Genomic DNA, 57,671 nt, shown 5'->3' on the forward strand with positions numbered 1-57,671 from the left:
CTCATCATAGCCAACTATCTCACTTTCATCATAATTTATTGTGATAGTTATTTCTTTTAATGGTTGGAGATTCTTGTCATTTAAGATATCTACTCCATAGCCTACTACTTTTGTTGATGTTATATCACTTATCGGCGCATTTATCGCTGTTAGTGTTAAATTCACTGTCGTAGAAAATGCTTCTTTGGGTACAAGAACACTTATCTCACTATCCACACTGCTATTCTCACTTATTGGTGTTACTGCCATTCCACTGCTTATCTGTATCTGCGGACTAACTATTCTTGTCACACTTAACGGTTTGCCAATAAAATTTTGTTCTTCCTTGTCACTGTGCAAACCTATATATTCCATCTTATTCGGCCAGAACCGCCAATTGCTATTTACAGGTTCTACACTGTAATTACCAATTCCTAAATCTGCAAACTCATAATAGCCATCTTCTCCAGTGGTATAACTACCATTTATATTATCTGCCATCGGTTCAATGGCGGACACTCTATTTAACTTCATTGCCACTTCGCTTATCCCACTTTTGCTCTTGTATACTTGCAGATTACCTTTAATACTATATAATGTCGCAGCTGGTACATATGTTATTGTTATTGTCGTCACCATTATATTATCTGATGTGTCCGTCACTCTCGCATATACTATGTTTAACCCACTCGTCAATATTATACTTTTACTCCATGGAGATAATGTTCCGGCTACCGCTTCGTACTTTATTTCTCCCGTTCCTACTTCTAAATTTTTCAATCCTACGTTGTCGAATGCTGTACCACTTACAGTTAATAATGATGTCGTTACTGTTGAGTTATCTTCAGGTGAAGTGATCTTTATTACTGGTAATATATTATCAGGTTCGGCTATCGTAAAAATACTATCAGATATATCTGTAGGGTTACCGTCAATTTCCTGAACTCTTATTCGACAGGTTGTGCTTGGAGTGTTTGGAATAGTTACAAGCTGACTGCCATCATTAGCAGTATTAAGGACTAATGATGTCCATGTAGTCCCGCTATTTGTTGATATATCTATATTAATATTTCCTACTGTTCCTGCATTTGTCCATTTTACTGTCTGGTTGCTATTTGTCGGCCATGTTTCATTACCATTTGGTGATGTTACGGTTATACCCGGTGTTTCTGAACCTCCACTGCAAAATAGTGCGCTAGACGGAATATCCTGCCACGACAGACCGGGTCCTTCCCACCTGACATTGAGTCCGTCAGGTCCGGAACGTTCTGTTAAAATTACTCTAATAAAATGTTTACCAGCTTTGAGACCCACATTGCCAGATGCTTCTAAAAAGACGTTATAGTTGCCGCCACATACCGCAGGTATCTTAGTAGTTCGTGAAACAACTAACGTAGAGCCGATGTAGAGCTGACTCGCCTCTTTCGAGACTATAGAAAATGAGTATCCGCCATCAACCGGAATATCGATATAACCGGTGAAAACCAAGCCATAATTGTCAGCCCTTCTGTTCGGAATAGAAACTGTAAATTGGGAAATTATTCCGGTTCGAACAGACGTCATTGCATCAAAATTAGGTATATTATCCCATATTCCTTCATAATATTTATAGTCCAGACCCTGAGTTAATCCAGTAGGATTTTCAGGATTTCTAAAAGAATTTACAACCATGACAGTCCTGGATGTCCAGACGATTTTTCCGCTATTATCGGTAACCTTCAACAACACCCGGTATTTTCCCGTATTGTCCCAGAGCGTTCCTGTTGTATCGGAATAGGAATGAGTCACGACTTTTCCGCTTCCGCTTGTCCCATCTCCGAAAAACCATTCATAAGAAGAAATGGTTCCATCGGGATCATGAGAACCGGATGCATCAAACGTTACCTGCTGAAGAGGAACGATTGCGGAAGGCGAAAAAGTAAATGAGGCACGCGGTATACTATCACTTACCACAAACTGGATATTATTCACCGTGCCTTGCGTCGTGAGTGGGATATCCTGATTAGATGCAGCGATTTTATTGGCAATCTCGACATTCTCAAAAACAAGTGTATCGATAGATGCGGCTCTTACTGTAGATGGTACCATTGTCATTTTTTCAATTGCCCAGATGTTCTTATAACGGATATTGCTCCAATTCGTATACGGACTGTCAATTATCAGCAAATTATACCAGCTCTCGAGCCGGATATTCTCAAAAAGATATCCCGTATTGGTCCCGCTTCCGCCGGACTGCCAGTTACAGAGAAGTGAAAAAGGTACAGTGCATGAACCTAATCCCATGTGAATAACATCGCAGTTTCTCATGACAAAGTTACTGGAATTGGTGACTTCAGTACTCCAGCCGACCCTGACTATATTAGAAATACTTGTTGACAGGACACAATTTGTGATAGTGACATCTTTAATACTATTAGAAATAGCGCCAGGAGAACCTACTATATCGTTTTGTTCTATCGCGATGATATCGTCTGCGGCTCTGATAAAACAGTCATTGATAACGATATTGTTTGCATTCCTCTTGATATGTATCCCGTCTACGTTGGCGTTAACTTGGCATGCCCCGACTTCTGTGACATTGTCAAATGTAATGTTACTTGAATTATCCCCTATTATTACATGATATGTCCTGCTTTGGGTGACTATATGAATACCTTCAACGGTAACAGACTGAGCGTTGTACATGGTAATAGCCCGAACGTTGGGTTGCGGTGCGTCGATACCTTCGGTATTCACGTCATTATGAATAATTGTTCCTCGCCCAAGGATTTTCACATTCTGTGCATTAAAAATATTTATACTTCCTTTGACCACAGCTCCTCCATGAAGATACAAGGTCGTTCCGCTTGTCAAATCAATATTCTCCTCATAGTATCCGGGACCGTAATAACGCACCCCGGAATCGCCCTGCTTGGGCTGATTTACTTCGGGCTTACTTGCAAAGACAAAAAGCATATCGTCGGAAACAACACCGCCTGAAGAAGGATTAGAATATTTTCCCGGTTTAACTATTGCAAGCTTGGCGGGGTTTGACAAGGAAAATGTTATTGTATTTCCGCTGACAGTTGGCCTGATACATTGTATCCATGGCTGCACTTCAACTCCCTGCGACCAGTAATCAGGTGTAGAAGCGGTGATCTTGATTTCAACGGTTCCTTCAAAGTCAAAAGACAAAGAGTAGTATTTATCCCAAGCCTTGAATATTTGTGCCGGCTGTCCATTAATAGTTGCAGTAAAATAAGTGGTTTGCACCTGGGAAGGAAGCGGATAAATAGTCACCGTTGAAAAGACGTTTGAGATAAGCATCAATACAAGCAGAGAAGTACAACAAAGTCCTAACAATAATCCATTTTTTGAATGAAGTTTTGTAGCCACAACATAATATATGGTGACTATGACGACTAATAAAAACCACTTGCTGGTTTTATTCATAATATTATTTATTTATTTATACCTGTCTATGGTAAGCAACTACAAAACTGGATTTTTGACCAAGGACTACGGACTTCGGACGCTTTTATTTTACTTCTCAAACTTAATATTAGTCTCAATATTTTTCCCAATTAGCTAATTCTCTAATCAACTAATTAACTGGCACCATAAGATAGTGCGCTACTTTTCCACACCAATCTTTATTTTCTTTGTTTCGCCTGTACCTTTTATATATAATACATATACACCACTCGCCACTGTCTTACCACCTTCATTCTTACCATCCCATACTATACTGCCTCTTTCTCCGGTTTCTACCAACTCCCTTGCTAATTCTCCAACTAATGTGTATATTTTTACCACTGCTCCGGCTGTTAAATTATCTATAGTCATTCCTTGAGCGTGCTTCATCGGATTAAATGGACTTGGATACACTTTTACATTACTTAAATCAGTTACCGGAACTAATTCCAGTAACGCAAATTTGCTTAAATGATTACTTTTGGCTATTACCTTATTATAACTTGAATATACTGTTGATTGTAACGCTTCCCACCTCTTGTTATTTTCATCATACCAGCCTACTACTAACTTACTCTCGTCATAACCAGCTATTGAAATGTCGTCATAACTTATCGTTATAAGCATTTCCTTTGGCTGCAGGTTCTTGTCATTTACTATTTCTATTCCATAGCCTAATACCTTTATTGCCCGCCTGTCACTTACAGGCACATCTATTGCTTTTAACGTTAAATTCGCTGTAGTAGAAAACGCACCTATTGGCACCAAAACACTTATCTCACTATCCACACTGCTATTCTCACTTATTGGTGTTACCGCCATCCCGCTTGATATCTGTATCTGCGGACTCACTATCCTTGTTACACTTAACGGCTTGCATATATAATTCTGTCCTTCCATATCAATACTTAAACTTGTGTATTCCATCTTCTTAGGCCAGAACCGCCAATCTTCTTTTTTAGGCTCTACACTGTAATCGCCGATTCCTAAATCCATAAACTCGTAATATCCATCTTCTCCAGTAATATAACTGTTAATAATGCCACCACTTAAATTCATTGTTATCCCGCTTATACTGCTGCTGCTCTTGTATACTTGCACATTGCCAATGATATTGGATACTGTGGTAGTAGGAGCATATGTTACTGTTATTGTTGTTTCTTTCTGATTACTATGTGTAGATATATCAGTCGCTCTGACATATACCGTATTGGGACCTTTCTTCAATCGCACGGTTCCGCTCCATGTTTCTAATCCATTAACTGCTGAATATGTCCCGCTTTCACCTACCTTTATTTCTACTTTGCTTAATCCTAAATTATCTGATGCTGTTCCTCTTAAAGATAATAATGAGTTCGTTACTGTTGTGTTGTTTCCTGGTGTTGTAATTATTATTATTGGAGGAGTGGTCTCGGATAGTGCCGGGATACCATATACTTCAAATTCATATAATGAATATCCATAAGGTCCTCTCGCAAGCCCGTTCATACGGACATATCTGCCACTACCATTTAACGCTATATCGTCTGTTCCGCCTGTTCCGCCTATCTTTGTGGCTACTGTTGTCCAGTCCATACGATTGTCTGATACTTGTATCTGGTAATCTTTTCCATATGCTGCTTCCCATCTTAATATTACTTCTGTTATGGTACACGTTATACCTAAATCTACATATATCCATTCCGAGTCACGGTACGGCGATTGTGATGCCCATCGGGTCCCAAGTTTCCCGTCTATTACATAATTAGGATTATCATTGCCATTTCCTGCTTCTACTGAAGATGCATAAGCAGTCGTACCTATTGCAAGATTTGCCGTCCCTTCTGTAGTTTTCCCACTTGCACAGTTGGATATTCCTGTCCAATTCGTAGCTACTTCATCTACTACCTTCATTGCAAAATAATAAACAGTATCTGCATTTAAGCCGTTTACCGTATAACTCTGGTTACTACCGGCTATTAATGGCGTCGGTTCACCACTACACTGTGCTACACTTACCCAATCCCAGTTGATACTTGTTATACTATATGTCGCATAACGGATATCATAATCACTCGCCGTACCTGTGCCCCCATCATCGCCTACTGTTGACCAATTTAATACTATTGTTCTTCCTCCGGGATTACTGGTAGTTAAATCGTTTACTGTTGAAGGCGGTATCGTATCTGTCGGATCTGTTTCTTTGTTTACTATATTAGATATCCCTGACCAGTTATTTACATCGTCACCCGCCTTAATCGCAAAGTAATATATTGTACTTGAATTTAACCCTTTCACTGTGTAGGTTTGATTTGTCCCTACTGCTTGAGGAATTGGTTCATTACTGCATTGTGTAGCTGTAGCCCAATTACTGTTTGTTATAGGTGTCAATGCGTAGCGAATATCATAATTACTCGCTGTACCTATGTTACCATCGTCGCCTACTGCTGTCCAACTTAATTGGAGACTATTGCTGGTTGCAGTTGCACTCGCTAATGTGTTTATATCTGTTGGCGGGGTTGTGTCATTAAATGTTACGGTTACCTGGCTTGCTCCGGCAAGGTAATCATCCGATACGGCATGAACTGTTATTATATGATTACCTTGTGTATAGCCGGCTGTATTCCATGTGTATGTCGGACTTGCAGATATCTTAACTAGTTTGTTATCTATAAAATAACGATATGAGACAACTGGATTGGTTGTCTCAGAATTAGGTGTAGCTGTTACTGATATATTTACGCTAGCACTTACTACAGCACCATTTACAGGAGAATTTATAGAAACGGACGGTGATAGCTTAAAAAAGTCGTCATCCATAACTTTATCATACACTGCTCTTTCTTCAGTGGTTAAATTATAAAGTTTAAATATTCCTATTCCAAGACCGGCAATCTGAGGTGAGTCTGCTCTCAAGTATTTTATCCACAAGTCATCATCCGGTGCATATCCGTCATAGATGTTTCCGCCACCAAGGATAGGAAATGTTTTTCCATCAAGCCTACGGTATTTTGCCCAGTTAGTATTCCTCTTAGTAAATGTTCTATAATCTTTGATTCCATGGTAGAAATATAACTCAGGTACATAAAAATCTATTACATCGGCTCCATTCGTCATCATTTCATCAAAACCATCTCCAAAATAAGCAGCAGTCACAAAAAAATTGGGATATTGTTGTTTCACCCGCCTAAGTGCATTTATGGATTTTTGGACTCGAGTATCCGAATCATTAGAAGCCCATTCGTCAATGGATAACCCGTAATATCCTTCTTGAGCAGCCTCTAAGTAATTGTTATACATTTTTTCTTCAGTGTCAAGATACCATTCGTTAGTAATTGTATATGTCGGCACCCTGCAAGCATAACTATATGGTATCGGAAGTTTCCCTTTTGCTATCATCCCATCGTGCCATGACTTGGTAGCCCACATTAAACCGGAAAAATTCATAGTTTCGTGAGGTTGCTCGCCAGGACCGGCACACCAGTAAATAATATATGGTATTTTTATAGGTGCGAGAGTAGGATTTGGATATATAGCACCTTCATGAAAAAGAAAATTGTTGTTCGGCAAAGTAACAAGCGGAGAAGTTGTTCCACCTGGTGAATTTGATATTGGTGACCAATTCGGCACTTCATCCGCAGCCTTTATTGCAAAGTAATATTGGGTGTTTGGAGAAAGTCCAAGTGCCATAATTGACTGGTTTGTACCAGCCCATTCTATCGGTAGCCAGTAAATGTCAATCGGTGTAGCTAAGTTCCAATCTGTTTCTGTTAATATAGGAAAAGTATAATATCTTATATCATACTTTGAAACTCTGTAGTCATTACCATCATCGCCGGGAGCAGTCCATGTAAGCGTAACTGAAGTAGGTGTGGGATTGATTGCAGCTAAATTATTTATTTGGGCCGGTGGTGTGGAGTCTGTAAGAGCTGATGTTGTCGCGCTCGGTGAATTTGATGAAGATGACCAATTGGGCACATCATCTGCTGTTTTTATTGCAAAGTAATATTTAGTTGAAGGTGAAAGTCCGGCAATAGTGAATGTTTCTGTCCTGGACATTTCTTGCGGTGTTGGTGTAACTGCGACTTTAGTCGCAGAATCCCAGTTTGCATCTGTTATCGGTGAAAGTGAATATCTAATATCATATGAGATATATCTTGATGCGACTATCCTTGAACTGTTGTTATCACCGGGTGCGGTCCATGTAAGTGTAACTGATTTTGCTGTTGTTCCGCTTACTATCAAATTATTTATTTTATCAGGTGGTATAGTATCTGTGAGAGCAAGAGTTGTTGCACTCGGTGATTTAGATATTGGTGACCAGTTAGACAATTTATCGCTTGCTTTGATTGCAAAATAATATTGTGTTGAAGGTGAAAGTCCAAAGACAATAAACGATTCAGCACAACCTGCAGGCTTTGGATTCGACTCACCTGTAACCTGAGTTGCAGAATCCCAGTTAGCATCCGATATTGGTGAAAGAGAGTACCTGATATCATATGTTATCGCTGTTCCTGTGTTGCCGTTATCGCCGACAGACCTCCATACAAGTGTTATTGTCTTGGATGTCGGGTATGCCGTCAGAAAATATGTTATCTTACCGGGCACACCGGATAATACACTTGTTGTAAACATACATGCTACAAAAATGCATATTATAAACATACAATATTTTTTTACCAATTTCTGTCTGAACATACTAATTATCTCCTGTAAATCAATTAAAAGATTTGAGAAACATTAAAAAATTGGAAAGATTAGAAAAATTAAAATCTTTAAATCTTTTAATATTTAATCTTTTAATTGTCTCTATTAGAATTTCACATTCAATGCTACTCTATGTGTATCGCCTAAATCGCCAAACGGAACAAATGCATAATCTAACCCATATCCCTTATAATCTAAACCAGCTCCTACACTTATCCCTTTTAATCCACTTATGTCTTTTGTTTTGGTGTTGTATCCTGCCCTGCCTATTAGTGTCGTTCCTTCACCCGCGTCATACTTATACTCAGTCCCTGCTCCTATTCCTATCCCACTGTCATTTACTGCTGTTATATCTAACCCGACTAACCATTCCGGTTGAATATTATATCCTCCACCTACACGTATTGTCATAGGTAAATTATCACTCTCTTCTACATACTTCATCTTACTGCCTACATTCTGAACTGCTAACCCTATACTCATTCCGCTATCTATTGGCTTATATAACATTCCTACATCACCGGCTATCGCTGTCGCACTCTCCTTTATCTTGCTGCTTATATACTTTACTCCTACTCCTAATGACACATCGTCACTTACTATATTCCCATAACTTAACGTAACAGACATATCTGTTGGACTATAATTACCACCTAATATTCCATTTATATCGCTTTCTTTTATATTACCATAATTTATATATTGCACACCTAACCCTATTACTCCTACACCTGCTATCGGCTGTCCATAACCTACCCAACTATAACCTATATCTTCAAACCAGACCGCATGCATTACACTTATTGATGTTTTTTCTATTCCAGCTAATCCTGCTGTATTCCAATATATACTACTTGCTCCTTCACATACTCCTACTCCGATATCGCCCATCCCACTACTACGGGCGCCGGCTCCTATTTTTAAAAACTGGACTGCACTTGTCCCTGTATCATCTTTGCTAAAGGCAGCGTATGTGCTGCTTGAAACAAGAAGCAAGAAGCAAGAGGCAAGAAGCAAGAAACAAGATAACATCTGATTTCTGACTTCTGGTTTCTGACTTCTAATTTCTGACATTGGACATTGTCCGCCACTAAACATTGGTGAAGCAGGGACTTTTGACTGTCTCTTTAAATTTTTCATAAATACCTCTAATTTTATACTTTAAAGTGTAACATATAATTGATAATTTCTCGGCTGCGTTCGGGATTGTTTTATTGGTCTCCAGTAGGGGACTCAATAAAACAAAAAAGAAGTATATTAGAAAATCAATCAATTAGTTAATTAAGTTTTTAACCTAATTCGCTAATTCACTAATTTACTAATCCACTTCTTTTGTTTTCGGTAACCTTGCTGGCTTAATAGCCACAAGCGGTTTATCACAAAGCGGTTTACACGCTTGTGATTTACTTGCTTGTGGTTTGTCGTTTATCGGCAACCTGTTGGCGTTATCTATCTTAGCCCTTGGTTTTGCGAACTCATCCCGCTTTCACGGGAGTAGCCTTTTCGGAGTCTTACTTTCTTATACCTTTACCCCCTTTTGATTACTTATCTTATTTGCTATTTCTTAAGGTCTTTAGTATCTAAACATTACTTTTTGATTTGTATCTTCAAACAGTAGTATAACGCATAGTTACATAAATGTCAATATCTATAATTGCCGTTATCTTATCTATAATTGCTAAAGAATGCTAATTAGTTATAATTACATTTTATGAGTAAAACTAAATCTTATTTAAAAACCCTCTGATAGTTAATGCTCATATCTTGCTAATACATAATAACTTCTTGTGCTTTACTATATATATAACACACTATTGATTTTCTGTCAAGGTCTTTTTTTTACTTAATATTGTCATATATAACATAATCATTTTTTGCATTACTATTATATTTACCGTCTTATTACAAAAATATTATTACCGGTGACTTCTATTCTTTTATCCGTTATTGTATATCACCTGTATTCTACTTTGTTGCAAAAATAATGTATTATCGGAAATTTAAAAGCGATATACAGATTATATACAATTATTGTGTAATATCAAGAATTGACAATTTTATAATTCTTTGTATAATAATCCTGCTATTATCAATTAAAATTATTATATTTCTCTCCAAATTATGAAAATAGAACGCTATCAGAAAGAAAAAAAAGATATTAAATTAATTGAAGTAACATATCTTAACCCAGATCCTAACTGGAAAATCAGAAAACACTATCATACTTTTCACGAACTTGTAATTGTTACGAAAGGTTTGATGCATGTTGAAATATTAGGAAAAAACATTCATGCAAATGCCGGAGATATACTTTTTTATCAGGCAGGAATAGCTCACAAAGAACAATCCGATCATAAAAAACCGGTTGAAACTGTCGGTTTCACTTGGAAAGAGAAAAGAAAAGTTAATTTTCCTGTTTTAACTCATGATATAAACGGCAAAATATGTGTTTTATCTAAATGGGCGTGCGAACAAGGACAAATAAGTTATCCTTACAAACGTTTACAACAAGAGAATATTTTTGAAGTTATAAGAATTGAATTAATAAAAATCATCGAATCTGAAGTAGAAAATCAACTTGTAAGTAAAGTAAAAAGTTTTATGCTGGGGAACTTAAATTTAGACAAATCCATGACTCTTGATAATCTTGCGAATTATGTTCATATGAGTAAATATCATTTTATAAAAAAATATAGAGTAATTACCGGAAGGACACCAATGGAAGATTTAAGAAATATTCGCCTTGAAGTTGCCAAAGACTTGTTTTTGACCACATGTATGCCTATAAAAGCTGTTGCAACTAAAGTGGGGTTCAGCAATGTGTTCATCTTCTCAAGACTGTTTCAGAAATATTTTAACTTACCACCGGGACACTACCGAAACAACACAGACTTTAATAAAAATACTATTTATTTATAAATATTAGGATTTATTTGGCGTGATATATTATAATAAGAAATAATATATTTAATATGACATCTAACATCAGACATTGGACTTCGGACTAAAGGTCACTATTTCCGCATGAATTCTTTATACATTTGAGTATAAACACCGGATTGCTTAAGCAAACTATGATGAGTCCCTCTCTCCACAATCATACCGTCTTTTACAACTAATACCTGACTGGCTTTTCGGACAGTAGAAAGTCTCTGTGCTATAACAAATGATGTTCTATCTGCTAATAATTTCTGAAGAGCGTTCTGAAGAATATGTTCGGTATGCGCATCAACAGAGCTTGTTGCTTCATCTAAAATAAGTATGTTTGGATTTGATATCAATGCCCTTGTAAAACATATTAACTGTCGCTCCCCAAGACTTAATCCAATTCCACGTTCTTTAACTTCAGTGTTATACCCATCCGGATTTTTTATAATAAATTTATCTGCACCTATGAATTTTGAGGCATTTATAACTTCTTCATCAGTAGCTTCCGGTCTGGCGTATTTTATGTTAGACATTATTGTGCCGGAAAACAAAAAATTTTCTTGTAAAACAATAGCCATATGACTATGCAGATATTTTAGGGATATTTTTGACATATCAATGCCGTCAAGAAGTATCTTACCTTTTTGAGGTTCGTATAATCTTGCTATAAGACTTACTATTGAGGTTTTTCCTGCACCAGTCTGTCCGACTAACGCAATAGTTTCACCTGGTTTAGCAGTAAAATTAATATCTTTTAATATCCAATGGCTATCTTTTGAATCTTTATATTTTAAAAATACATTTTGAAAAACGACTTCGCCTTTAATATTAGGTAAGACTATCGGTTGCGGTACATCTTTAATTTCAGGCTTGGTATCTAACAAATTAAATATTTTTTCTGCAGCTGCAGAAGTAGAAAGTAATGAATTATAAAGTTCACTCATCATATATATAGGTCCAAAAAACATACCGATATATAATATATAAGCACTTAGTTCTCCTATCTTTAATTCATTGTTTATTACAAGTTTATAACCGGACAGAAAAGTTATGGCAACACCTATGCCTGCCATAAGACCTAAAAAAGGAAAGTAAGTAGACCACACTTTTGCTGCTCCTACTGTATTAGATACGTGAGATAAATTAATTTGTTCATATTCCGTTAGATTTTCTTCTTCCCGTGCAAAAGACTGAATAATCCTTATTCCTGATACTGTTTCTGCAAAATTAGCTATTAAACGGGAGGCACTTTCCTGAACTCTTCTATAATTTTGCATACCTTTAATCCGAAAAATATTTGTTGCAATTATTATTGGCGGTAATATTATCCCTACTATAACACACAATCTCCAATCATATTTACTCATAAAATAAATGGCACCGAATAACGTTAAAACACTATTAATTAATACTCCGATACCCCAGGTTAAACACCATTCCATTGTAGTAATATCATTGTCCAACCTGGCAATTATTCTACCTTGTTTTGTCCTGTCAAAAAACGCCATTGATAAAATTTGAACATGTTTAAACAATTCCATCCTTATATCATTTATAACATATTGTCCGAGATTTATGGTGGTCCTTGTTTGATAAACAGAAAAAATCCAGTTTAAAAGCGTAACACCAAGAAAAAGTAAACTCATATACATAACGCCGGATACATCGCTATTGGAAATATATTTATCAATACATATTTTAATTATATGCGGTCCCATTACAGCAGTAATCGTTGTTAAAATATTAAAAATTATATTTTTAGTAACAAGGGTTTTGTACGGATAAATATAACATAGCAGTCTTTTTAACAATTTAGGTGTAATTTGTTTTTGTTCAAGATGTTCTAAATCATCATATTTCATAATTTATAGGTTTCCACTTAAACTATCGTAGGATAGTTGTCATTGCGAGCCCAAAAGGGCGTGGCAATCTTGCCTTTTTAATATAAAAATTCAGATTCCCATGGTCACTCTTTTCACTCGTTCCCTCGGAATGACAGTAAAACATACTATGTGTTTACCAATTAGTTTTCCTCACCGGACTCTATATCGTACATCTTTTTGTAAACCTCACACCGTCTTAGCAAGTCATCATGCGAACCTTTATCTACAATTATTCCACTATCCATTACAAAAATCTGTGGGAAATTAGTTATTAAGCTTAATTTATGAGTTATAACAATAGAGGTAATATTCTTAAATACTTCTTTTTCAAGAGCGGCAAAAATATGACGTTCAGTTTCGGAATCAACACTGGCTGTAGCATTATCAAGAATTAATATTGCCGGTTTCATGATAATTGCACGGGCCAACGCTATTCTCTGTCTCTGACCACCGCTTAAAGTAACACCACGTTCACCAATTATAGTATCGTATCCATCTTCAAACATTGTAATAAATTCGTGTGCTTGTGCTATCTGTGCATAAAATTCAATATCTTTCTGATTTGTATTTTTAACACCAAAAGAAATATTTTCCGATACAGTATCGGAAAAAAGGAAACTCTCCTGGAATACTATGCTTACAGATTTTCTTAAAGAATTTAGTTCTATATCATCAACATTTATCCCGTTAATGGTAATCTGACCAGAGTTTACATTGTAAAATTTTGGTATGAGATTTACTAATGTTGTTTTTCCCGCTGATGTTGGTCCTACAATTGCTATAGGAATACCGGGTTCTATTGCTAAAGAAATATTATTTAAGACGGATTTTTTACTTGTATAAAAAAAATTAACTTCATTAAAGTTTATTTGCACTTTTCCGCTAGGAAATTTAACAGCATTCTTTTTACTTGTTATTATTGGTTTTTTATCCAATATTTCTAATATTTTTTCACCGCTTGAAACAGCATTATTTGTGATGTTAATAATCCTACCCAACCTTCCGATTCTCATACCTACACCGGTAAGATAAAGAACGAATTTTGTTATATCTCCTATATTAAGCTGTTTGTGAATAATTAAAAATCCGCCATACCCAAGGGCAATTGGAACACTTAGTCCGAACACAAATTCTGTCAGTGGAATTTTTGCTGACCAGTAATCTATAACTTTAATAACATGCTTAACAAAACTATTTGATTTTTCATTAAATTTAGTGATTTCTGTTTCTTCTTTCCCGAAAACTTTTACTATACGTATACCAGCAATGTTTTCCTGAATAACTGTAGATAATTCGCTATATTTATCACGAACACTTCTCCAGAGTAAACGCATTTTTCCTGAAGATTTTAATAATATTAAAACGGTAGGCACAGCAGGCAAGAGTGCAAAAAGCGTTAGTTTGTAATTTATTGTGAGCATTATAATAATAGAACCAATAACATAAAAAACCATTTCCATCACAAAGACTAATGCAGTACCATACAACTCTCCCACCATTCCGATATCACGAGTTACCCTTGATATGAGTTCTCCAGAACTACGATTATCATGAAAAGTGAAAGACAGTCTCTGGACAGCGTTATACAAAGCATATCTAATATCCATTAATGCACTTTGTATCATTTTAGTATGTAAAATTCCTCTACAAACACGCAATGCGGTATGTAAAATTGTAAGTACAAGATAAAGCATAATTAATTTCATTAATACGGAAGGATTGCTATTGTGAAATTTCACCATGTCACTTATTACATTAATAGCGTTACCTGAAATTTGAGGCAAAAGTACTTCTATCGTAAGAAACATGATAAGCAGTAATATTGTGAAAAACAAATATAAAGGATATGCCAATAGATAACTTAGAAGCCGTTTTAAGATATGTAAGGTAGTAGTTTGCTTGCCGTCTTTTTCCATATAAGAATTATTTACATTTTTCCTGTTTGAGAGGAGAGAAACAACGTCACATCGTTTGGGTTATTTTATTTAGTCCACGAGGTTTGTCCGGATTAAAACCTTTTTTTAGACAAAGATAGTATGCAAAAAGTTGTCCTGAAATAATATATGTTATTGGTGTTAATATTGTATTCATTTTTGGCATAGTTATTGGCAAAGTTGCAAGCTTTAATATTTTTTCCTCGGAAGACATAATAATTCTCTCAGCTTGTTTCTGTTTAAGTTTTTCGGTTATTTCAAGCATGCTTTGAAATGTGGCATCAGGTGGAGCAATCATTATTACCGGAAAACTTCTATCAATAATAGCAATTGGACCATGCAGGAAATCTGCACCTGATAAAGCTTCTGATTCTAGATAACTGGTTTCTTTTATTTTCAAAGCAGTTTCTAAAGCTGTAGCATAATTTAGTCCCCTTCCCAATACAATACATTTATTCATATATTTATATTGTTCAACTTTTTCTTTTATATATGTTTTTTGGGAAATAACTTCCATCATTTGGTAAGATATTTTATTTAACTCTTTCAATTCTTTTTTTCTTCCGGCAAGATGGAGTGACAGAAGATATAACAAAGCTAACTCTCCTGTGTATGTTTTAGTAGCAGGAACACTTTTTTCTTTACCGGCATGGCAATATAGACTTATATTGGCATTTCTTGTAATTTCTGAGTTTTTCTGGTTGGTTATAGCTACACAATAAGTACCCTGTTTTTTTGCCTGTCTCAAAACTTCAACAACATCAGGAGATTCGCCTGATTGTGATATCCCTATTACAAGTGCGTTTTTTAAGTTAAAATTCTTTTTGTATAAAGTAAAAAGTGATGATGCAGCAAGACCTACAACGATTCCATTTATGTAACCAAATAAATACTTTCCAAAAACAGCTGCATTATCAGATGTACCACGGGCAGCAAAAAGAATAAAATGAATATCCCGTTTAATTATCTCCCTACAAATTGCTTCAACATCAGCCTCATTTTCTTGAAGTATGTTACTAATTACTTCTGGCTGTTGTTCAATCTCACCAAGCATGTAAGACATATTGTTTTGTTCCTTTTCTTCATATCTGTATGCAAAAGTATTATAATATTCCCCTCACCTTTCGTCCTCTCCCCTCAGGGGAGAGGAAAGAGGTGAGGGGTGGACATCTATGTACTTTTTTACAGATACTGTTTTGCAGTTTCGGCTGTTGTTGAAAAAGTTGGTGTATTAACCAGTTTTTTCGCCAAAGATTCAAGTTCTTTATATCCTTGACTCAGCGGAAGTTTTATCTGGCCGCCTTCTATTACCGAGCGGCAAACTCCCATCATAATTTCGAATCCTTTATATGCACTTTCACCGTTGCAAGGATGAACTTTGTTTTCATTATCAAGCCACTCGGCAATATCTTGTATATACGGCGGCATATCAAGGTCATAGTTCATGCATCCGGGTCCCGAAATTACACCTTTTGAATTTTTTGTAATAGCACGCCATCCACCGCCGGTTAAAACTTCTGCAAAACCTTCGGTACCTTGAGCCCCGATACGACACTTCCTCCACCAATAATCAACCTCTGGAACATCCGGTGCACCGGCACCACATTCAATAATTCCGCGAACTCCATTAGTAAAATGGATAATTCCGGCAATATAATCCGGGGAAACATGTATATCCTTGAACTTAGTTGTTCCACTAGCCTGACCCATAACCCATTCTGCTCCTGCATTATCATTAAACCAACGACAATAATCTATAAGATGGGTCATCATATGCATCATCCACCCGGTTGCTGTTCCATAAACAGTGTGAACCCTGCCTATAGCACCACTTCTTATTATTTCGTTTACTTTACGATAATGCTCGCCATATCTGTGTTGATGACTTACAACACTTTTAACTTTGGCATTTCTTAGCAAGTTCATTATCTCAAGTGCTTCATTTGTAGATAGAGCAATTGGTTTCTCGTATGCAATCAATTTGACCCCTGCTTCTACCCCAATTTTTATCATATCTAACCGGATATTAGGTAAAGTACAAAAACAAAATATATCAGGTTTAATTTTATTTAAAAGTTTTTTTGCATCTGTGTCACTGTTTTGCACATTAAATTCTTTTTTAACAGAATCCACACGGGCAGAATCAATATCACAAATACCTAATACTTCAAACCTTGGATTCCTGGAAAATGCAGATATATGGTGTTTTCCCCGTTTTCCTAATCCGACAACAGCAACAGTATATTTTTTCAAACTCATTATTTCCTCCAACGTTTTATGGCCTCTATGGTATAAGAAACTTCATCATCAGTAAGTTCCGGGAACATTGGTAAGGAAAGCAACCTGTTTGCTGATCTTTCGGTAAGAGGTAACGATATGTTCATATCTGCGTGTTTACCCCATGGATACCCTTCTTGCTTATGAATCGGAATCGGGTAATGTGTAAGTGCAGTAATTCCTTCGTTTTCTAAATATTTTTGCAAGTCATCGCGTTTGTCAGTATGAATTACATAAAGGTGATATACATGACTATATCCCGGTTTGCAGAAAGGCAGCTCTAAACCTGTATTTTTTAATTCAGAATCATATCGTTTAGCAATCTCTCTCCTTTTCTGGCTCCACTTATCCAATTGTTTCAGTTTAACACTAAGAACCGCGGCATGTATATCATCCAAACGGCTATTGTATCCCATACTATGAACAGAACGTTTTAACGAACCATGATTGCGTAAAGCTTTTATACGTTCAGTGATTTGAGGATTATTTGTAGCTACTGCACCGCCATCTCCGAAAGTACCAAGATTTTTCTGGATGATAAAACTTGTACACATAGCATCACTTAATTCTCCGATTCTGAAAGTATCACCTTTGGAACCAAGTCCCTGTGCATTATCTTCAATTACTTTAAGATTGTGCTTTTTAGCAATACCGGCAATAGCTTTCATATCAGCAGGTTGCCCGTAAAGATGAACCGGTATAATAGCTTTTGTCCTGGATGTAATCTTCTCTTCTATTTTTGTTACATCAATATTATATGTTTTAGGATCCATTTCCACAAATACCGGTTTCGCGTTTACAAACCATATTGCTTCGGCAGTTGCAAAAAAAGTGTTTGAAGTAGTGATAACTTCATCACCTTCGCCGATACCAAGTGCAAGTAATACCAGCCACAATGCATCTGTACCGGAGTTAAGCCCAACTACATATTTTGTCCCGCAATATGATGCAAGTTCACCTTCAAATTTAGACAGTGCAGGACCCATAACATACTTACCGCTTTCTAAAACACTACTTATAGCAGCATCTATTTCCTTTTTGATCCCGTGATACTGCCTGACATGACCATAAAACTCAACCTTCATTTTTGCCATAAACAAATCCCCCTTTTTAAATTAATATACAATTGTTTAATTATATATTTTTTTATTTAATTTTGCAAGAATGTACGGACCATCCGGAATAACCGCAACTTTCGAATCATTACCATATTCTTTTATAGTTTCTAAAATTGATTTATTAATATCTTTCACAGGTTCGCACCATGATTTTTTTATTTCCTGATTAGTAAGCCCGTCTGAATATACTTTTACTTTCTTTACTTTTCTTAATGCCTTTATAAGTTCTTCTACTTCCCATTGATCAACATTAAAAAAACCGGCAGTAGAAATCATCTTCATAAAATTATTTATATCTCTCATACCGAAAAGAAGTTTTCTGAATGCAGGACTTCCTAATCCATCCAAACAAGCGCTCGCAATAATTATTGTTCCGCCATTTTTTATGATATCCAATGCCGATACAATACCTTTTACCGTCTGATAAAAATCCCTGTCAAGAGGATATCCTCCATTAGAAGTTATTACTATATCAACTGGTCTGTCAATAAAAACACTTGACTGTTTTTCGCATGCTTTTACTTCTTCTTCATATGCTTTATCTAAATCTCCGCAAAACACATTTGTTATTTCTTTCTTTTGGTTCAAAGTAACATTTATCATAAAATCTACACCTGCTTTTATTGCTACTTTGCTGGCAAATATATTTAAGGGATTGTTTTTTAAAACACCTACTTTAGAAAACGGAGACTCTAACATCTCAGGACTATGAAAATATTTCATTGTCTCAATTCCGACAATTCCAGGACAAATAGATTTTCTTCCTCCTGAAAAACCGGCCATAAAATGGGGTTCTACTAATCCAGTGATAATTTTAAAATCAGATTCAGCATAAGCACGGTTTATATAAACGGGAATATTTTTATTTGCATCGAATAGAAAAACTAAATTATTTTTATTTTGTCCGTTATGGTTAATAATTTTATACTTTTTAATTATTCTTTTTCCCAAAATAGATATCAGGTCTTTTCCTTCCGTAGGAGAATGCATCCCGCAGGCAATTAAAATTATAGTTCTAATCTTATTTTTATCAAGGATATCCAGGATAGGATTCAACAATATCTCGTTTGGAACTGCTCTTGTTTTATCAGAAACTACAATGCAGCATGTTTTTTTATTTTTACAGAGCTCATTAAAACATTTTGTTCCTATTGGTTTTTTTAATTTTTTTATTATTTCTTGTTCGGGATTAACAATAACTTTTGTATTATTAATTTTTAATATAGAATATAAATTCCTTTTTGGAATTTTTACATTTAAGCCTTTTTTTCCATAACTTAATTTAATATCAAGCATTTCTATGTTTTTTTAAAAGGATATTTACCATATTCATATATGGTTTCTATCATAGTTTTATAATTTTCTATAGGAACATAATCCGGGATAGAATTACTTGAACCTGCACAATAACCACCACCGGGGGCAAGAGCTTTGACTGTATTTTTAGTTAACTCTCTGACTTGATCTTTTGTTCCTCTGGTTAATAAATCCAAATCAATATTTCCAAGCAAGCATATTCTGCCTTTAACTTTTTCTTTTAGTGTTCTTGCATTCATTGCTTTTGGCTCAATAGGATGCAATGCTTTAATTCCGATATCTAATAAATCATCCATAACCTGCATCAAATTACCATCTGAATGATAAATAAGCGGAATTCGTTTTTCACGACATATATTACCCATCAGTTTGTACCATGGAAAAAGATTTTTTTGTAATATTTCCGGAGAAACCATCAATCCTTCAGTATATGCTATGTCATCAACTACCCAAATTGCTCCTACTTTATGAAATTCAATTATTTTTTTAAATACTTCAAATTGTATTTTACCTATTCTTTCAAACATTGCTTCTACTAATTTGGGATTTTCAATTAAAGCATAACTAAATCCGTTTAAACCCATTAACATCCAGGTAGATGTAAATATCTTTCCTGCAATTCCTATTATATTCATACCTGGTGGAAGCAATTCAGCGGTTTTTTTATAGTCAGAATAATTTACTTTCCCGGGGTCAATCCAATCATACTTTTCAAAATCTTTAAAATCCTTAATTTTCCCTATACCTTCTTCTGCCCAATTTTTATCGTCATCTAAATTAAAATATTTTCCATGACCTTCTTCTCTTAAACCTTTCTTTTCAACTGTTCCTGCCGGATCAATTAATCCTGCCGAAAGCCAGATATAGTCATATCCTGCCTGTTTTCTAAAATCTATCTCACCCTGCAAACCGTCAACAGGTTTTCCCATAAATTTTTCTTTTATACTTTTATCAATAACCAGCTCAATTAACGGGACACTATCAGTTTCTTGACAAAATAATGTACTTTTTAATCTTTCAAAATTCGGTTCATTTTTCATATTTTCATTTAACAACAGTAGTCATATTTTAGTCCGGTATTTTGTTACTTTCCTATTATTCTAAAAAACTTCTTCCAATTTATAACATTTTAAACCTAACGATTCTCCAACTGCTTTACAAATAACTTTACCATCAACTATATTTATCCCAAGAGACAAAGGTTTATTGTTCAAAGCAGCTTTTTTATAGCCATGCTTGAGTATCTCTAATGCATAAGGTATTGTAGCGTTAGTAAGTGCATACGTAGATGTTCCTGCAACTGCTCCTGGCATGTTTGCTACACAATAATGAACAACACCATCAACAACATATACAGGATTTTTATGTGTTGTTGGTTTACTTGTTTCAGTACATCCGCCCTGGTCTATCGCAATATCAACTATAACGCTACCTTTTTTCATTGTCTTTAACATTTTTTTTGTTATTACGCGAGGGGCTTTCGCACCAGGAATTAAAATTGAACCAACAACTAAATCTGCATCTTTTATTTCTTCTTTTATCGTATAAGAGTTTGAATACAACAATACCACGTTCGGAAGCATTACATCACTCAAATATCTTAACCTGGAAAGGTTTACATCCAAAATAGACACTTTTGCTCCTAATCCGGATGCAACTTTTGCAGCATTTGTACCTGCCACACCGCCACCGATTATTACTACTTTTGCAGGTGCTACTCCTGGAACTCCTCCAAGCAAAATACCTCTCCCCATCATTGGACGTTCCAAAAACTTTGCACCTTCTTGAATTGACATTTTGCCTGCTACTTCACTCATAGGTACCAACAATGGTGTTTCTCCATCTTCTTTTCTTATTGTTTCATATGCTATTGCTACTATTTTTCTATTCATCATTGCAAGTGTTAATTCTTTACTAGCAGCAAAATGGAAATACGTAAAAACTATCTGACCTTCTTTTAATAACTTATATTCCGTCGGTAATGGTTCTTTTACCTTAATTATCATATCTGATTTATCAAATATTACCTTAGCATCAGATATTATTTCTGCACCTACTGCCTTATATTCGGCATCACTGATACCTGTTCCAATTCCCGCTGATTTCTCTACCAATACACGATGACCTAATTTCCTTATTTGCTCAACCCCTGCAGGAACCATTCCAACACGATACTCTGAATCTTTAATTTCTTTCGGTAAACCTACTATCATGTAATCCTCCTTTATAAAATTTTAACAATACTTTTTCATCAACTCTTTCTTTTGGTACAAGGTACTCAATCCCATAAATGTTTATCTATCAACAAGTATTATTTTTTAAAAGTAATATTCTTTGCCACGGCATATATTGTGACTCCCGGTTCAGCCATGGTTAAAGAATAATATAATTTAAAAAAATAGAAAAACGGAAAAGTCAGTATGTAAAGTGTTTGCCGAAATAACTGGATAATAAAATCTCTTGTTTTTCTTGATTTAATCGTATTTAATATTAATCCTATTAATCCCTTATTATTAATATTGTCTGATTCTAAATATTTTGTAAGATTATTTTCTTTCATGTTTTTAAAATCTTTAAAAACAATTACTTTGAATATTTTTAATGCAAAATCTATAATCCATACTACCAAATGTCTTGAAAATTCCCAAGTTGTTAATCCAAATACATCCATTTCTTCTACTTTAAATCCATGCCTGTGCAAAAATATCTCAAGAGATTCTTTTGTCCACCTTGTCAAATGATGCGGCGGATAATCAAAAGAATCTCTTTTTATAAAAATAGGTCTTTTCGAATTAGGTACAGTAAGAACAATCCTTCCTTCCGGAGATAAAATGTTTTTAATTTTTACAATCGACTCGTTTAAATCATCCATATGTTCAAGGCAATCAAACATGGTAACTACATCATACTTTTTCTTATTTGAAATTAAAAATCCGTCAAGATCAGAACAACAAACATTATTAATTCCCAAAGAATTCGCTACATCAATAGCTTCTTTGTTTAAATCTATGCCTAAGGCATCATATCCTTTTTGCTGTGCTTTTTTCACAAAAATACCGTTTCCGCAACCGATATCCAACAAACTTTTACCTAATAGAGAAGCTTTAAGTAATTTATTGAATTTTTTAGATTCATATGAATAGCTCCTGGAAGAAGAAAACAAAGCATACCATTCTTTTCCTGGATTATTAAAAGGCCATGAAAATTGGACCAGGCATAATTGACAAAAATATATTTTATATTTTTTTTTACCTACAGGATCAAAATATTCTTCTACTAATTTGTCACCTGATTCATTTAAACAAACAGGACATCTCATAAAATCTCTATATTTATTAATGATTTACAATAAAATATTTTTAACTTTTTATCTTTTAAGTTACATATTCTATCTTTTCTACTAGAATATTTTTAAATATTAAGGTCAATTATATCAAGATATTTTCTTTTGTCAAGTTTTTGTTTATCGGTATTGTCTATTTTTTCCTTACTAAATGCTTATCTTTTTAAATTAAAATATTTTGAAATTTTTGAATTCTCTTTCAGGTGTCATTGCGAACCCCGTAGGGGTGTGGCAATCTCGATACTTAATTGAGATTACTTCGTCTCGGAATTTATCCCGACTTTCGTCGGGACTCCTCGTAATGGCAACATTGTTTTCCCTGTGTCAAGCCACAGGGAATTAACAAGTTAAAATATTTTATAATAGTTAATTACAACAAAAAAAAGAAGCCCTCAAAAACTGAGGGCTTCTAATTTTTTTAGCATATTTCAGCGCATTTAGAACTTAATTGCCGCTGATAATGACAAGTTGCGATATGTTGTTAAATCAAAGATGCTTGCACGGTCACCACCGTCAGTACCTACTCCGTCAGGATTTGTATCAAGGAATGCATTACATGCTATTGTCAAACTTGGTGTTGCATCGAACTGAAGACCATATGTGTAAAATACGTCATGACTTTCACTATATAATATGGACTTTGTTTCTGCAAGGTCAGCACTATAATCCGTTCTTGATTTTGCCGCTTCTCCAAGAGGAGTTGCAACTGTAACTGTAGTTTCTAAAGTATTATTAGTTTTAACAGTTGTTTGAGTCTTTGTCATCACATATTCTGTGCCTGCACGGAAAGTGAATTTTTTTGAAAGAGGAATTTCAATACCAACAGGAACCATATACTTTGTTGTAATTGTTTCAGAAAGCTGGGTGCCAGCTCTTGATATTGTTTGACTCCAATCACCTTCACCATCACCGGTAGTAGGTAAACCAAGATCGGTTCTTCCTGTACCGTTGGGGTTTGTTTCTGTTAATGATCCATCAACTGGACCTGGTTTATTAGTCAGTATCTGGGCAGGAGTATTTCCGCCGACACTTGATGAACTTATCGTAAGTCCGTCACCATCCCGATAAGAAACCAACTCCCTAGAACCACTTGTTGTATCAAGGTCTGTTTTGGATACACTTCTCTGAATAAAACCACCTAAAGATACTCTAATTCCTTCTAATTCCTTCATATTAATTTTTAAACCTAAATCAAGATTAGTATCCGATGCAGTTCCTTTGTAAGTCAACAACTGTGTATAATCTCTTCCTGTAAAATTGTCAACCACATCAGCTGCAGCGCCGGCATATAATGTATGCCTGGTGTTTGCATATTCTCGGTTTGTCTGAGAAGCATCGACATCTCTGGATAAAGTATCAAAATTAGCAATACCGAATGCATCAAACTTTTTGAAACTTTTCTTAACTTCAACTCTTACTAAAGGAGCTATTCCAGAGCGTTCATCTGAAAAATCAGAAACTCCTGTTCCTGCTGCCCCTGTAAAGGAAGCTGTAAAAAGATTTACATTTCCATTTAGAGTTTGTGTAGCGTAATCAAGGTTGGTTTTCGAAACAATTGCAGTACCGGTATTAAAACGCTGATAGCTATTTAAACCGCCGATAGCAGTTGATATCGCAACACCTTCCCTTGCAGATACTGTAATCACAGTATTTTCATTTGCTACTACAGTTCCGGGATTTGTTACTTTTGAAAATCTCAATCCAACTCCGACATCAGCATAGAGACCGTCAGAAACACTGATTCTTGCCTGTGGAAGGATATCGGTTATACTTGTTGAGTTTTGATCGACTGCTTGTTTCGGATAAGAAACCGATAAAGAAGTTCCTTCAGTTGAAGTAACTGGCATTCCTACTAAAATAGCACCATTAACTGTGTTAAATATTTCTGAATATGTTTTTGTTCCTTCAGTATTTAATACGATTGAATCTGTCCTTCTTGAAAGTGAAAGACCGAGTGATATTTTATCCATCAATTTATATGATGAACCGGCGTTCCACTGTGTGTTTGTTGTGTTAGTATAATATTTTAAATTTGAACCTATTGTTGTTTGAGTCCTGTCAGTTGCTGGAGCAGTTGCGAATCTGATGTTATAGGTTTCATTTTTCCATTGACCTTCTGAATCATTACCTACAACACTATCCAAATTAAAGATAGGAGCTAGCTTTCCACCAAAATTCTGATAGACAATTCCTGATCTCGAATCATTAATACCTATTGACGAAAGCGGATTTCCTGTTAAACCGAACGTGAAGTAGCTAATATCGGTATTGTTTTGATTTGGACCCCAGTTAAGTGCTTTGCCGTAATTTACAATATCGTTATAGTTTCTAATATTGCCCCAATTTGTGTAAAGAGCATTTCCGGAAAAATCTAACAATTCCACGGGTGCTGCACTTATAATATCTAACTCGTTATAGAACATACCACGGGTTGCACCACGTTCGTATGAACCTACCGTGTTCTGGGCGTTTGTTAACGGTACAAAAGCAAAAGCTGATGTCGCCATTAAAAACATTGCCACTATTGATAACATTTTTTTCATTTTTTATTACCCTCCATCAAAAATTTGTAGTTTCTCGATAAACTGAGTTACTACATTTCCACTCTTCTTCCTCTTAGCCTATTTCGCGTATTTTTATTAAATTATAACTTAATACGCATTTTGGGGTTTTCACCTCCTTTGTGGCAGAAATTGAGGATTTTATTTAGTTTCCTAATATAATTTTTATATTATAGAAAACTTTTAAATATTTGTCAAGTAAAAAATGAGCTTTTAATATAAAATCATTTTTGATTAATTACAGGTTTTTCTAAAACCTTTAATCTTTCGTCCGAAATATTTTTATAAGCTGTATTTGGATGTAAACTTCCAACGGTCTGATAATAAGAAATAGCAGATTGAATATCACCCATCGTTTCATAACATCTTGCCATTCCTATTTGTGACTCAGGAACAAGATAGTGCGCCGAATATTCTTCTGTAAGTTGTTTATATGAATTTATAGCTTCTTGATATTTACCGGAGTTTTCATATGAGTTAGCTATTGAAAAAAGTATCATTGCTCCTAAATCTTCTTTCTTTTTCAATAGTGGCATTGCTAAGATATAGGATTTTACAGCCTCTTCATAACTTTTTTTAAGGTAAAGAGACTCTCCCTTATAAAAATATGCAAAACCTCCTTGTACACCTGATGGGTGTGTTTGAATTATCTGATCACAAAGTTGTATTGTCTGGTCAACCTGACCTGCTCTCAAATATAATGATGCAAATCCAATCTGCTCACTTGCCAGTTGATCCGATTTTTCAAATCTATTAACTGTAATCACAGTTATAATGATAATTATTCCTGCCACTATTATCGAGATAAGAGCTGTTTCTTTGTGTAATTTAGTGTAAGTTATAACTTTTTCTATGAAACTTTTCAAAAAATCTTTTTTTAGTTCGTCTTTTACCCATTGTCTAGCCATTTTATCTCCTTCAAGAAAATTAGCTTACTTCTTTAATATTATAATAATTTTCTTGCATTTTTTTGCATTTTTTCAAAATAATCATAATTCAATTTTGATTCTTTTAAAATATCATTTATTTTTTCCCGGCTTAATAAATCCTTAGGTTGATGAGAATCTGTATTTAATATAAGGTTTGCATTATATTTCTTTGCTAATTTAGAAATATGTAAATTCCCCTTTTTATGACCATTTCTTGTAGTAATTTCAAGAAGTACATTTTTTTCGATTGAAAGTTTCACATCTTCATCACTGATAAATCCCGGATGTGCTAAAACATCACAGCCGGAAAGAATTGCTGCTCTATTTGTCCCTTTAGGAACCGGCTCAACAGGTGATTCACCGTGAACCAAAACAAGATTTGCCCCGAGTTTCCTTGCCTGTTTTACAGCTTTTGAAATAAGCTCCGAAGGAACGTATGTTATTTCACAACCTGCTAACACTTTAATTTTATAATATTTAGTCAATTCGCGTGTAATTCGTTTTATTCTTGTTATCACAAAATCTATATTAGAAAAATCACAATGGTCAGTTAATCCAATAGCCGAATATCCTGCATTTTTAGCACGGCAGACAATTTCACTTGGCAACAAAACACCGTCAGAAAACAAAGTATGTGTATGTAAATCAATCATAAAATTAGTTATAGCGTTTTAGAGTTCGTAGAGTTTATAGAGTCGTAAACCCTATAACGCTATAACCCTAAAACCGTTCTTTTAATTTACCCCTGAGAGGAGTCGAACCTCCGACAATCGGTTTAGGAAACCGATGCTCTATCCATCTGAGCTACAGGGGCACTAAAAGCAATTAACACCAATTAAAAGATTTAAAGATTCAAAGATTAATATCATTCTAATATTTCCAATCTTTCAATCTTTCCAATTTTTTAATCGCCTTTAATACTTTATCAGGGAAAATATTTCGTAGTTTTTCAGTTTTTCGTATGGATTCAAAAATGAAAGTTCTATTAAAAAACAAAGTCCTGATATTTTACCGCCAAGTTTTTCAATTAACGAACATACTGCTTTTGCAGTTCCGCCTGTAGCTAAGACATCATCAACAATTAATATATTTTCATCTTTTTCTATAGCATCTTCATGAATTTCAAGAATATCAGTGCCATATTCAAGTTGATATTCTTCTTTTATCGTTTTGTAAGGTAGTTTCCCTTTTTTTCTTATCGGCACAAAACCGCAATTTAATTTTATAGCAAGTGCTGAACCAAACATAAATCCTCGTGACTCCATAGAAACAATCTTATCTATTTTAATATTCTTGTATTTCTTTGCCATATTGTTTATAGCAGATTTAAACGCTTTAGCGTTTTTTAACAATGGAGTTATATCTTTAAAAACGATCCCTTGTTTAGGAAAATCCGGCACATCACGTATAAACTTATTAAGATTCATTTTACCTCCTCCTTTTTTAATTGTTTTTTGTTTTATTGCTATAGTGTTGCTAATAAGAACACAAGAACGTTAGAACGCAAGAACACTATTATATTTACATCACATTTCTTCTTTTTCAAAAAATCTTAATTTAACAACTGCTTGTTTTATTTTTTCAAATGCTTTTACTTCAATTTGACGGATTCTTTCACGTGTTAGATTAATTATTTTCCCTACTTCTTCAAGAGTATGTGGAATTTCTCCATCTAAACCAAACCTTAAAATTATAACTTTTTTTTCTTTTGGTGTAAGTTTTTCTAAAACTGTTTCCATTTGTTTTGTTATCATTAAGTATTTTATGAAAATAGTCGGATCGTCTTTGTCGCCGTCAGAAATTACATCCGATAAAGAGATTGATTCATCTTCATCAATTTTTACATCAAGAGAAGTTACGGATTTTGAAACTTCCAGATTTTCCAAAAGGCGCAAAATATCTTCAGGTGAAAGTTTTAATCTTTTTGCAACTTCTTTAGATGTCGGGGTCCTGCCAAGTTTTTGCTTTAACCTGTCAAATTCTGTCAACCATTTTCTCAATTGAGTCATTACATGCTCGGGAATCCTGATTGTTTTGAGCTGTGAAGATACATATCTGGAAATACATTGTGTTATCCAAAAAGTTGCATATGTTGAAAAATAATATCCTTTCCTTAAGTCGAATTTCTCGGTTGCTTTCATCAACCCTATATTTCCTTCTTCAATTAAATCTGAAAATGGTATGCCGGGTCTATAATATCTTCTTGCTATTGGAACTACAAGACGTAGATTTCCTTCAATCATTCTTTTCTTTGCATTTTTATCACCTTTTGCAATTCTAGGAACTAAAATTTCAATCTCTCTTTTAGTAATTCTTGGGATTTTTTTAATTGTTGCAAAGTAAAGTTTTACAGGGTCAAGTATGTCCATAGTTCACCTCACTTAAAATGTAATTTTAAAATCTTTGAATTCGTTATTTATAATTGTTACTTTTTTTATATTCATATCATTAACTTTCGCAAATGGATGTTCAGTTTTTATTGATTCTATAAAATCCTTAAGACTATTTTCCTCGCCTTCTGCAATAATCTTTACGCTCCCGTCAGAAACATTTTCTACATACCCGGTTATTCCTAATTTATTTGCTACCTTAACAACAAAATATCTATAACCAACCCCTTGCACTTCACCGAATACCGCTATTTCATACTTAAACATTAGATTTTTTTTAATATGAACAGAACATAAGAACTAAAGAACACAAGAATGCCTTATATTTTATATCGGGGCGACTGGACTTGAACCAGCGGCCTTACGGTCCCGAACCGTACGCTCTAGCCAACTGAGCTACGCCCCGCCATTTAATAGAAACAGCGTTCTCAAGTTCTTAAGTTCTCAAGTTCTTGAGAACACTAGAACACAAGAGCATAAGAACGATTTTATATTCCATATCGGGGTGACAGGACTTGAACCTGCGACGACTCGCACCCCAAGCGAGTGCCCTACCACTGGGCCACACCCCGAGTATCACTCAGGAACAAATTTCTTTGAAACACCTGCCTACCGGCAGGCAGGCTCGAAACGAACTCGTTCTACAATTTGCTCCTGGAACAAATAAGTCGCAAATTTAGGTTCTGCAGAAATTTTTCCTTCATTCTTTTTGTTATAAGAATTTTTTTTAACCAAAAATTCTTAGCTTTTTTAAAAACCATGAGCAACATTGTAAATAAATTAAAATATTTGTCAATATGTTTTTTTCAAAATAGCTAATTTTATGATAAATTTGCTTTTTTACTCTTTATATATTCATATATTATAGGTATAATAGATATCAAAATTATCATGAAAATTACTATTGTAAAATTTTCCTTAACACGGGGTATATTTCCAAAAAAATAACCGCCAAACATAAACAAAGATACCCATGCAATTCCTCCGGTTATATTGTATAATATAAATTTTGAATAAGTCATAGTTCCAACACCTGCCATAAAAGGTGCAAATGTTCTTATAATAGGAACAAATCTGGCTAAAATTATAGTTTTTCCTCCATATTTAGCATAAAATTTCTCAGTTCTTTCAATGTATTCCTTTTTTATAAAACGCATTTTTTTCTTTTGAATAGTTTCCGGACCTAAAAAGTTTCCTATCCAATAATTCACAGTATCACCTAAAATTGCCGCTATAACTATAAAAATAAATAGTGGTATTATATTTAGAGATCCTGCTGCTGCTAATGTTCCTACAACAAAAATTAGCGAGTCTCCCGGAAGAAATGGAGTTACAACCAATCCTGTTTCACAAAATACAATTAAAAATAGAATAAGATATACCCACATGCCATAATTTTCAATTAGCAATACAAGATACTTATCTAAATGTAACAACACATTAACAAAATTTATTATTAATTCCATATCAACTTACCCCATATTTGCCTATAAGTGGAACAAAAACCACTTTACCATAATTCTGTATTTTTAATTCATTATTTGTTTTATTTCCGACTATTAAATATTGCGAAAATCTGTCTCCTACTGGAATTACAATTCTTCCGCCATCTGCAAGTTGATCAACAAGTGGCTGTGGAATATTTTCACCTCCAGCTGTTACTATAATCCTGTCATATGGTGCATATTCCTTTAGTCCCTCTGTTCCATCAGAATTGAATAAAAAGATATTTTTATAGCCAAGATCTTCAAAAATATGTTTTGCTTTATTATAAAGCGTTAAAATTCTCTCAACAGAATAAACTACATCTGAAAGTTCTGATAATATCGCTGTTTGGTAACCGGAACCTGTTCCAATTTCCAAAACTTTTTCATCTCCGGTAAGGGAAAGCAACTCTGTCATTAGTGCTACAATGTAAGGCTGAGAAATTGTTTGTCCTTCTTCAATTGGAAGCGGGTGGTCACTATAGGCTTCATCATAATATTTTTTGTCAATAAATTTTTCTCTTGGAATTTTTGCTATTGCTCCAATTACTTTTTTATTAGTTATTCCTCTTATAATAATTTGGTTTTCTATCATCTCCTTCCGTAATTGTTTGAAATCTTTAATCATCATTTTAGAAGGTTATAAATAATTTCTAATTCCTTTTTTGCCTTTCTCAACAAATCAACAGAGATTGTCTCTTTCCCGAAATCCAACTCTAACTCTTTTTTTCTTTTCCTCTTTTCCTCTATTAAATATTTTTTTGTTCCGGCGATTGTAAATCCTTTTATATAAAGTAAATCTTTAATTTTAAGAATTAAATCAACATCAGTTCTAATATATTTTCTTTGCCCGGAAGTTCCTCTAGCCGGTCTTAAAATACGAAATTCCTGTTCCCAGTATCGCAGGATATACGACTTAACACCTGTTACCTTTTCTACTTCACCAATCGAAAAATAATTTTTATCTTCTAATTCCATAACGAACTCACGAATGAAATATCACGAATTTGTTTCACGAATGTTCACTAATAATACATAAGCAGTTATTCGTATCCATTCGTGATGTTTGCCTTCATTCGTGTTCCTTTATTCGTGACTTTACTCTAATGGTGTTTCCGATGCTTTAAATCGTATGACTCGTTTTGATTTTATTTTTATAATTTCTTTTGTTTTTGGATTTCTTACTCTTCTTTCTTTTCGCATTTTAGCATACAGAGTACCAATACCTTTCAGGTGTACTTTATCGCCTTTTACAATAGAATTTTTAACTGCAATTAAAAATTCTTCAAAAGCGTCTTGTGCTTCTTTTCTACAACATGTCCTTTTTGCCATTGATTCAATTATCTCTTTTTTATCCATTTTTTATTCCGGTTTTGCACTTCTTGACATGAGTGATATGATTGCTTTTTCAGGATCTTTATTCTCAAATATTATTTTATGTACTTCATTTGTTATAGGCATTTCAATTTTCAATTTCTTCGCCAGTTTCACAACAGCTTTTGTAGTAAATACACCTTCAACAGTCATGCCTATTTTTTTTATTGCATCATCTGTTTTTAAACCACTGCCCACAAGCTCGCCAAAACTTTCATTCCTGGATTTTTTTGAAAAAGATGTCATTACCAAATCACCTAAACCCGAAAGTCCTGAAAAAGTTTCTTTTTTTGCACCACACTTAACCCCTAAACGTACAAGCTCAACGAGTCCCCGCGTTATAATTGCTGCCGTAGTATTATCTCCTAATCCTTTTCCTCTTGCTATTCCACAAGCAATCGCTATAACATTTTTAAGTGCACCGCCAATCTCAACACCTGTAATATCTGAATTTGTATAAATTTTTAAATATTTTGATAAAAATATTTTTTGAATAATCAGAGTTCTATTTTGTTCACCGGCAGCTACAATTGTTGTAGGAAGTTTTTGAGCCACCTCAATGGCAAAACTTGGTCCTGATAAAACAACTATATTTTTTGTGCCTAATTCTTCTCTGACTATTTCAGAGAGCCGTTTACCGGTTTTAATCTCAAGTCCTTTACTTGCAATAACAAAAATTTGTGTTTTATTTGTGTATTTTAGTATTTCTCTTAGAGTAGCTCTCATTACTTGTGACGGAATAACTAATAATATTACTTCAGCATCTTCAATAATCGAAATAATATTGTTTGTTATGAATATTTTCTCACTAAGATTTATATGTGGAAAAAACATAGGATATCTGTGTCGCTTTATATAAGCAATACGCGATTCATCAAATTCCCACAATGATACATTATGCCCATTTTCATATAAATGTTGCGCTAATGTTGCCCCCCATGCACCTGCCCCAAGCACTGATATTTTCATATTAATTTTCTACTCCACCTAATATTTTCCGAATGTTTGATTTATGTCTCCACACTATAATAAATGCAAGTAATATAGCGATAAGTACTAAAATCAGCGATTCTTTCAATACGTATAAAAAAATAGGTAGCGATATTGCAGCAGATATTGAACCTAAAGCTACATATTTGGTTATAATCAAAACAACAACAAAAACAATAACAGCAAGAACAGCTGAAAGAGGTGCAAGTCCTAAAAATATTCCACAACCGGTTGCTACACCTTTACCTCCTTTGAACCTTAAAAACGGTGTCCAAATATGTCCTAAAACCGCTAAAAAACCGGAAATTACAGGGATAATAAGTAAATTATCGGAAAATAATTTTTTACTTATAAATACCGGAAAGAAACCTTTTAAGACGTCAATAACAAATGTTATTATTCCTGGTTTTTTACCAAGTGTTCTATATACATTTGTCGCTCCGGGATTGCCGCTACCATAATTCCGGATATCAATCCCATAAAAAATCTTTGAAATTAAATAGGCTGTCGGTATAGAACCGAATAAAAATGACAGCAATAAAATTAAAAATATCACTTTTTTTCAATCTCCTTAATTCCTGAAAAAGTATAATTCAAAGTTGAAATAATAATTACAAAAAGCATTAAATAAATTATTGTATTTATTGTCCTTGGAAAAATATTAATAAGTATAGAAAATATAACCACCATTTCCAAAACTGTTGTGGCTTTACCAAAGAATGTCGGTGAAACAACTGAATTCCCTGTAATATGAAATCTCAGCCACCATCCCAGAAAAACTATTATATCTTTTGTAATTACTACTATTGGTATCCATAATGGTATCTTTTTAAGCGCTGCAAAAACTATAAAAGAACTGATTAAAAGAAATTTATCTGCAATAGGATCTAAAAGAGCACCTAATTGTGTCCGCTTTTTCATTACCCTTGCCAGCATTCCATCAAAAAAATCCGTCAATATACAAAAAGCGAATATGAAAACCGGAAGCCACTTGTTTTCTGCTAACACAGAAATAACAAATACAGGGACTGCTATTATTCTTAAAACTGTTAGAGTATTCGGCAATGTAAGGTTTTTCATATATTATGTGATAAATATTTTTCTATTTGCCCCCAATTTTTTTTATCAATAAGAATTTCCAATTCTGTACAATTTTTAAAAGACTTATACTTTAATATTTTACTTACAGATTTTAGTTTATTAATAATTGATAACGATTTATAAGGTACGGATATTTTTCTGTATTCAAGTTTCGCTTCCAATTGCTTGTCAATTAAATAAAGTAACCTATCAACTCCGAAACCGGTAGATGCAGAAATATTAATATAGTTATCGGTATTATTGTTTTTAATCTCCACAATATCACATTTGTTATAAACATTTAATATAGGTAAATTGTCAGCTCCTATTTCTTTCAAAACAGATAATACTATGCTTTCACATTCATTGTGATTTGGATTGGAAATATCAATAAGATGAACAATTAAATCAGATTCTGTTATTTCCTCGATTGTTGATTTAAAAGCTGCTATTAATTGATGTGGCAATTTTTTTATAAAACCAACTGTATCAGTAAACAATACCCATCTTTGGCTCAACAATTTAACTTTTCTTGTAGTTGCATCAAGAGTAGAAAAAAGTCTATCATCTGCATATACATTATTTTTCTTTGTAAGGTGGTTAAGTAAAGTAGACTTGCCGGCATTTGTATAACCCACTAAAGAAACTATCGGGATAGGGACTTCGTGTCTTCTTGATCTCTGAATTTCACGATGGCATTTAATTTTTCCAATTTCTTTTTTTAAATAAGAAATTCTATCGCGTATTTTTCTTCTATCGATTTCTATTTTTTTCTCTCCAAATCCTGCCCGTACTCCTATATTTCCAACTTGCTGAGCCATGGATTTTTCTTTACCTGTCAGCCGTGACAGATTATAATTTTTTTCAGCAAGTTCTATTTGAAGTTTTGCTTCTTGTGTCCTTGCGCGTTGGGCAAAAATATCAAGAATTAACCGGGTTCTGTCTATAACTTTTACATCAATTATGTTTTCAAGATTTTTCTGTTGAGTAGGCGTCAAATTATCATCAAATATTACTATATCAATATTTTCACTTTCACATATTTTTTTTATTTCTAAAACTTTTCCTGATCCTATAAAGAATTTAGAATCCGGTGATTTCTTATTTTGTAAAACCGTTTTTGTTGTAATTATCCCTCTAGTGTAAGCAAGTTGCTTTAATTCTTCTATCGAATTATCGAAATTATTTTTAGTATTGGCATTTACACCGATTAAGAGTGCTTTTTCTTTTTTAATCACAATTTTGTATTATATCAGATTTGTTTATGTAATTCAATATTTTTTTTACAGGATTATCTTTAACATCTATCCATAAAATTCGTTTATCTTTATTGAACCATGTCATCTGCCTTTTTGCATAATGTCTGGTATTTTGTTTTATCATCTCAATAGCTCTTTCTTTTGAACAAATATTCTTTATATACCCAAGAAGCTCTTTATAACCTATAGTTGTATTGATAATGTCATTCTTCAATGAATACTTTTTAATTACATTTTTAACTTCTCTAATTAATCCTTTTTTTATCATTTCATCAACACGTTCATTAATCCTTTTATAAAGTTCTTCTCTGGATAATTTAAGCCCGAATATAATGTATTTATAATCGCTTTTTTTAGTTTCTTTTCTTAATTCTGAATATTTTTTGCCTGTAATAAGACATATTTCCAATGCACGCATGACACGTATCGGGTTGTTTTTATCAATTGTTGCGGCAGTTACAGGGTCCAATTTTGCAAGTTTTTTATAAAGAGCTTTTAAACCTGTTTTTCTATAAAAATTAGATATTTCTTTTCGGACTATTTTATCAGCAGGAACTTCAATTAAACCATCAGTTAATGCTTTAGCATAAAGACCGGTTCCACCAACAATTACCGGTATTTTTTTTCTATCTAATATATTTTTTATTTTTCTGTTTGCTAATTTAACAAACTGTCCTGCATTAAAACTGCAATTTGGTTTGATAATGTTTATTAAATTATATTTAATTGATTGAACCTGATTTTTAGTTGGTTTACTTGTTCCAATGTTTAAGTGTTTATAAATTTGGCGGGAATCAGCTGAAATAATTTCACCGTTTATTGTTTTTGCTAACTTAATTGCAATATCTGTCTTTCCTGATGCAGTCGGACCTACAATTAAAATTATCCCATTTTTCATTTTCTTAGAAATCTTTTATCAATCTCATCTTTCGTGAGTTGAATAATGGTAGGTCTTCCATGAGGGCAGGTGTATGGGTTTGAACATTTAAATAATTCGTCCAAAAGTTTGCTTACTTCCATTTCAGACAGTTTGTCACCTGATTTAATTGCAGTTTTACAGGCTGTTTTTATCAGGTTTTCGGTTATTTCATCTGAAGTATCGCTTATTTCTCCGGACTTCTTTTTTCTTATGACTTCTGCAATTATAACATCAATTGATACATCACCTATAATTGCCGGAACTGACTTTACAACAAAAGTATTTTTCCCAAATTCTTCTATTTCAAATCCCAAATTTTCCAAATTATCCTTTAATCCTTGCAAAATATTGAATTCTTTTGGTGATAATTCAATATTTACTGGAATTAACAGATGTTGTATTTCCAATGTTTTCTTATTTATTTGTCTTTTAAACTTTTCATAAAGAATTTTTTCTTGTGCTGCATGTTGGTCTATTATCAACAAATTTCCATTATCTTCAATTAGAATATATAACTCAAATATTCTTCCTATATATTTAACTTGCAGGGGTTTACTTTCAGCACTATCTTTTGTTTGCCTAACAGAGAATTCCTGTGCGATATATTCAGCAGATTTTGAAGAAATATTCCTGGCATAATCTGATACCGGCTTAGATATGTCAATCTTGCTTGCTACAGCAGGTATAGATTCTTTTGTTAGAATTCGCGAGCGAATTGCCTGGTAGACTAATGAATAAACTGCATTTTCATCTTTAAACTTAATTTCTCTTTTTGTAGGATGAACATTTACGTCTATTGATTCCGGATTAATTTCAAAAAATAAGAACATTGCAGGATTTTCTTTCTTCTTTAAATATTCCTCGTAACCATTTTTCACTGCACTAACTATTATTCTTGAATTTACCGGTCTTCTGTTAATAAATACAAAAGAACGATTCCTGTTTAGAAATGTTTTTTCAGGTTTGCTTACAAATCCGCAAATAGAAATCTGCTCGTGTTTGAGCTCAATACTTAAAAGTTCGCGTATAAACTCATTTCCAAAAATCTGTGCTAACCGTACTTCTAAATTGTCCGCAGGTGAATATGTGAAAACTTCTTTGTCATCAGAAATAAGTCGAAAATAAACATTATAATATGAGATTGCATATTCTGTGATTAATGATATTATTTTATTTTTTTCAGTTGTCTCAGATTTAAGAAATTTTAATCTTGCAGGCACATTCATGAAAATATTTTTCACTTCTACCGTTGTCCCGCAAGGTGCCCCGATTTCAGATAGATTAACAACGTTGCCATTCTCGATTTTAATAGAACTTGCTACATTTGAATCATTTGTTCTTGTAACAATTTCCATGTTAGATATTGACGCTATTGAAGGTAATGCTTCGCCTCTAAAACCTAAAGTATAAATTTTCTCTAAATCTGTTATATCAGATATTTTACTGGTAGAATGTCTCTTGATTGATAAAACTGCATCTTCTTTTGTCATTCCACAGCCATCATCTGAAACTGAAATTAACTCTTTACCGCTTTTTTTTATCATTATCGTAATATATTTTGCATTCGCATCTAATGAATTTTCAACCAATTCTTTAACAACTGAGGCGGGTCTCTCTATTACTTCCCCTGCTGCAATCTTATTTACAATATCTAAAGGCAAAATTTTTATTCTATTCATTTTTTTTAAAATGTCTTTTTTATTGGTTTTTGACAATGATCAAAATATCCGCAATCTTTTTTACATGCTGATTTATCGCCTAAAACAATTCTCATTTGACAAGCATCGAAATCATCAGCCATTCTTCTTAATTTGTTATCTATCTCTTTAGTAATATTTAGAAATTGAAACCCGATTACATATGAACCTTCCTTATTTTCACATCTGACGATTTTTGCTTCAATATTTTCAATTTTTAAATCCCTCAATACAAATGAAATAAGAAGTTTTTGCCCGATAGCTAAAGGAGCGAATGTAAAAAGAGCCATACCGCCTGCTGAAAGATTAGCCATAATTGCAGGGAGTGCTGTCTCATTAGACATATTCCCTGTTTTAATAAGCACTGGTTTTACAAGATGATACAACACAGGGAATCTTTTAAATCTTCTTTTTTCATTTATTGTAGTCACTTATCCTCCTCTTCCAATCGTAAATTTTCTGTAATGCGTCTTTTGGAGATAACCCGTCAGGATTGATTTCACTGATTTCTTTTAATATTGGTGATTTTTCCGGTATTTTAATATCAACATTCTCAAACAATTCCGATTGTTTATTGTTTTTATCTTTATAGTTTTTTTCAAAGAAACCAAGCAGTTCATCTGCACGTTTTATGACTTTTTGTGGAAGTCCTGCAAGTTTTGCAACATGAATACCGTAAGATTTATCCGCGGAACCGTCAATAATCTTGTGAAGAAACATTACGTCGCCTTTCCATTCCTTTACAGAAACATTCAGGTTTATAACTTCATTATGGATATTAGATAATTCTGTTAATTCAAAATAATGGGTTGCAAAAAGTACTTTTGCACCGACAGGTCTGATATATTCGATGGTCGCCCAGGCAATAGCTATTCCATCAAATGTTGATGTCCCGCGTCCTACTTCATCAAGCAAAATATAACTCTTGGCGGTAGCATTACTTAAAATATTTGCTACCTCTTTCATTTCAACCATAAATGTTGATTCACCCGATGTTATGCGGTCCGATGCACCTATTCTTGTAAATACTGAATCAACAATTCCAATTTCTGCTTTTTTTGCCGGCACATAACTTCCCATCTGTGCCATTATTATTATGAGGGCTGTCTGTCTTAAATATGTTGACTTCCCCGACATATTAGGTCCTGTAATTATAGCAATTCTTTTATCAGTGTCAAGCAAAAGGTCATTCGGTACGAATTGCCCACCTAAAAATCTTTCAATTACCGGGTGTCTGCCGTCGGTTATATTAATAGCATTACCTGAATTAACATATGGTTTTACATATTTGTTTTCTGATGCAAGTTCAGCCAATGCCGAAAACATATCAATACCTGCAATTGCTTTTGCATTAACTTGTATTATTTCTACATTTTCCAATATTTGCAGTCTTATTTGCAGGAATATTTCATATTCCAAAGCAGATATCTTTTCTTCTGCACCTAAAATCATTGATTCCTTTTGTTTTAATGCTTCAGTTATAAATCTTTCACCGGTAGCTATTGTTTGTTTTCTTACATAATCCGGAGGTACTTTATCAAGATTTGTCTTAGTTACTTCTATGTAATAACCAAAAACTGAATTGTATCTGACTTTCAGCGATTGTATCTGTGTTCTTTGTTTTTCTTCTACTTCATACTTTGCAATCCAATTTTTTGCATTTTTGGATATAAATTTCAATTCATCTAATCCTTCATTATAATTGTCCTTAATAAGCCCTCCCTCTTTAATTGTTGGAGGAGGTTCATCAACTACTGACTTTTCAATTAATGATACAACATCATCAAGTGTTTTTAAATTCAAAAAATGATTCCGTATTATTTCAGAGTCACCCAAAAATTTTGATGATTGTAATACATTAGAAATTCTTTCTTTAATTTGCGGGATAGTCATCAAGCTTTTTTTAAGTGCTACCAAATCTCTGCCGTTAGCAGTTTGTGCAGTAATTCTTGAAAGTAGCCGTTCAATATCCTGACAATTTTTAAGTATTTCCCGTATTTCCATTCGTAAGAGACCATTATTAAGAAAAAACTCAATTGCGTCCTGCCTTTCAGAAATAACCTTTATATCTAATAGTGGTTCTAAAATTGATTTTCTTAGAAACCGGGCGCCCATTGAAGTAACAGTTTTATCCATTACCTCAAAAAGCGAACCGCTTCTGGATGCAGAAGCTAAACCTTCTACAAGTTCAAGATTTTTAATTGCCAAATCGTCTAATATCATAAAATCATTATTAGAAGTCTTTTTTATGTTTTTTATGTTACTTAAAAGGTTAGGTTGAGTTTTTTCAATATAAGCTATAATTGCCGAACAAACTGATGCAGAAGAGTCAGTTTCAAACAATTCCTTATCAGATTGTGGATATTTTTCCCTGACAGTTAACGGAGAAAAATTAATATTATCAATAAAATTTAAAATTGCTTTTCCTGTTTTTATTGATTTAGTTAAATTAGTGTTTTCCTTTTCCGATTTTGGAAGTAATATTTCCGAAGGTGTAAATCTCGCCAGCTGTAAATTTAATTTTCTATATTGGGGGTCATCTGAGATTATTTGGTAGGAAAACTCCCCGGTAGAAATATCCACAAAAGCAATAGTGAAAATATTTTCAAAAGGATAGATTGCACATAGATAATTATTTGTTTTTGCTTCAAGAAGATTTTCTTCTAACACTGTCCCTGAAGTAATTACCCTGACAACATCCCTTTTAACAAGTCCTTTCACTTTAGAAGGATCTTCCATCTGCTCACAAATTGCTACACTATACCCTTCTTTGATTAGCTTGGCAATATAAAATTTAGATGAATGATGAGGGATACCGCACATTGGTACTTTCTGCCTTGCGGTAAGCGTAAGCCGTAAAACCCTGGAAGCAAGTTTTGCATCTTCGTAAAACATTTCATAAAAATCCCCGAGCCGGAAAAATAGAATTGAATCTTTATGATTGTCTTTAAGCTGCTGGTACTGCTGCATTAAAGGAGTTAATTTAGACATAGAGTATTACAATAAGCTTTTTTTATAAAAATCAATTTTTGAACGATATAGATGTTTTTAGCTTAAAAAATCGTTAAGTCCACCATTGATTCAGTGGCGGATAGATTTTTTAAGCGTTAAAAAAACATCGTTTAGTGAAAAAATGTGATTTTCATAAAAGTAGATAGATTTAACTTTTATCTATCATAGAATATACTGTTCAATTTTGCAAGTCGTTTCTTTTTTACTTCAAGAGGCACATCGTCTTCCATAGCATATGCTTTGGTGTTTTCTCTCGGTGAATATTTAAACGTGAATGCCGAAGCAAACTTCACTTTTTTAACAAGTTTAAGCGTATCATTGAAATCTTTTTCGGTTTCTGTCGGGAAACCGACAATTATGTCGGTTGTAAAAGATACATCTTTAATTTTTTTCTGCATTTTTTCTATAATTGACATATATTTCTTAACTGTGTATTTTCTATTCATCAGCTTCAGTATCCTGTCGGAACCCGACTGTACGGGCAGGTGTATCTGGCGGACTACTTTCCCGCAATCATCAATTGCATCAATGATTTTGTTAGACATATCTTTAGGATGACTGGTCATAAATTTTATTTTTTTTATTTCCGGAATTTCTTCCACTTTTAAAAGCAAATCAGCAAAATCCATTTTATGGAATTTATAACTATTTACATTTTGTCCCAATAGTGTTATTTCTTGTTTGCCCATATCAGTAAGCATTTTAATGTCTGATAGTATGTCATCAAGAGACCTTGATTTTTCAGGACCACGCACAAACGGAACTATACAATATGAACAGAAATTAGAACAACCTAATGTAATTGTTACAAATTCTGAAAGATTCTCACATTTTCCTGTATTTGAAGATTTAGAAGTTTCCAATAATTGCAATAATTTCACCGTATCATTTGCAGGAATAAATCCATCAAGATATGAAAATCTTTTTTTAAGGTCTTCTTTTAAACGAGAAGCAACACATCCTGCAATAAAAATCTTCAATTTTGGATTCTTTTTTTTTAATTTTCTTGTCTCTCCCAAGTAACTCAAAGCCCTGTCTTCAGCATGTTGTCTTACCGTACACGTATTTATAATTATAATATCCGCATTTTCCGGTTTTTCAGCTGGCAAATAGCCCCTTCCCAAAAGCAACTTTCCCATAGAATCCGAATCCGCTATATTCATTTGACATCCAAAAGTTTTAACATAAAACTTTTGGATGTCACCCCCCCGCCTAGATTTGCTAACGCAAATCTGGGGGGGTATAAGTCTTTGCGGTATATCTTTATTTATCTTTTTCATATACCCTTATCAATTCTTCTTTCTCTTTTCTAGTATAAGTTTTTATTTCCCTTTCCGCATTCAACGCACTCTTATAATATCTATATTTCTTTGCATATACTAAACTTATCGGTCCCTTCCCCTTCAGATACTTAGCCCCTCCCTTACCGCTATCATGTTGCTCAAGTCTGCGTTCAAGGTTGTTTGTATATCCGGTATAATAAGTCCCATGAGCACATTGAACTATATAAACAAAGAACCTATCTTCTCTTTTAATCGGTTTTCTCAATTGCATTTATATCCATTTTATCTCTGGTTTTTTCTTTGGCATAGAATCAGGAAAATCCCCTTTAGGATAACCTAGCAAAATAGGACCATATACTTTTTCACTTTCTTTTAATTCAAGTGCTTTTCTCACCTCTTGTTCATCCCGTACTAATTGTCCAAAAAATACCCAGCAACTGCCTATGTCAAATGAACGAGCGGACAACATTATGTTTTCGCATACCATTGAACAATCACAATCACTTGTCATCCCTGTTCCAATAACGAATACAACAACGGGAGCAGAATAATATACGGGATCTTCAACACTGTCATCAATAACTTTTCGCATTTCTTTTAATGATTGAGAAGCATTTGTCATCCAATTTTTATAACGGGGCAATGCAAGAGTAGTTAGTTTCTTTCTGAATTTTTCATCAGTAATTACAACAAATCTCCATGCTTGCGCATTTCCACCTGTTGGAGCTAGATTTCCAGCATCAATTATTATCTCCAATATATCTTTTGGAATTGGCTTAGAGTCATAATGTCTTACTGACCTTCTTTTTTTAATAGTTTCAATTACTGAATTCATACAAGTCATCCTCCTTATGTCACAGATTTTACTTTCCATTTTTCGAAGATTGATATTTTCTTTGCACTCCTCTTGAAATTATATCTAAAAAAGTGAATAAATTGTTGTATTTTTCGTGATTTTCATCATTTTTAGGTTTTACAATTCCAGAAATATTCAATGGTTTTAACTTTTCGTCTCTCTCCAATATTGAGGTGCCGATTTAGCACCTCAATAGTTCTTAGCATTTTGAACCGGTTACAATTTGTGACCAGTTCATTTTTTTTATCTGTAGTTTCGTAATTTTCATTTCTCTTTACACTACATTGTAGTTTATTTATAATGTTTTGTAGTGTAAATATTTTATTTTGATAATATATCTAAAATATCAAATTCTTTTTCTTCTTCTAATACATTTAATATTCTTTTTTGCCATTTGACAGGAAGAGATATAAATATTTTTGTTACTTCGCTGGATTTGCCGTCTTTTATTAGGGACTTCAATATTTCGAAAGCAGCGGTTTTATCTTTTTCAGATTTTTCTTTTAACTGTCTTCTTTTAGCTATTATCAATTTATGCAAAGCAAAGTTTATAGGATGCGGCAGGGTGAGATGAAATTCTTCAAGTTTTACACGAATGGTGTTATCTGTTAATAAATCTAAAAACCTTAGAGTTTGTGCGTTCATTCCTAATTGCGGTAATGGGAAAGGTTTATTAATTCCCTTCCCTTTTTCCGGAACCAGAAGTTCAATTATTAAATCCGGATGCTGTAGTTTTATGTAACCTTTAGTTGCACTAAAGGTTACAACAAATCCTAAATCCTCCATGAGTTTTGGTATATCAGTTTTTCCCTTTATTTTTGAAGGGCTGGGAATTAAGAAATCAATATCTCTGGTTTTAAGAGATATGTTATAATCAACGTTGCTAAAATATTCTTTATAAAATGGAATGCACCAGCTACCAACAATTATAATATTTTCCAACAATCCGTTATTGTGTAAACGTCTTAAAATTTCAACACATAAATCATATTGCTTCTTTTCCACGAATTGCACCTCTTAAATATTTTATCTGTTTCTTAACTTGAGATAATAGATTCCTATATTTAGCTCTAAATATTTTTGCTTTTTCATGCTTTTTAATTATTTTTTCAGATAGTTTTCCTTTATAAATATCTTTAACTTTGTCTTTTACTCTTAATGCAAGATAATAGTACACATGTCCATGTATCTTTTTAGGTCTTAAGCTTCCCTTTGGTAATTTTCTTAGGGCATTTTCATACTCTCTTTTCATACGGATAGAGTTTCCCAATTCTTCTTTTAATAAAGCTTTTATAAACGGCATAATAATCAACTCCTATCTTTTCCTAAAACCAAAATACCCAACATTGACAAATATATTATATAATGTTGGGTAACAAAAGTCAATAATTACTATTACCCAACAATTAGCTAAATACATCTATTTGTTGGGTAAGAACTATTTATGAACTATAGAGTGCTGAATTGCTAAAAAAAAGTGAATAAATTGTTGTATTTATCTTGATTTTCATCATTTTTAGGTTTTTACATTTAAAACTCGTAATTTTTTTTGTGTTTTGTTATTTGTTTTGACAATTTGCTTATTTTTCTTTCAGTTATTATTTTTTCATTACGTGATTTTATCTTTTGTTTGCGAGACTCCAAGTAACTAATTTCTTTCTTTAATTTAAAATAACTATTAAATCGTTTGGAATCTAAGTCGCCTCTTTCTATTGCACTCTTAACAGCACATCCCGGTTCATCTTTATGCGAGCAATCCCTAAATCTGCAGTTAGCGACGAACTTTTCTAAGTCAGTGAAAGTATTTCCTAACGTGCCTTCATCTGTCCATATTTGAATTTCACGTAAACCGGGATTATCAACAACAATCCCGCCTCCGGGAAGAATTATTAATTCCCTACGAGTTGTTATATGTCTTCCACGACTATCACTTTCACGCACTGCACCAACTTTTAATCTTTCTTCACCAAGCAGACAATTAATTATTGTTGATTTACCTGCTCCTGAAGAACCTAAGAATGCTATGGTTTTTCCTTTTTTAATGTATTTCTTTAAACTTTCAATTCCTTTGCTATTCAAAGCACTTAAAGTATATACCGGAACTCCGAAAGAAATAGATTTTACTTCTGATATTTTTTCCTGAACATTAGAACATACGTCTGTTTTATTTAGCAAAACAACCTGTTTAGCATTACTATCATCTTTCACAAGTGCAAGGTAACGCTCGATACGTCTTAAGTTATAATCGCCGTCTAATCCGTTTACTAAAAACACAGTATCTATGTTAGCTACCAATACCTGCTCATCTGTAATACTACCGGCTATTTTTCTGGATAATTTACTAATCCTTGGAAGAATACCATCAATTATCGCTAAGTCGCCTTCCGGGGATAATCTTGCTACTACCCAATCACCAACAACAGGCAATTGACTTATTGATGTAGTGTCAAAACGATATTTTCCTGATATGCCCGCCTTAAATTCGCCAAAGCTACTATAAATCAAATATATTTCTCTTTGAGCTGTTGCTACCCTTGCCGGAAATATTTCCTTAGTTTTTATTTCATTAAAGTGATTCTCGAAAAATTCATTCCATCCTAATTCTTTCAAGTCCATTGCTTGTTTTTCCTTTGATACATTTTTATTTCCCTATTGTAGCATCAATAAGAGTAATTAAATTTTCTAAAGGCACATCTGATTGGAGCGTAATACCAGGTTCAAGTATATATCCACCACCTCTGCCCATTTCCCTTTTAAGTATTTTAACTTCATTTCTAATGTCTTCAGGTGTTCCATAAGGCAGAAGTTGTTGTGTTTTTAAACCACCGCAAAAAGTCAAACATTTTCCAAATTCCTTCTTAAGCTTAAAAATATCCATTGCTTCCGGTTGAATTGGATGAAGAATATCAAGTCCAATATCTATCATATCTCCTATGATAGGATAGATATTGCCACAACTATGGTGAAATACTATCCTGCCATTGCTTTTTGCAAATGTATATATTTCTTTAAGAAGAGGTTTTATGAATCTTCTCCAGTAGTCAGGTGACATCACGAGTGCTTTTTGTGTCCCATAGTCATCACTTATAAAAATTCCATCGAATTGAAACCTGTTAAACAAAATCTTCATTGTTTGTAAAATATAATCTGTTATACCCCGTAGGAGTTCCTCAACAAATTCCTGATTGAGAACAATATCCATAAGAATATTTTCCATGCCGCGCATAAATGTTGCACGTTCCCAGAGATCTCCAATAGGTACAACTGTGTAGTTGTTTTTGTTTTTCAGGCACCAATCCCCCATATTTTCAAAACGATATTCACTTGCAGGATTGGGAAATTCATAACTTGACAGATTTGGTTCCGGGCAACAGGGAATAATCGGGGTACCACGGTCAATTTTGCTTGTAGTCCATACAACCCCATATTCATCTTTGATTGTTTCACCGTAGTCTTCCGGGAAAGCATATAGTGGTTTTATTGATTTTAGTCCATTCATTCGAATTGGTAAATTAAGTTTTTCTTCAACAGGGACTCCATAATGTTTCTCTAATGCTATACGAATAGGAGGCGTGAACATGAAATTAAAAGGAACCATATCTGTTTCCCGGTGAGATAACGCTGTTTTTATCAAATCTCTATTTATCATAAGTTATATTAAGTATTTTAATAACCAAGACAATCATATCTGTTCATTTTTTGGTAGAATTCTCATTAATATTTTAATTTCCAATTCTTTTTTTAATGGCTGTTTTATGATGCAAGTTATTCTTTTCAAAGTTATTGGCTTAGAATTTTCCATAGATTCTTTTTTCAGTATTGTAATTGAAAACCTCAATCCCTTGGGTTCTTTTACCATTAATTCCAAAATATTTTCTTTACCCAAAATATGCACACTTGAACCATGTGATTTTACCGGCAAATAAGTAACCAAAGATTCTTCTATTTTTTTAGGTATTCTTTTGAACACAAAGGAATCTTTTAAAGACATAATATTGTTTTTATCCGGTTTTAATGTTAATATTCGTCTTAAAGATTTTATATTGGCAATATCATAAGCTTTTGCAAATTCAATAACAATTTGTTTTTCATTTTTGTCCGATTTAAATGAAAGTATTTTACCAAGATAATTTTTGCCGGTACCTTGTAATTGCCCGTCAATAACGGGAACACTATGCCCGAAAGAGTTAGCAAAAATGTTTTCATAACGCCGTGAAGTGAAATAATTTCGCGTATATAAACCACTACCGGGGTCACAAAGAAAAGTCTCCCCGTTAATATGTAAAATAAAACTGCCGATATCATTGTGATTATGATTCTCATTGTTGTTTCCTGCTTTGACTGCTAAAACACTACGGCCAATATTATTTATATTTACTATTGTTTTAACGATTTCTGTTTTAGGTAGAAAAGTATCATGAGGAATACAATATTTGGATGTTTTTTTACCATCCCACCATAGAATATTACGTAATGCTATAGGAAATTTAGACAAACCATATTCTAAGTTATTAAAGGTTGAAATAAGATTTATAAGTTGTTTTGATTTTGTTTGTTCAGCAAGTTTTGAAATAACTCCCGGTAAGAAATGAGAATTATTATAATCAGAAAAAGTGATAAAATTACCTGGAGATAAATTAGCATTAAAAGGGAATTCACTTATTTGTTTTATTTGATTTGAAGACAATAAATTTGTTTTTCCTTTTGTTCTTTTTTTTAAAAGTTCGGAAAAAATAACATAATACAATAAACCGTATTGCCAGTAATTTAGTCCTTCAGTCGTCCCACCATCTTTTTCAAAAGCTTTATCAATATATACCTTTAGACCTTCTAACACCATACCAATTCCTTTTGCTAATCTTTTTTCATCTTTTTCTAAATAAAGAAATACAGCACCAATACAACTGTTGCATACACTATTCCAGTTATTAGGACCTTTGTACCACCATAAATCTTTACTCTGGGTTAGGTAAGGAATAAATATTCTTGTATCTATTTCATTTTCAACTCTATTTATTATGTCCTTAGGTAAGTAACTCTCCATAATTTTAACAATCTCAGCCAACATGAGGGCTGTTTCTGCTGACGTAAGTCCAATCTTTTCAGGATGAGCAGGAATAGCCCATGTTGTTTCTTCGCATATACTGCATATATAATCACATATGTTATTCAATAAATCTTTTCTATTATAAAAGATAAAGTGTAAAACTGCCGCAGTAAGTTTTGTGCGTTTAAGATGATAAGGTTTTTCATAATCGCCCCGTTTATTAGTGGAAAAATATTTTTGAAATAAACCATACGAGGTTTGTGGAATATTTTCAATATCAATTAAATATTTTCCGGTTTCTTTTAGAATCATTTTAGCGGATAACGTTTTTTTTATTTCTCTTATATTTGCACGTTTTCCGTATATATCATCAAAAAGAAAATTAGAATTGTTTTTAGGTAATAACTGCATTTGTGGCGGGATTAATATTTTCATATATACATTCTCTTATTTTATTGAGCTGTATGGGAACGGAACATCTATATATTCAACGGGTATGTTTGGAAATATTTGTTTAAGATAACCTGCCATAGCTTGCATTCCAGGTTTTTCAGCAGTAGCATGATTAACTATCAAAAGCGGCATATCTAAATCTATGGACCAAAGCCCGCCATTCCAAGTGTTTATACCGTCATCTGTTGCAAGAATTGCATCAGGTTTTAGTTCAATCATATAAGGAAGATTTGTAATCGCTCCTGTACCAATAACCAAACGTTCAATCTTTTTCTTCCTGTCACCTAATATAAGAACTGTATCTTGTCCCAGAGGTTTTACTTTATTAAGGATTTTATTAGCAACTTCTTCCAATGTAATATTGCCCATTAAACAAGTCTTATAATATGACCTTAACTGTCGTTCTTCTGTTTCAAAACCAAGAAACTTACCCCAAGCATCAGGAATTCCAACTTCCGGCATGCGGTCCCAGGTATCATGACAACGTATTAGAGTAATGCCAAATTCATCAAGCAGTTTTTTCTTCTTATTAATAAGCTGATCACCTGTTACTGTACCTTGATAGGAAGTAAAAAATGCCGGTTCATGAGTGATAAACAGGTTAAGTCCCTTATCAGATGCCTGTTGTAAAGAAGCATTGGTTGGAATCCATGATGTTGCAATCCCTTTTACTTCCATATCCGGGTTCCCATGTAAAAACAAGTCACAAGTTTTGTCCCAGTGTACCCAAGTTCCAACTTTCTGAAAATGTTCCATAACTTCTTTTGCTTTCATATATTATAACCTCCTTAAAACATTAACAACTATTTATGTAAATTATTTATCATTATTAAAAAAAACTACCAATTAAGAACTATAACTCCTGTTTTAAAATTGTACTTTTCCAAATATTTTTTATTTAATCCAAGTATTACTATTTTATTTGATATGGCTGATTTTACAAGTAAATCCATATCATTTAAGTGAAGCTGGGAAGGTTGAATGGCAAATAAGTTTTTAGTTTCGCACATTGATTTAATGAAGATATCGCCTTTCCCGCAAAAATGAATACAACCACCGAATTCGTCAAGCAATTTCTGGTTATATGGTTTAACGAATTCATTATAATGCCCTTCAGATAACATCACTGCAGAATCATCCCTTATCAATATATTGCCTTTAACATAAAATTGCCAATGGGTTTTAATAATATCTTCTTTCCCTGTTAAACGAAGCCATTCTTTCATCCAAACAGAATAAGTTTTTGTAATTAATTCTAATAAGCTATGTACCACTTCGGGACAATCATATAATGCAAGAAAAATATCATGACCCCATAGAAGATGAGCTACATCAAAAGGTCCCTGCAAGTCAGGATGATAAATATCAATTGCTTCGTTCAATTTTGGATAATTTGATAATGTTTCTTTGTAGAAATCAAGTGTTTCAAAACATTTTTTGCCGAGTCCGTTTTTCAAATCAGGAATACCCTTGTCAATGAGTTTCTGGATTTCATCTCGACTTTCTAAATGATGGCTCCACGGAAGTGAGTTTTCTGTAAGTTGATATTTTGCACCTAATATAGATGGTAATATTACTGTTCCATAATGACAACGTATGTTTAAAGGATGATAATCTTTCAATTGATTATGTAAGAAAGGAAGTCTTAACTGATCAAGAAGCATTTTTGATTCATCAACAAAAATATCATTATATGGATAAACAGGCCAATCTTTATCATAAACTTTTGGAATATCATTACTAATATAGGGCAATTCTTCCACTTTTTCAAATTTAAATATTTTCCCACATATTTCCTTAGCTTTTTTTTGGTGTTCAAGGTCAACCGTTTTTTCAAATTTAGATAAATACTTTTCTAGTATCTGTTTCATTTATTTATATAATGTCTCCATTAAAACATTTAATGGTGTTCAGAATGATCATCTAATGGATTGTGATTATGAAAATGCCCCATTTGATGCATCCGATTGTGGAAACTACGGTAAATTGCAGTAAGTTTAAGTTTCATTCTTTTATAGATTTCAGTTTCTGCACGTGTTCCTACTGTATCCAAATAGGCAATAGCACCCTGAATTTGGTTTAGAATTGTTACAGCATCAGCAGCAGAAGAAAATTCAATTCCTTCAATATCAATCATTACAGGAGAAGAATGGGCTGCAATAATTTCTAGTTTGTCAGAATAATAACCCCGTACAAGTAAGGCAATCCATGAACTTTTTTTGATTTTTACTTCCCACTTTCCGCTATCACCATGCCCTCCGTGCAATTTAGAAGATTTACTTTCAATTATTTCACCGTTAACTATTAATTCTACTTTAGATATTGGCAATGTTACACTATCTACTTTCCATTCTACATTTACAGTTCCTCCGGTTCTTGCTATCTTTATTCGTGTTCCGGGTAAATTACCATCTACAGAAAACTCCATCAGAGGTCCTGCTGTAACAAAAGTATTGCCTTTTCTTATTGCTTTTTTCCATAATTCATATGTAAATTCTTCATCTTTACCAATATATGTATATGTGCGAATATTTCCTACAGCAGTATCCGCTTCCATTTTATCTGTTCCACCAACTATTGGAACCATTAATCCACAGTTTAAATATCTGTACCAATCTGAAAGTGAATACGGTCCAATTCCTCCTTTCAACTCAACTCCATCAGCGTTGCCACTGGTAATAACAGCAGCATTTTCTAATCTTGGAGAAGGAAAATGAGGAATAATAACTAATCCATCTTGTTTTTTACATTGTTCTGCCCATTCAGTTAAAAGTGCTTCTACCGGATCTCCCAAAGCTGACTCATCAGGTCCGCCCGTAGTCATAGGTGCAATTATATCACCTTCATATCCAAGTAAAGAAATATGTCCAAGAATATCTTGTCGATTCTCTGTCCCTACACGTACTAAATATTCGCCGTTGCCTCCGGTTTCTTTAGAACCGAATGTTGTTTTACCGTCAAAATCTCCAACATTCGTCATTAATTCTCCCCACTGACTTGCAAGAAGATTTACAATATTAACACCTTCAGATTCACCTTCAAGTAAAGCGGTTTTTGGAGAAAGAAAATGAACATGTGTATCTGCTGTAACCCATCCTTTTTCCCGCCACATTAACGCTTTTTCAATTTCAATTGTTATTTCATCAGTAGACGGCTGAATCTTTATTGTCTTTCTTACAGGTACGATTTCGAAACCTTTTGATATTTCAATATAAACATTTCCCAATGGTAAATCAACTACAGTTTTTCCGGTAATGTAAGTACAATAGTGGATTTTTTCGTTAACATAATCACAGCTATAGTCTTCAAACCATGAAGGATTAGGTATTCTATTTCTATCAATCGGAGCCAAGTATTCACCTGCTTCACCATGAATATGCAATCTTACAGGAACATACTTCTTACTGCCTTTTTCCACTACCTTTAATGTTACCCGTTGAGTTGCAGGAGTTACTACTTGTAAGACCATCTTCTGTTTTTCAATGTTTTTTAAAGGAATTACTTTTTCTCCGGATATATGAAAAACGGCATCAGGATGTGCAGTATATTCGATTAATACTTCTTGTTCAGATATTTCCGGGACAGAATTATTAGGTGTTCCTCTCCACGATTTATTTGGATATACCGGTTGTAATATAGCGGAGATTACCTGACCCATATCAAGTTTTACCTGTTCAAGCAATCCTTTATTATCTAAATCCGGCTTGAATTTCTCATTTTTGGGTAGTTTAAGAATTGCTTTTTTTCGTGATTGCCATCTTAATGGATTATCTGACGCTTCACCTGCAGAAATTGATGATAAAACAGTAATTCCGGACTTTGGTATAAATCGTATCGAAGCAATTTTTTTATTTAAATAAGGGTTCTTCCATGCATACAGCCAGTTCATCCATTTTTCATTAGTTAAATATCTTGTTCTTGTTTGAGACCATCCCCAACGATTAGATAATTGCTCATGATGAGGTCGTACCGGACACGGTTTAATGTGAGAAACAGATTCAAAACAATTTTCTCCCCACCTGCGAACAAACATATTTATCTGGTATCTTCTATTAATCGGTATTTTAAATTCAGTTCCATCAGAATAAACTACAATATAATCTGCAACATGTTCACCTAATCTTCCATCTCCTCCCATCGGCGAAATAAATCCATATTTGTTTTTTTTAAGAGGCATTATATCGGTAGTATGCAAGAATACCAGCCATTGTGTTTTCAAATCAACATCAATATTAATTTCTTTATCTTTTATCAAAATTACTTTATTTATATCAAACGGGATACCCCACGCAACGCATTTACCGGCAGGTGCATATTTTAGAGCTGATATCATTTCCTTTGATATCCCTGTTCCGTCTAAATTCTGCAGAGAAATATTTCCCTTGATATTAACTGAAGAAAATAATTTTGTACATGGACCGTCTTCACTGACAGGCACAATTACCTCCATATATAACCTTCAGGAATGTCATATCTTCTTGCAACTTTAGAATATATGACATTAAATATTTTAAATATTGATTAATTATTTTTATAAGATTGTACAAGAGAAGATACTACAAAATACACAAAACCAAACTGAAAAAGAAGAATAATAGGGATTAACATGTAGAGTCGTGTCATTATAATCAGATATAACAAGATTGTAAAATAAATTGCCATTGCAAATTCAATATAAAATATTAAACCATGTCGCGATTCTTTGGTTTTGATTTTTTTTAAAGAGTCCCGTGTTATTCCGTATTTAGGAGTTCTTACAAATTCAGTTTTATATCCATAAATGCCTTCAAGAACAAACTTTGAATTATTTACAGCAAGACCTATTCCGGCTGACATTAAAAACGGAAGATATTTTATTGAATCCCAGAAACTATAACCAAGTTCTTTTTGAGAGATATAATAAAAATATGCTATCGATAGAATGCTGAGTAAAAATATCGGCATATCAATCATAAAAATATCCCTGTGATTTGTATTTAATCTGACTAAAATCGCAGGTAACAAAACCATTGATATTATTGCTAAATACAAATGCCAGAAATTACTTGTTAGGTGAAATATTGCTTCAGCTTTTACCTTAAAAGGGGTTTTACTTTTTAATATTACACCAATTAATTTCTTCGCTACTTCTATAGTCCCTTTTGCCCATCTGCCTTGCTGAGTTTTAAACGCATTTACATCTACCGGAAGTTCCGCGGGAGTTACAACATCAGGAACAAAAATAAATTTCCAGCCTTTTAATTGTGCCCTATATGATAAATCCATATCTTCTGTTAGCGTATCACTCTGCCACCCGCCCGATTCTTCTATTGCTTTTTTTCGCCAAATCCCTGCTGTTCCGTTAAAATTAAAAAACCTGCCGGAACGATTTCTGGCAGTATGTTCTATTAAAAAATGCCCGTCTAATATTATTGCCTGTATTTTAGTCAAAAGCGAATATTTCCTGTTTGTATGCCCCCATCTTGCTTGTACCATACCGATGTTATCGCTTGAAAAATATGGCAGTAACTTTTTTAAAAAATCATATTTCGGAATAAAATCCGCATCAAATATAGCAATAAATTCACCGGTTGCGAGTGATAAACCGCTTTGTAACGCTCCGGCTTTATATCCTGTTCTATCATCTCTGTGAATGTATAGAATATTAAAACCTTCTTTTTTATATTTTTCAACAGATGTTTTCGCTATTTTTTGTGTTTCATCAGTAGAATCATCAAGAACCTGGATTTCCAGTTTTTCTTTCGGATAATCAAGTTTTACAATACTTTCTATTAAGCGGGATACAACATTTGGTTCGTTGTAAACAGGCAGTTGAATTGTTATTTTGTAGTATGGTTCTTCAAGAGGTTTTAGGAGAGGCACATCTTTTTTATACTTTTTATAAAAGTATATCAAAAGATATCTATGACCACCAAAAATTATAAGTCCTAGTAGAGATACAAAATATAGAAAAAGAAGAATATTATTTGTTGTTATTTTCTTGTCCTCTATTCTATTTTTTTTGTTCGTATTTTGGCTGACACTTTATGCAATATCTGGCATAAGGCATTGCTTCGAGTCTTTTATACGGGATTTTTGACGAACATCTTTCACAAACACCGTATTTGCCAACTTCTATTTTTCGCAAAGCTGATTCAATGAAATCAAGTAATTTCTTTTCATTATCAGTAAGTCCGAATATAAGTTCTTTCTCTTCACTTTCACCTGCTGCATCTATCTCATCACCAACATTATGCTCTTCTTTTAAGTCCTTTTGTTTTTTACCGTCAACAACTTTCAAAAGATCATTTTTCTTGGCGATGAGATTCTTTTTTAATTCACTTAATTCTTTAGCATTCATTTTATCCCCCTGACAATCGCGAATAATACATCACGAATTTAATCACGAATTTTTACGAATAAAACTGATGGCATTATTCTTAAATATTCGAGATGTTTGCTTTTATTCGTGTGTATTCGTGTTATTTTACAACCTTTACTGTCTTAAGTGCGTCTGTTTCCTGCCCGCTTACCCGTATATCATTTTTTGATAACTCGTAAAGATAATCGCATATTTCGCGGGTAATTCTTTCACCCGGAATTAGAATGGGAATTCCCGGAGGATACGGAGTAAGAGACTGGGCACTAATATGTCCTACTGCTTTATTTAACGGAACTCTTTTAGATTCTTTTGAAAGGAAAACATCTCTCGGAATCAATACCATTTCAGTTGTCAGAGATGGTAAATTCAGGTCCCAATTCTTTTTTGTTCCATGATGTTTTTTATCAATATCTTCAAGTGCTTTTACGAGTTTATTTACATCCGATTGTGTTGAACCGATCCCCATTATTGCAATAAGATTAAAAATATCGGCACAATCAACCTGAATATTATAATTTTCATTTAACAAATCTTCCACTTCTAAACCGCTAAGACCTGTCTTTGTTACATTAACCGTAAGTTTGGTTACATCTAAATCGTAGCCTCTTGACCTGATATCCTCGCGGGTAAAGCATGATAGATTTTTCAGCCGGTTAATCTTTTTTCTCCCGTATTCTGCCGAAGAAATAATTTGTCCTAAAAGTTTTTCACCGTGCATAACTGCCTGTCTTCTGGCGAGGTCAATCGATGAAAGAATAAGATAATTGGGACTTGTTGTTTGAAGCATTGAAACAACCTTTCTAACCCTGCTTACATCTATTCTGTCAGAATTAACGTGAAGAACTGAGCCCTGTGACATTGCAGATAAAATTTTATGAACTGATTGAACTACCATATCAGCACCGGATTCTACGGCTGATATAGGAAAATCCCTGTGAAACCTTAAATGAGGACCATGTGCCTCATCAACAAGCAGTAGTTTATTGTTTTTGTGACAGATATTTGCTATTTCCAAAAGATCACTTGTTACACCGTTGTAGGTTGGACTTGTAATAAAAACCGCTTTTGCTTCCGGGAACTTTTTGATTGCTTCTGCTATCTGATCCGGTTCAGCATCAAGAATAATATCAAGATTCTGATCTATCTGCGGTTGAAGCCATATAGGCCAAATGCCGGTTAATATTATCCCGCTTAAAACAGACTTGTGGAGGTTTCTGGAAAGAATGACAGAATCACCCGGTTTGCAAGCAGATAAAAACATCGCCTGGTTACCTACGGAAGAACCATTAACAAGAAAGAAAGAATGTTCAACCCCGTATGCCTTTGCCATTAATTCCTGTGCCTGTTTTATACATCCAGTTGTGTCATGTAAAGAATCAACTTCAGGGAAAACAGTTACATCAAAATAATATACATTTTTACCGGTAAAATCTAAAAGCTTTTTATCAATGCTCCTTCCATTTTTATGTCCCGGTGTGTGAAAGGAAATCATGCGTTTTTTTGCATGATTAAAAACAGTTTCAAATAAGGGCGCGCTTTCCTGGCTTCTTTTCATATTTTTCTAATTTTAAACTTCCTGTTACGCTAAGATATAGTAAAGTATGATATAAAATTTAAAAATAATTGTCAAGATTTTTTTAATGGTTTAACGTTTTATTTTTTATCACTTTATTTAAACTACCGGTTCTGTACCCTTCCAAATCCAAAGTAATAAAAGTATATTTATATTTTTTTAATATTTCTACTATTTTCTTATACATACCGCTGTTAAAAATATGACGGAACTGTTTCTCATCAACCTCTATCCTTGCAGTATCGGAATAATCTCTTATCCTGAGGTTCCTCAATTTATATTTCCTTAACTCATTTTCCGCATTTTTAATTCTTTCTATTTTATATTTTGTAATTTTACTCCCATATGGCAATCTTGAAGCAATGCACGGTGATGCATCTTTATTCCAGGTCGAAAGATTGAATTTCCTGGACATGTCCCTGATTTCCTGTTTTAAAATTTTGGTTTCTAACAACGGGTGCCTGACATTCCATTTTTTTGCCGCCAACATTCCCGGCCGGTAATCATTTTTATCGGAATAATTAGTGCCGTCACATACTACATCGATATTATTATTTTTAGCCATTAAATGTATTTTTCTAAAAAGTTCGTTTTTACACCAAAAACACCTGTCCTTTGTATTACAAACAAATTTCTTGTTATTCATTTCACCGGTTTTTATAAAGAAATTCTTGTTGCCGTATTTCCCAACAATTTGTTTTGCTATTTTTAAATCGTTTTCCGGATATGTCGGCGAGATAGCGGTTACAGATATAACATTTTCTTTACCGAGAGTGTCTACCGCAACTTTTAACAGAAAAGCAGAATCAACACCACCGGAAAACGCAACTAATATTTTTTTATATTTTTTCAATAATCTTTTTAAGCTTTCTAATTTTTTAAACTTTAAATCTCTTTCCAATTTCAGCAAACCATCCTCCCCCTAAATGATGAATCGTTTTTATCTTATCTGTTTTTAAGTAACCGTCAAAATACTTATTGTCTGCATCTGCATAAACAATTTTTGCAATGAATAGCATAACATCGGAATACTTATATTCTTTTATCACCTTGCATTCAACATGTGCAAAACATTCCTTTATTTTAGGTGCTTTGACTTTTTTTGAAATAATTTGAGTCAGACCTGTTTTTTCGAATTTATTTGTATTTTTCCCGGTTGTTGAACCGCAGTATAGAACGCTTTTCATTAACTTACTATCAGGTATATTTAATACAAATTCTTTCGTTTCTTTTATTGATTTTTGTGAATACGCCTGTTGCCCTATTACAATTGCCAATAACGGTGGTTCAGTATTTACCATTGTTGTCCAGGCAAGAGTCATTATATTAGGGTCCCCCTTTTTATCTACTGTCGTAACCAAAACAACGGGACTGTGATTTATCAATTGGCATGCACTTGCAGGTTTTATATTTTTATGCATAGCAGACAGTATATGTCTTTTTCAAAAAAAATCAAGTAAAAAAAAGTGGCCGACATCTACGAAG

General features: G+C 33.5%; 47 protein-coding genes and 3 tRNA genes (1 of these 50 only partly in view). 1 reads left to right on the forward strand and 49 read right to left on the reverse strand.

Annotated features, from left to right (window positions below):
* The 3 genes from PHE88_06930 to PHE88_06940 all read right to left on the reverse strand — a co-directional run.
* Positions 1-3,411 carry the 5' portion of a PKD domain-containing protein gene (locus PHE88_06930; GenBank protein MDD5687549.1) on the reverse strand. The gene continues 420 nt to the left of window position 1, outside the view, so only the first 3,411 of its 3,831 coding nucleotides appear in the window; its start codon is at positions 3,409-3,411; its stop codon lies off the left edge, out of view.
* A gap of 180 nt (positions 3,412-3,591) precedes the next feature.
* Positions 3,592-8,109, reverse strand: coding sequence for a fibronectin type III domain-containing protein (locus tag PHE88_06935; GenBank protein ID MDD5687550.1), 4,518 nt, complete (start codon positions 8,107-8,109; stop codon positions 3,592-3,594).
* A gap of 114 nt (positions 8,110-8,223) precedes the next feature.
* Positions 8,224-9,258 carry a PorV/PorQ family protein gene (locus PHE88_06940; GenBank protein ID MDD5687551.1) on the reverse strand — a complete coding sequence of 345 codons (1,035 nt, stop codon included), beginning with the start codon at positions 9,256-9,258 and terminating at the stop codon, positions 8,224-8,226.
* A gap of 981 nt (positions 9,259-10,239) precedes the next feature.
* On the opposite strand from PHE88_06940, the gene PHE88_06945 reads away from it, so the two are divergent.
* Positions 10,240-11,037: an AraC family transcriptional regulator gene (locus tag PHE88_06945; protein ID MDD5687552.1), complete on the forward strand. Its 798-nt coding sequence runs from the start codon at positions 10,240-10,242 to the stop codon at positions 11,035-11,037.
* Between the two features lie 95 nt (positions 11,038-11,132).
* Here the strand turns inward: PHE88_06945 and PHE88_06950 are convergent, their stop codons facing one another.
* The 46 genes from PHE88_06950 to PHE88_07175 form a co-directional block, all read right to left on the reverse strand.
* Complete coding sequence (locus PHE88_06950) at positions 11,133-12,908, reverse strand: ABC transporter ATP-binding protein (GenBank protein ID MDD5687553.1); 1,776 nt, start codon at positions 12,906-12,908, stop codon at positions 11,133-11,135.
* Positions 12,909-13,069: 161 nt separating this feature from the next.
* A complete protein-coding gene (locus tag PHE88_06955; protein ID MDD5687554.1) occupies positions 13,070-14,845 on the reverse strand; it encodes an ABC transporter ATP-binding protein in 1,776 nt (591 codons plus the stop codon).
* Between the two features lie 46 nt (positions 14,846-14,891).
* Positions 14,892-15,926 carry an SIS domain-containing protein gene (locus PHE88_06960; protein MDD5687555.1) on the reverse strand — a complete coding sequence of 345 codons (1,035 nt, stop codon included), beginning with the start codon at positions 15,924-15,926 and terminating at the stop codon, positions 14,892-14,894.
* Positions 15,927-16,045: 119 nt separating this feature from the next.
* Positions 16,046-17,122: a Gfo/Idh/MocA family oxidoreductase gene (locus PHE88_06965; protein ID MDD5687556.1), complete on the reverse strand. Its 1,077-nt coding sequence runs from the start codon at positions 17,120-17,122 to the stop codon at positions 16,046-16,048.
* The gene (locus PHE88_06970; GenBank protein MDD5687557.1) at positions 17,122-18,225 is read right to left on the reverse strand and encodes a DegT/DnrJ/EryC1/StrS family aminotransferase; all 1,104 of its coding nucleotides are present in this window, start codon (positions 18,223-18,225) and stop codon (positions 17,122-17,124) included. Before PHE88_06970 ends, PHE88_06965 begins: the two co-directional genes overlap by 1 nt.
* 45 nt (positions 18,226-18,270) lie before the next feature.
* Entirely contained in the window at positions 18,271-19,554 is a 1,284-nt protein-coding gene (gene larA, locus PHE88_06975; GenBank protein ID MDD5687558.1) for a nickel-dependent lactate racemase, read from the reverse strand.
* A gap of 2 nt (positions 19,555-19,556) precedes the next feature.
* Positions 19,557-20,615, reverse strand: coding sequence for a uroporphyrinogen decarboxylase family protein (locus PHE88_06980; protein MDD5687559.1), 1,059 nt, complete (start codon positions 20,613-20,615; stop codon positions 19,557-19,559).
* 60 nt (positions 20,616-20,675) lie between these two features.
* Positions 20,676-21,788 (reverse strand): alanine dehydrogenase, encoded by a 1,113-nt coding sequence (gene ald / locus PHE88_06985; GenBank protein ID MDD5687560.1) that lies wholly within the window; start codon positions 21,786-21,788, stop codon positions 20,676-20,678.
* A 98-nt stretch (positions 21,789-21,886) separates the two neighbouring features.
* A complete protein-coding gene (locus tag PHE88_06990) occupies positions 21,887-22,894 on the reverse strand; it encodes a class I SAM-dependent methyltransferase (protein ID MDD5687561.1) in 1,008 nt (335 codons plus the stop codon).
* A gap of 461 nt (positions 22,895-23,355) precedes the next feature.
* The gene (locus tag PHE88_06995) at positions 23,356-25,461 is read right to left on the reverse strand and encodes a hypothetical protein (protein ID MDD5687562.1); all 2,106 of its coding nucleotides are present in this window, start codon (positions 25,459-25,461) and stop codon (positions 23,356-23,358) included.
* Positions 25,462-25,703: 242 nt separating this feature from the next.
* Complete coding sequence (locus PHE88_07000) at positions 25,704-26,387, reverse strand: tetratricopeptide repeat protein (protein ID MDD5687563.1); 684 nt, start codon at positions 26,385-26,387, stop codon at positions 25,704-25,706.
* A 38-nt stretch (positions 26,388-26,425) separates the two neighbouring features.
* Complete coding sequence (locus tag PHE88_07005; protein ID MDD5687564.1) at positions 26,426-27,061, reverse strand: histidinol phosphate phosphatase domain-containing protein; 636 nt, start codon at positions 27,059-27,061, stop codon at positions 26,426-26,428.
* Positions 27,062-27,148: 87 nt separating this feature from the next.
* A tRNA-Arg gene (locus tag PHE88_07010) sits at positions 27,149-27,222 on the reverse strand.
* Between the two features lie 100 nt (positions 27,223-27,322).
* Positions 27,323-27,835: an adenine phosphoribosyltransferase gene (locus PHE88_07015; GenBank protein MDD5687565.1), complete on the reverse strand. Its 513-nt coding sequence runs from the start codon at positions 27,833-27,835 to the stop codon at positions 27,323-27,325.
* A gap of 99 nt (positions 27,836-27,934) precedes the next feature.
* Positions 27,935-28,777: an RNA polymerase sigma factor RpoD/SigA gene (locus PHE88_07020; GenBank protein ID MDD5687566.1), complete on the reverse strand. Its 843-nt coding sequence runs from the start codon at positions 28,775-28,777 to the stop codon at positions 27,935-27,937.
* 12 nt (positions 28,778-28,789) lie between these two features.
* Positions 28,790-29,065: an acylphosphatase gene (locus tag PHE88_07025; GenBank protein ID MDD5687567.1), complete on the reverse strand. Its 276-nt coding sequence runs from the start codon at positions 29,063-29,065 to the stop codon at positions 28,790-28,792.
* 65 nt (positions 29,066-29,130) lie between these two features.
* A tRNA-Pro gene (locus tag PHE88_07030) sits at positions 29,131-29,204 on the reverse strand.
* 94 nt (positions 29,205-29,298) lie between these two features.
* Positions 29,299-29,370, reverse strand: a tRNA-Pro gene (locus tag PHE88_07035).
* Positions 29,371-29,619: 249 nt separating this feature from the next.
* Complete coding sequence (locus PHE88_07040; protein ID MDD5687568.1) at positions 29,620-30,264, reverse strand: DedA family protein; 645 nt, start codon at positions 30,262-30,264, stop codon at positions 29,620-29,622.
* A gap of 1 nt (position 30,265) precedes the next feature.
* A complete protein-coding gene (locus tag PHE88_07045) occupies positions 30,266-30,910 on the reverse strand; it encodes a protein-L-isoaspartate(D-aspartate) O-methyltransferase (GenBank protein ID MDD5687569.1) in 645 nt (214 codons plus the stop codon).
* Positions 30,910-31,260 (reverse strand): MerR family transcriptional regulator, encoded by a 351-nt coding sequence (locus PHE88_07050; protein MDD5687570.1) that lies wholly within the window; start codon positions 31,258-31,260, stop codon positions 30,910-30,912. The genes PHE88_07045 and PHE88_07050 overlap by 1 nt, the downstream gene beginning before the upstream one ends.
* A 120-nt stretch (positions 31,261-31,380) precedes the next feature.
* Positions 31,381-31,641, reverse strand: a complete 261-nt coding sequence (locus PHE88_07055) for an HU family DNA-binding protein (GenBank protein MDD5687571.1) — start codon at positions 31,639-31,641, stop codon at positions 31,381-31,383.
* 3 nt (positions 31,642-31,644) lie between these two features.
* The gene (locus PHE88_07060) at positions 31,645-32,625 is read right to left on the reverse strand and encodes an NAD(P)-dependent glycerol-3-phosphate dehydrogenase (GenBank protein ID MDD5687572.1); all 981 of its coding nucleotides are present in this window, start codon (positions 32,623-32,625) and stop codon (positions 31,645-31,647) included.
* Between the two features lies 1 nt (position 32,626).
* On the reverse strand, positions 32,627-33,202 hold the full coding sequence (gene plsY, locus PHE88_07065) for a glycerol-3-phosphate 1-O-acyltransferase PlsY (protein MDD5687573.1): 576 nt from the start codon (positions 33,200-33,202) through the stop codon (positions 32,627-32,629).
* Positions 33,199-33,726, reverse strand: a complete 528-nt coding sequence (locus PHE88_07070) for a CDP-alcohol phosphatidyltransferase family protein (protein MDD5687574.1) — start codon at positions 33,724-33,726, stop codon at positions 33,199-33,201. Before PHE88_07070 ends, plsY begins: the two co-directional genes overlap by 4 nt.
* Positions 33,723-34,964, reverse strand: a complete 1,242-nt coding sequence (gene hflX, locus PHE88_07075; protein ID MDD5687575.1) for a GTPase HflX — start codon at positions 34,962-34,964, stop codon at positions 33,723-33,725. The genes PHE88_07070 and hflX overlap by 4 nt, the downstream gene beginning before the upstream one ends.
* Entirely contained in the window at positions 34,957-35,883 is a 927-nt protein-coding gene (miaA, locus tag PHE88_07080; GenBank protein ID MDD5687576.1) for a tRNA (adenosine(37)-N6)-dimethylallyltransferase MiaA, read from the reverse strand. The genes hflX and miaA overlap by 8 nt, the downstream gene beginning before the upstream one ends.
* Positions 35,880-37,583 carry a DNA mismatch repair endonuclease MutL gene (mutL, locus tag PHE88_07085; GenBank protein ID MDD5687577.1) on the reverse strand — a complete coding sequence of 568 codons (1,704 nt, stop codon included), beginning with the start codon at positions 37,581-37,583 and terminating at the stop codon, positions 35,880-35,882. The genes miaA and mutL overlap by 4 nt, the downstream gene beginning before the upstream one ends.
* A gap of 5 nt (positions 37,584-37,588) precedes the next feature.
* On the reverse strand, positions 37,589-38,032 hold the full coding sequence (locus tag PHE88_07090; GenBank protein MDD5687578.1) for a PilZ domain-containing protein: 444 nt from the start codon (positions 38,030-38,032) through the stop codon (positions 37,589-37,591).
* A complete protein-coding gene (gene mutS, locus PHE88_07095; GenBank protein MDD5687579.1) occupies positions 38,016-40,592 on the reverse strand; it encodes a DNA mismatch repair protein MutS in 2,577 nt (858 codons plus the stop codon). The genes PHE88_07090 and mutS overlap by 17 nt, the downstream gene beginning before the upstream one ends.
* A 176-nt stretch (positions 40,593-40,768) precedes the next feature.
* Positions 40,769-41,893: a tRNA (N6-isopentenyl adenosine(37)-C2)-methylthiotransferase MiaB gene (miaB, locus tag PHE88_07100; GenBank protein ID MDD5687580.1), complete on the reverse strand. Its 1,125-nt coding sequence runs from the start codon at positions 41,891-41,893 to the stop codon at positions 40,769-40,771.
* Positions 41,877-42,161, reverse strand: coding sequence for a GIY-YIG nuclease family protein (locus PHE88_07105; protein ID MDD5687581.1), 285 nt, complete (start codon positions 42,159-42,161; stop codon positions 41,877-41,879). Before PHE88_07105 ends, miaB begins: the two co-directional genes overlap by 17 nt.
* A 6-nt stretch (positions 42,162-42,167) precedes the next feature.
* Positions 42,168-42,731 carry a nitroreductase gene (locus PHE88_07110; protein MDD5687582.1) on the reverse strand — a complete coding sequence of 188 codons (564 nt, stop codon included), beginning with the start codon at positions 42,729-42,731 and terminating at the stop codon, positions 42,168-42,170.
* A gap of 342 nt (positions 42,732-43,073) precedes the next feature.
* Positions 43,074-43,757, reverse strand: coding sequence for a GSU2403 family nucleotidyltransferase fold protein (locus PHE88_07115; protein MDD5687583.1), 684 nt, complete (start codon positions 43,755-43,757; stop codon positions 43,074-43,076).
* A complete protein-coding gene (locus PHE88_07120) occupies positions 43,738-44,055 on the reverse strand; it encodes a hypothetical protein (protein ID MDD5687584.1) in 318 nt (105 codons plus the stop codon). The genes PHE88_07115 and PHE88_07120 overlap by 20 nt, the downstream gene beginning before the upstream one ends.
* A gap of 227 nt (positions 44,056-44,282) precedes the next feature.
* Positions 44,283-45,368, reverse strand: coding sequence for a ribosome small subunit-dependent GTPase A (gene rsgA / locus PHE88_07125; GenBank protein ID MDD5687585.1), 1,086 nt, complete (start codon positions 45,366-45,368; stop codon positions 44,283-44,285).
* A gap of 25 nt (positions 45,369-45,393) precedes the next feature.
* A complete protein-coding gene (locus tag PHE88_07130; protein MDD5687586.1) occupies positions 45,394-46,401 on the reverse strand; it encodes a uroporphyrinogen decarboxylase family protein in 1,008 nt (335 codons plus the stop codon).
* Between the two features lie 33 nt (positions 46,402-46,434).
* The gene (locus PHE88_07135; protein MDD5687587.1) at positions 46,435-48,234 is read right to left on the reverse strand and encodes a heparinase II/III family protein; all 1,800 of its coding nucleotides are present in this window, start codon (positions 48,232-48,234) and stop codon (positions 46,435-46,437) included.
* A 12-nt stretch (positions 48,235-48,246) separates the two neighbouring features.
* A complete protein-coding gene (locus PHE88_07140; protein MDD5687588.1) occupies positions 48,247-49,026 on the reverse strand; it encodes a Nif3-like dinuclear metal center hexameric protein in 780 nt (259 codons plus the stop codon).
* Between the two features lie 65 nt (positions 49,027-49,091).
* Entirely contained in the window at positions 49,092-50,123 is a 1,032-nt protein-coding gene (locus PHE88_07145) for a uroporphyrinogen decarboxylase family protein (protein MDD5687589.1), read from the reverse strand.
* 29 nt (positions 50,124-50,152) lie between these two features.
* Positions 50,153-52,702, reverse strand: a complete 2,550-nt coding sequence (locus tag PHE88_07150; protein ID MDD5687590.1) for a CehA/McbA family metallohydrolase — start codon at positions 52,700-52,702, stop codon at positions 50,153-50,155.
* Between the two features lie 71 nt (positions 52,703-52,773).
* A complete protein-coding gene (locus tag PHE88_07155) occupies positions 52,774-54,147 on the reverse strand; it encodes a glycosyltransferase family 2 protein (GenBank protein ID MDD5687591.1) in 1,374 nt (457 codons plus the stop codon).
* Positions 54,148-54,244: 97 nt separating this feature from the next.
* A complete protein-coding gene (locus PHE88_07160; GenBank protein ID MDD5687592.1) occupies positions 54,245-54,592 on the reverse strand; it encodes a TraR/DksA family transcriptional regulator in 348 nt (115 codons plus the stop codon).
* 121 nt (positions 54,593-54,713) lie between these two features.
* Positions 54,714-56,168: an aminotransferase class I/II-fold pyridoxal phosphate-dependent enzyme gene (locus PHE88_07165; protein ID MDD5687593.1), complete on the reverse strand. Its 1,455-nt coding sequence runs from the start codon at positions 56,166-56,168 to the stop codon at positions 54,714-54,716.
* Positions 56,169-56,250: 82 nt separating this feature from the next.
* Complete coding sequence (gene larE / locus PHE88_07170) at positions 56,251-57,096, reverse strand: ATP-dependent sacrificial sulfur transferase LarE (protein MDD5687594.1); 846 nt, start codon at positions 57,094-57,096, stop codon at positions 56,251-56,253.
* Positions 57,065-57,607, reverse strand: a complete 543-nt coding sequence (locus PHE88_07175) for a flavin reductase family protein (protein ID MDD5687595.1) — start codon at positions 57,605-57,607, stop codon at positions 57,065-57,067. The genes larE and PHE88_07175 overlap by 32 nt, the downstream gene beginning before the upstream one ends.
* Positions 57,608-57,671 lie beyond the last annotated feature (64 nt).

It is taken from the genome of Elusimicrobiota bacterium, from assembly GCA_028718185.1.
Lineage (GTDB): Bacteria > Elusimicrobiota > UBA8919 > UBA8919 > UBA8919 > JAQUMH01.

What these genes read in the sequence shown, in the direction of transcription:
- PHE88_06935 (MDD5687550.1), bottom strand. Translation starts at nt 8,109, where the DNA reads ATGTTCAGACAGAAATTGGTAAAAAAATATTGTATGTTTATAATATGC.
- PHE88_06940 (MDD5687551.1), bottom strand. Translation starts at nt 9,258, where the DNA reads ATGAAAAATTTAAAGAGACAGTCAAAAGTCCCTGCTTCACCAATGTTT.
- PHE88_06945 (MDD5687552.1), top strand. Translation starts at nt 10,240, where the DNA reads ATGAAAATAGAACGCTATCAGAAAGAAAAAAAAGATATTAAATTAATT.
- PHE88_06950 (MDD5687553.1), bottom strand. Translation starts at nt 12,908, where the DNA reads ATGAAATATGATGATTTAGAACATCTTGAACAAAAACAAATTACACCT.
- PHE88_06955 (MDD5687554.1), bottom strand. Translation starts at nt 14,845, where the DNA reads ATGGAAAAAGACGGCAAGCAAACTACTACCTTACATATCTTAAAACGG.
- PHE88_06960 (MDD5687555.1), bottom strand. Translation starts at nt 15,926, where the DNA reads ATGTCTTACATGCTTGGTGAGATTGAACAACAGCCAGAAGTAATTAGT.
- PHE88_06965 (MDD5687556.1), bottom strand. Translation starts at nt 17,122, where the DNA reads ATGAGTTTGAAAAAATATACTGTTGCTGTTGTCGGATTAGGAAAACGG.
- PHE88_06970 (MDD5687557.1), bottom strand. Translation starts at nt 18,225, where the DNA reads ATGAAGGTTGAGTTTTATGGTCATGTCAGGCAGTATCACGGGATCAAA.
- larA (MDD5687558.1), bottom strand. Translation starts at nt 19,554, where the DNA reads ATGCTTGATATTAAATTAAGTTATGGAAAAAAAGGCTTAAATGTAAAA.
- PHE88_06980 (MDD5687559.1), bottom strand. Translation starts at nt 20,615, where the DNA reads ATGAAAAATGAACCGAATTTTGAAAGATTAAAAAGTACATTATTTTGT.
- ald (MDD5687560.1), bottom strand. Translation starts at nt 21,788, where the DNA reads ATGATAGTAGGTTTACCGAAAGAAATTAAAGATTCAGAGTATCGTGTT.
- PHE88_06990 (MDD5687561.1), bottom strand. Translation starts at nt 22,894, where the DNA reads ATGAGATGTCCTGTTTGTTTAAATGAATCAGGTGACAAATTAGTAGAA.
- PHE88_06995 (MDD5687562.1), bottom strand. Translation starts at nt 25,461, where the DNA reads ATGAAAAAAATGTTATCAATAGTGGCAATGTTTTTAATGGCGACATCA.
- PHE88_07000 (MDD5687563.1), bottom strand. Translation starts at nt 26,387, where the DNA reads ATGGCTAGACAATGGGTAAAAGACGAACTAAAAAAAGATTTTTTGAAA.
- PHE88_07005 (MDD5687564.1), bottom strand. Translation starts at nt 27,061, where the DNA reads ATGATTGATTTACATACACATACTTTGTTTTCTGACGGTGTTTTGTTG.
- PHE88_07015 (MDD5687565.1), bottom strand. Translation starts at nt 27,835, where the DNA reads ATGAATCTTAATAAGTTTATACGTGATGTGCCGGATTTTCCTAAACAA.
- PHE88_07020 (MDD5687566.1), bottom strand. Translation starts at nt 28,777, where the DNA reads ATGGACATACTTGACCCTGTAAAACTTTACTTTGCAACAATTAAAAAA.
- PHE88_07025 (MDD5687567.1), bottom strand. Translation starts at nt 29,065, where the DNA reads ATGTTTAAGTATGAAATAGCGGTATTCGGTGAAGTGCAAGGGGTTGGT.
- PHE88_07040 (MDD5687568.1), bottom strand. Translation starts at nt 30,264, where the DNA reads ATGGAATTAATAATAAATTTTGTTAATGTGTTGTTACATTTAGATAAG.
- PHE88_07045 (MDD5687569.1), bottom strand. Translation starts at nt 30,910, where the DNA reads ATGATTAAAGATTTCAAACAATTACGGAAGGAGATGATAGAAAACCAA.
- PHE88_07050 (MDD5687570.1), bottom strand. Translation starts at nt 31,260, where the DNA reads ATGGAATTAGAAGATAAAAATTATTTTTCGATTGGTGAAGTAGAAAAG.
- PHE88_07055 (MDD5687571.1), bottom strand. Translation starts at nt 31,641, where the DNA reads ATGGATAAAAAAGAGATAATTGAATCAATGGCAAAAAGGACATGTTGT.
- PHE88_07060 (MDD5687572.1), bottom strand. Translation starts at nt 32,625, where the DNA reads ATGAAAATATCAGTGCTTGGGGCAGGTGCATGGGGGGCAACATTAGCG.
- PHE88_07070 (MDD5687574.1), bottom strand. Translation starts at nt 33,726, where the DNA reads ATGAAAAACCTTACATTGCCGAATACTCTAACAGTTTTAAGAATAATA.
- miaA (MDD5687576.1), bottom strand. Translation starts at nt 35,883, where the DNA reads ATGAAAAATGGGATAATTTTAATTGTAGGTCCGACTGCATCAGGAAAG.
- mutL (MDD5687577.1), bottom strand. Translation starts at nt 37,583, where the DNA reads ATGAATAGAATAAAAATTTTGCCTTTAGATATTGTAAATAAGATTGCA.
- mutS (MDD5687579.1), bottom strand. Translation starts at nt 40,592, where the DNA reads ATGTCTAAATTAACTCCTTTAATGCAGCAGTACCAGCAGCTTAAAGAC.
- miaB (MDD5687580.1), bottom strand. Translation starts at nt 41,893, where the DNA reads ATGAAAAAGATAAATAAAGATATACCGCAAAGACTTATACCCCCCCAG.
- PHE88_07110 (MDD5687582.1), bottom strand. Translation starts at nt 42,731, where the DNA reads ATGAATTCAGTAATTGAAACTATTAAAAAAAGAAGGTCAGTAAGACAT.
- PHE88_07120 (MDD5687584.1), bottom strand. Translation starts at nt 44,055, where the DNA reads ATGCCGTTTATAAAAGCTTTATTAAAAGAAGAATTGGGAAACTCTATC.
- rsgA (MDD5687585.1), bottom strand. Translation starts at nt 45,368, where the DNA reads ATGGACTTGAAAGAATTAGGATGGAATGAATTTTTCGAGAATCACTTT.
- PHE88_07130 (MDD5687586.1), bottom strand. Translation starts at nt 46,401, where the DNA reads ATGATAAATAGAGATTTGATAAAAACAGCGTTATCTCACCGGGAAACA.
- PHE88_07135 (MDD5687587.1), bottom strand. Translation starts at nt 48,234, where the DNA reads ATGAAAATATTAATCCCGCCACAAATGCAGTTATTACCTAAAAACAAT.
- PHE88_07140 (MDD5687588.1), bottom strand. Translation starts at nt 49,026, where the DNA reads ATGAAAGCAAAAGAAGTTATGGAACATTTTCAGAAAGTTGGAACTTGG.
- PHE88_07145 (MDD5687589.1), bottom strand. Translation starts at nt 50,123, where the DNA reads ATGAAACAGATACTAGAAAAGTATTTATCTAAATTTGAAAAAACGGTT.
- PHE88_07150 (MDD5687590.1), bottom strand. Translation starts at nt 52,702, where the DNA reads ATGGAGGTAATTGTGCCTGTCAGTGAAGACGGTCCATGTACAAAATTA.
- PHE88_07160 (MDD5687592.1), bottom strand. Translation starts at nt 54,592, where the DNA reads ATGAATGCTAAAGAATTAAGTGAATTAAAAAAGAATCTCATCGCCAAG.
- PHE88_07165 (MDD5687593.1), bottom strand. Translation starts at nt 56,168, where the DNA reads ATGAAAAGAAGCCAGGAAAGCGCGCCCTTATTTGAAACTGTTTTTAAT.
- PHE88_07175 (MDD5687595.1), bottom strand. Translation starts at nt 57,607, where the DNA reads ATGCATAAAAATATAAAACCTGCAAGTGCATGCCAATTGATAAATCAC.